The 41,090-nt window shown below is 71.5% G+C and carries 28 protein-coding genes (1 of these 28 only partly in view); 17 read left to right on the forward strand and 11 right to left on the reverse strand.

Going from position 1 to position 41,090, the window contains the following annotated elements; all coding sequences use genetic code 11:
* From ACIBM5_RS05445 to ACIBM5_RS05485, 9 genes are all read left to right on the forward strand, one after another.
* Window positions 1-4,046 carry the 3' portion of a HAMP domain-containing protein gene (locus tag ACIBM5_RS05445; protein ID WP_396005512.1) on the forward strand. Its footprint begins 1,645 nt before the window's first position, so the window shows 4,046 of its 5,691 coding nt (coding positions 1,646-5,691); its start codon lies off the left edge, out of view; the stop codon is at window positions 4,044-4,046.
* A gap of 374 nt (window positions 4,047-4,420) precedes the next feature.
* On the forward strand, window positions 4,421-5,113 hold the full coding sequence (locus ACIBM5_RS05450) for a two-component system response regulator (protein WP_391582748.1): 693 nt from the start codon (window positions 4,421-4,423) through the stop codon (window positions 5,111-5,113).
* A gap of 168 nt (window positions 5,114-5,281) precedes the next feature.
* Window positions 5,282-7,786, forward strand: a complete 2,505-nt coding sequence (locus ACIBM5_RS05455; protein WP_396005514.1) for a DNA translocase FtsK — start codon at window positions 5,282-5,284, stop codon at window positions 7,784-7,786.
* A gap of 57 nt (window positions 7,787-7,843) precedes the next feature.
* Window positions 7,844-8,641 carry a helix-turn-helix domain-containing protein gene (locus ACIBM5_RS05460; protein WP_396005516.1) on the forward strand — a complete coding sequence of 266 codons (798 nt, stop codon included), beginning with the start codon at window positions 7,844-7,846 and terminating at the stop codon, window positions 8,639-8,641.
* Window positions 8,642-8,722: 81 nt separating this feature from the next.
* A complete protein-coding gene (gene rimO, locus ACIBM5_RS05465) occupies window positions 8,723-10,222 on the forward strand; it encodes a 30S ribosomal protein S12 methylthiotransferase RimO (protein WP_396005517.1) in 1,500 nt (499 codons plus the stop codon).
* Entirely contained in the window at window positions 10,219-10,893 is a 675-nt protein-coding gene (gene pgsA / locus ACIBM5_RS05470; RefSeq protein WP_391582744.1) for a CDP-diacylglycerol--glycerol-3-phosphate 3-phosphatidyltransferase, read from the forward strand. The genes rimO and pgsA overlap by 4 nt, the downstream gene beginning before the upstream one ends.
* Window positions 10,894-10,931: 38 nt before the next feature.
* Window positions 10,932-12,209 carry a CinA family nicotinamide mononucleotide deamidase-related protein gene (locus tag ACIBM5_RS05475; RefSeq protein ID WP_396005518.1) on the forward strand — a complete coding sequence of 426 codons (1,278 nt, stop codon included), beginning with the start codon at window positions 10,932-10,934 and terminating at the stop codon, window positions 12,207-12,209.
* 247 nt (window positions 12,210-12,456) lie between these two features.
* The gene (locus ACIBM5_RS05480) at window positions 12,457-12,849 is read left to right on the forward strand and encodes a helix-turn-helix domain-containing protein (protein WP_391582742.1); all 393 of its coding nucleotides are present in this window, start codon (window positions 12,457-12,459) and stop codon (window positions 12,847-12,849) included.
* 133 nt (window positions 12,850-12,982) lie between these two features.
* Complete coding sequence (locus ACIBM5_RS05485) at window positions 12,983-13,456, forward strand: Dps family protein (RefSeq protein ID WP_391582741.1); 474 nt, start codon at window positions 12,983-12,985, stop codon at window positions 13,454-13,456.
* 66 nt (window positions 13,457-13,522) lie between these two features.
* On the opposite strand, the gene ACIBM5_RS05490 is transcribed toward ACIBM5_RS05485, so the two are convergent.
* The 4 genes from ACIBM5_RS05490 to ACIBM5_RS05505 form a co-directional block, all read right to left on the reverse strand.
* Window positions 13,523-14,320: an SDR family NAD(P)-dependent oxidoreductase gene (locus ACIBM5_RS05490; RefSeq protein ID WP_396005520.1), complete on the reverse strand. Its 798-nt coding sequence runs from the start codon at window positions 14,318-14,320 to the stop codon at window positions 13,523-13,525.
* Window positions 14,321-14,413: 93 nt separating this feature from the next.
* Complete coding sequence (locus ACIBM5_RS05495) at window positions 14,414-14,923, reverse strand: hypothetical protein (RefSeq protein ID WP_396005521.1); 510 nt, start codon at window positions 14,921-14,923, stop codon at window positions 14,414-14,416.
* Window positions 14,920-15,753 carry a DNA-formamidopyrimidine glycosylase family protein gene (locus tag ACIBM5_RS05500; protein ID WP_396005522.1) on the reverse strand — a complete coding sequence of 278 codons (834 nt, stop codon included), beginning with the start codon at window positions 15,751-15,753 and terminating at the stop codon, window positions 14,920-14,922. Before ACIBM5_RS05500 ends, ACIBM5_RS05495 begins: the two co-directional genes overlap by 4 nt.
* A 343-nt stretch (window positions 15,754-16,096) precedes the next feature.
* The gene (locus ACIBM5_RS05505; RefSeq protein WP_396005523.1) at window positions 16,097-20,701 is read right to left on the reverse strand and encodes an ATP-dependent helicase; all 4,605 of its coding nucleotides are present in this window, start codon (window positions 20,699-20,701) and stop codon (window positions 16,097-16,099) included.
* 89 nt (window positions 20,702-20,790) lie between these two features.
* Here ACIBM5_RS05505 and ACIBM5_RS05510 point away from each other — a divergent pair, with 89 nt between their 5' ends.
* Both ACIBM5_RS05510 and ACIBM5_RS05515 read left to right on the forward strand, forming a co-directional pair.
* Entirely contained in the window at window positions 20,791-20,988 is a 198-nt protein-coding gene (locus ACIBM5_RS05510; RefSeq protein ID WP_360304842.1) for a DUF3046 domain-containing protein, read from the forward strand.
* Between the two features lie 142 nt (window positions 20,989-21,130).
* A complete protein-coding gene (locus ACIBM5_RS05515; protein ID WP_396005524.1) occupies window positions 21,131-22,336 on the forward strand; it encodes an AI-2E family transporter in 1,206 nt (401 codons plus the stop codon).
* Here the strand turns inward: ACIBM5_RS05515 and ACIBM5_RS05520 are convergent.
* Together ACIBM5_RS05520 and panB are read right to left on the reverse strand one after the other, a co-directional pair.
* Entirely contained in the window at window positions 22,309-23,115 is an 807-nt protein-coding gene (locus tag ACIBM5_RS05520; protein ID WP_396005525.1) for a site-2 protease family protein, read from the reverse strand. The two genes, ACIBM5_RS05515 and ACIBM5_RS05520, sit on opposite strands and share 28 nt — an antisense overlap.
* Before the next feature lie 76 nt (window positions 23,116-23,191).
* Window positions 23,192-24,073 (reverse strand): 3-methyl-2-oxobutanoate hydroxymethyltransferase, encoded by an 882-nt coding sequence (gene panB / locus ACIBM5_RS05525; protein WP_391582734.1) that lies wholly within the window; start codon window positions 24,071-24,073, stop codon window positions 23,192-23,194.
* Between the two features lie 207 nt (window positions 24,074-24,280).
* Between panB and ACIBM5_RS05530 the strand changes: the two genes are divergently transcribed.
* The 3 genes from ACIBM5_RS05530 to ACIBM5_RS05540 all read left to right on the forward strand — a co-directional run bounded on the left by ACIBM5_RS05530 (window position 24,281) and on the right by ACIBM5_RS05540 (window position 27,758).
* Window positions 24,281-25,906: an MFS transporter gene (locus tag ACIBM5_RS05530; protein WP_396005527.1), complete on the forward strand. Its 1,626-nt coding sequence runs from the start codon at window positions 24,281-24,283 to the stop codon at window positions 25,904-25,906.
* A 1-nt stretch (window position 25,907) separates the two neighbouring features.
* Window positions 25,908-26,588 (forward strand): TetR/AcrR family transcriptional regulator, encoded by a 681-nt coding sequence (locus ACIBM5_RS05535; RefSeq protein ID WP_396005529.1) that lies wholly within the window; start codon window positions 25,908-25,910, stop codon window positions 26,586-26,588.
* Window positions 26,589-26,702: 114 nt separating this feature from the next.
* Window positions 26,703-27,758 carry an endonuclease/exonuclease/phosphatase family protein gene (locus ACIBM5_RS05540; RefSeq protein ID WP_396005531.1) on the forward strand — a complete coding sequence of 352 codons (1,056 nt, stop codon included), beginning with the start codon at window positions 26,703-26,705 and terminating at the stop codon, window positions 27,756-27,758.
* A 104-nt stretch (window positions 27,759-27,862) separates the two neighbouring features.
* Here the strand turns inward: ACIBM5_RS05540 and ACIBM5_RS05545 are convergent, their stop codons facing one another.
* Window positions 27,863-29,629, reverse strand: a complete 1,767-nt coding sequence (locus tag ACIBM5_RS05545; RefSeq protein WP_396005533.1) for an NAD+ synthase — start codon at window positions 29,627-29,629, stop codon at window positions 27,863-27,865.
* 470 nt (window positions 29,630-30,099) lie between these two features.
* Here ACIBM5_RS05545 and ACIBM5_RS05550 point away from each other — a divergent pair, with 470 nt between their 5' ends.
* Complete coding sequence (locus tag ACIBM5_RS05550) at window positions 30,100-31,461, forward strand: glutamine synthetase family protein (protein ID WP_020553044.1); 1,362 nt, start codon at window positions 30,100-30,102, stop codon at window positions 31,459-31,461.
* Between the two features lie 90 nt (window positions 31,462-31,551).
* Here ACIBM5_RS05550 and ACIBM5_RS05555 read toward each other — a convergent pair whose 3' ends face one another.
* On the reverse strand, window positions 31,552-32,316 hold the full coding sequence (locus ACIBM5_RS05555; RefSeq protein ID WP_396005535.1) for a TetR/AcrR family transcriptional regulator: 765 nt from the start codon (window positions 32,314-32,316) through the stop codon (window positions 31,552-31,554).
* Between the two features lie 104 nt (window positions 32,317-32,420).
* Here ACIBM5_RS05555 and ACIBM5_RS05560 point away from each other — a divergent pair, with 104 nt between their 5' ends.
* Window positions 32,421-35,438, forward strand: coding sequence for a bifunctional [glutamine synthetase] adenylyltransferase/[glutamine synthetase]-adenylyl-L-tyrosine phosphorylase (locus ACIBM5_RS05560; protein WP_396005537.1), 3,018 nt, complete (start codon window positions 32,421-32,423; stop codon window positions 35,436-35,438).
* Here the strand turns inward: ACIBM5_RS05560 and ACIBM5_RS05565 are convergent.
* The 3 genes from ACIBM5_RS05565 to glnA form a co-directional block, all read right to left on the reverse strand.
* Window positions 35,402-36,295 (reverse strand): phosphatase PAP2 family protein, encoded by an 894-nt coding sequence (locus tag ACIBM5_RS05565; protein ID WP_396005538.1) that lies wholly within the window; start codon window positions 36,293-36,295, stop codon window positions 35,402-35,404. The genes ACIBM5_RS05560 and ACIBM5_RS05565 overlap by 37 nt on opposite strands.
* A 517-nt stretch (window positions 36,296-36,812) precedes the next feature.
* Window positions 36,813-38,270: an MFS transporter gene (locus ACIBM5_RS05570; protein WP_396005540.1), complete on the reverse strand. Its 1,458-nt coding sequence runs from the start codon at window positions 38,268-38,270 to the stop codon at window positions 36,813-36,815.
* A gap of 380 nt (window positions 38,271-38,650) precedes the next feature.
* A complete protein-coding gene (gene glnA / locus ACIBM5_RS05575) occupies window positions 38,651-40,060 on the reverse strand; it encodes a type I glutamate--ammonia ligase (RefSeq protein ID WP_391582725.1) in 1,410 nt (469 codons plus the stop codon).
* A gap of 245 nt (window positions 40,061-40,305) precedes the next feature.
* On the opposite strand from glnA, the gene ACIBM5_RS05580 reads away from it, so the two are divergent.
* On the forward strand, window positions 40,306-40,764 hold the full coding sequence (locus tag ACIBM5_RS05580; protein WP_391582724.1) for an RDD family protein: 459 nt from the start codon (window positions 40,306-40,308) through the stop codon (window positions 40,762-40,764).
* Window positions 40,765-41,090: the final 326 nt, after the last annotated feature.

A 41,090-nucleotide genomic window follows, 5' to 3' on the forward strand; every position in this document is an offset into this window, starting at 1 on the left:
TGGGCGGTCAGGCCCGGGTCGTCCCGGGCGTCGCCGGCGTCTGGCTCGACCTGACCGACTCGGTGAACTTCATGGCGGGCAACCTGACCGCCCAGGTCCGCAACATCGCCGAGGTGACCACGGCGGTCGCGCGCGGCGACCTGTCCAAGAAGATCGACGTCGACGCGCGAGGCGAGATCCTCGAGGTCAAGAACACCGTCAACACGATGGTCGACCAGCTCTCCGCGTTCGCCGACGAGGTGACCCGGGTGGCCCGCGAGGTGGGCACCGAGGGCCGACTCGGCGGCCAGGCGCAGGTGTTGGGCGTCGCCGGCGTCTGGCGCGACCTCACCTACTCGGTGAACTCGATGGCCGGAAACCTCACCGAACAGGTGCGCAGTCTGGGTCAGGTCACCACGGCGGTGGCCCGCGGCGACCTGTCGCAGAAGATCACCGTCGACGCGCGCGGCGAGATCCTCGAGCTCAAGAACACCGTGAACACGATGGTCGACCAGCTCTCCGGCTTCGCCGACGAGGTGACCCGGGTGGCCCGCGAGGTGGGCACCGAGGGCCGACTCGGCGGCCAGGCCGACGTCAAGGGCGTCTCGGGCACCTGGAAGGACCTGACCGAGTCGGTCAACGTGATGGCCGGCAACCTGACCGGCCAGGTGCGCAGCATCGCCGACGTGACCACGGCGGTGGCCACCGGCGACCTGTCCAAGAAAATCACCGTGGACGCGCGCGGCGAGATCCTGGAGCTGAAGGAGACCGTCAACACGATGGTCGACCAGCTCTCCGCGTTCGCCGACGAGGTGACCCGGGTGGCCCGCGAGGTGGGTACCGAGGGTCGACTCGGCGGCCAGGCGCGGGTGCGCGGGGTGTCCGGCATCTGGAAGGACCTGACCGACAACGTCAACGTCATGGCCAACAACCTGACGTCCCAGGTCCGCAACATCGCCCAGGTGGCCACGGCGGTGGCCGACGGCGACCTGTCGCAGAAGAGCACGGTCGAGGCCAAGGGCGAGATGGCCGGTCTCGCGGGCACGATCAACACGATGGTGGACACGCTCCGGGCGTTCGCCGACGAGGTCACCCGCGTCGCGCGCGAGGTGGGCACCGAGGGCATCCTGGGCGGCCAGGCACACGTTCCCGGGGTCTCGGGCACCTGGAAGGACCTGACCGACAACGTCAACTCGATGGCGGACAACCTCACCGGCCAGGTCCGCAACATCGCCAAGGTGACCACCGCGATCGCGGGCGGCGACCTGTCGCAGAAGATCGACGTGGACGCGCGCGGCGAGATGCTCGAACTCAAGACCACGATCAACACGATGGTCGACCAGTTGTCCGCGTTCGCCGGCGAGGTCACCCGGGTCGCCCGCGAGGTGGGCACCGAGGGCATGCTCGGCGGCCAGGCCGAGGTCGAGGGCGTCTCCGGTACCTGGAAGCAACTCACCGAGAACGTCAACGAGTTGGCCGGCAACCTGACCCGCCAGGTGCGGGCCATCGCCGAGGTGGCAACCGCGGTGACCCGCGGCGACCTGTCCCTGCAGATCGCGGTCGACGCGTCCGGAGAGCTCGACGAGCTCAAGGACAACATCAACCAGATGATCTACAACCTGCGCGAGACCACCCGGGCCAACCGCGAACAGGACTGGCTCAAGACCAACCTGGCCCGGATCTCCGGTCTCATGCAGGGCCGCCGCGACCTGATGGCGGTCGCCGCACTGATCATGAGCGAGCTCACCCCGGTCGTGGACGCCCAGCACGGCGCGTTCTTCCTGGCCGAGCTGACCCAGGAGGACGTGGTCGAGCTGCGGCTGATCGCCTCCTACGGCTACCAGGACGGCGGCGGCGTACCCACCCGCTTCCGGCTCGGCCAGTCGCTGGTCGGCCAGGCCGCGCTGGAGAAGCGCTCGATCCTGATCCTGGACGCGCCGCCCGGCTACATCAAGATCGCCTCCGGCCTGGGCGAGGCGGCCCCGGCGAATGTGATCGTGCTGCCCGTGCTGTTCGAGGACCAGTTGCTCGGCGTGCTCGAACTCGCCTCGTTCCGCCCGTTCACCAAGGTGCACCGCAACTTCCTGGAGCAGCTCAACGAGCAGATCGGCGTCACGGTCAACACGATCATGGCGAACTCGCGCACCGAGATGTTGCTGGCCGAATCGCAGCGGCTGACCGAGGAACTCCAGGAACGCTCCGAGGAGCTGCAGCGCCAGCAGGGCGAACTGCGGCACTCCAACGCCGAGTTGGAGGACAAGGCGGCGCTGCTGGCCCGGCAGAACCGGGACATCGAGATCAAGAACCGGGAGATCGAACAGGCCCGCCAGGCGCTCGAGGAACGCGCCGAGCAGCTTGCGCTGTCCTCCAAGTACAAGTCCGAGTTCCTCGCCAACATGTCGCACGAGTTGCGCACGCCGCTGAACAGCCTGCTGATCCTGGCCAAGCTGCTCGCGGACAACGTCGAGGGCAACCTGACCCGCAAGCAGGTCGAGTTCGCCGAGACCATCCACGGCGCCGGATCCGATCTGCTGCAACTGATCAACGACATCCTGGACCTGTCCAAGGTGCAGGCCGGAAAGATGGACGTGCGGCCCGCGCGGATCGCGCTGGCCCAGCTGATGGACTACGTCGAGGCGACCATCCGGCCGCTGACCTCGGAGAAGAACCTCGACTTCACGGTGCACGTCTCGCCCGCGGTGCCCGGCATCCTGTTCACCGACGAGCAGCGCCTGCAGCAGGTGTTGCGCAACCTGCTCTCGAACGCGGTCAAGTTCACCGACTCCGGCTCGGTCGAGGTGTTGATCACACTCACCGACGACATCCCGCTGACCAACACCGAGTTGGACAACGCCGAGCACGCCGTGGCGTTCTCGGTGATCGACACCGGCATCGGGATCGCGGTGGACAAGCTCAAGGTGATCTTCGAGGCCTTCCAGCAGGCCGACGGCACCACCAGCCGCCGCTACGGCGGAACCGGGCTGGGGTTGTCGATCAGCCGGGAGATCGCCTGGCTGCTCGGTGGCGAGATCCACGCCGAGAGCATGCCGGGCCGGGGCAGCACGTTCACCCTCTACCTCCCGCTGGACAGCGTCCTGGTCCCCGGCGACGAGGTCGGCCCGGACCGGCAGAACGAACTGGCGCCGACGCCGTACCGGACCGCACTGCCCCCCGCGGCGCCGTCCACCCCGCTGCTCAGCGACGCCCCGGACCTCCTCACGGACGGCGAACCGGCGGCCGACGACACGGGCGAGCGGGTGCCGCGCCGGGTGCTGGTGGTGGAGACGCCGCAATCCGACGGCGCCCCGCTGGCCACGGCGCTGGCCGCGATGGACGGGGCGATCGAGTTGAGCACCGCCACGGACGAGGGCGAGGCGGTCCGGCTGCTCGTCGAGGCGCCGCCCGCGTGCCTGGTGGTGGACCTGCGGCTGGCCGACGAGGGCGCCTGGCAGGTGCTGGACGCGGTCGCCTCCCGGACGGAGTTGCAGAACCTGCCGGTCGTGGTGCACGTCCCGCACCGGCCGACCCGCTCCGAGTCGGGCCGACTGCGCGGCTACCGGCGCCGGATCGTGCTGCTCCAGCGGGTCTCCACCCCGGACGCGTTGACTCGCGCGGTCGTGGCCGCCACCGGCCCGGGCCGCGCCGAGCACGCGACCCCGGCCAAGCCGGTGGTCGAGCCGTTCGAGGGCACGTTCGAGGGCGAGCGGGTGCTGATCGTCGACGACGACGTGCGCAACGTGTTCGCCCTGACCAGCGTGCTGGAGCAGTACGGGCTGAGCGTGCTGTACGCGGAGAACGGTCGCGAGGGCATCGAGGTGCTCCAGGCGCACGACGACATCGCGATCGTGCTGATGGACGTGATGATGCCCGAGATGGACGGTTATGCCACGACCTCGGCGATTCGCCGGATGCCGCAGTACGCGGGTCTGCCGATCATCGCGCTGACCGCGAAGGCGATGAAGGGGGATCAGGAGAAGAGCATCGACTCCGGGGCCTCCGACTACGTCGCCAAGCCGGTCGATACGCGGCACTTGTTGGGACTCATCCGGACCTGGCTCGACCACTAGTTCGCTTCCGGGGCTGCGGGCAGCCCATGATGGAACCCGAACGGACCGAGCGACGTTGAAGGGGCGGAGGGGTCGATGCGGTGTTGTCGCCACCGTGGGTCGAGGCGTGGTGACACCATGCGGTCGTCTGTTTCGGAATACCTGTCGAGCCGATCGCCTGGCCACTACCATGACCGGGACGAGCACCACCCGGAACGTGTGCTCGACCGGCGTGGCGTGCGCCGGGGCGATCTCGGCCGAGGCTGTGTCGAGCGAAACCGTGTCGATCGAGGCTGTGTCATTCAGGGCCGCGTAAACCGAAATCATGCACAAGGACGAGTGGAGCCGACCGATACGCGGGGTCACCCACCGTGTCGGATCGAAGAGGGTGGGCCATGACGGAGAAGGCCAAGATCCTCCTGGTCGATGACCGTCAGGAGAATCTGCTCGCCCTGGAGGCGATCCTGTCCGCGCTGGACCAGACCCTGGTTCGGGCGCACTCGGGCGAGGAAGCCCTCAAGGCGCTGCTCACGGACGAGTTCGCGGTGATTCTGCTCGACGTCCAGATGCCCGGCATGGACGGTTTCGAGACAGCCGCGCACATCAAGCGCCGGGAGAAGACCCGGGACATCCCGATCATCTTTCTGACCGCGATCAACCACGGTCCGCACCACACCTTCCGCGGCTACGCGGCGGGTGCCGTCGACTACATCTCCAAGCCGTTCGACCCGTGGGTGCTGCGAGCCAAGGTCTCCGTGTTCGTGGACCTGTACAAGAAGAACTGCCAACTGCGCGAACAGGCCACGCTGCTGCGCGGGCGACTCGAAGGGGTCGCCGGCGGGGATCGGGCCGGGACGGACGTGATCGCGGAGCTGTCCTCGCGGCTGGCCTCGGTCGAGGAGCAGGCCGACGGCATGGCCAAACAGGTCGAGTCGACCGACGATCCGATCCTGGCCGCCTCGGCGGGCCAACTGCGCCGCCGATTGGCCCGGATGCGCGCCGCGCTCGACGCCCTCGCCCCCGCCGCGGCCGGCCACGGCGGACCGCCGCTGGTGCCCGCGCCGGACACCGGCGAGGCCGACGACTAGACCCTTCGGCTTCGCACGTCGGCCGGGCCGCACGAGGACCCGGCCGACGTGCGCCGAGCAGCGTCCGGAGCCGCCGCGATCACCCCGACGGACCACCGCGGGTCCGACACGCGCGCCCCCGGGCCCGGGACACACGAGGTGGGAAGGGTGCACCGGTAACCTCGGAACATGGCCACACGTGCGTCCGGCGGCGGAGCGCAACCGCGCACGGCCGCAAAGAAGAAGGCTGCCGCCAAGAAGCCCGCTCCGCCTCCGCCGCCCCCGCCGAAACTGCTCGGCGGACTGCCCGCGCTGCTCGGGAGGGGGCTCAAGCGGTTGTGGCTGGGGCTCGCCCACGCGTTCGGCTCGGCCGCACGCGGCATCGGTTCCGGTGCGCGCGGCCTCGACCCCGCACACCGCCGGGACGGCCTGGGCCTGGCCCTGCTCGGCCTGGCCATAGTGATCGCCGCAGGCGCCTGGGGCACCATCGACGGCGCGGTCGGCGAAGCGGTCAACGCGGTGGTGGCGGGCCTGGTCGGCCGGCTCGACCTGCTGGTGCCGTTCCTGGTCGGCGCGCTGGGCGTGCGGGTGATGCGCCATCCCGACCAGAAGGACGCCACCGGGCGGATCATGATCGGCTGCACGGCGCTGGTGTGCGGCGTGCTCGGCCTGATCCACGTCGGCTGCGGGACCCCGCAACCGGGCGACGGCGCGGGCGCGATGCGCGACGCCGGCGGTCTGGTCGGCTGGGCCTTCGCGACGCCGCCCGTGCACCTGGTCACCCGATGGGTCGCGGTGCCGCTGCTGGTGCTGGTGCTCGTGTTCGGTCTGCTCGTGGTGACCGCGACACCGATCAACGCGGCGCCCGAGCGGCTCGCGGTCTTCCTCGGCTTCGTCGAGGGCCCGGAGCCCGAGTTCGTCGACGAGGACGACCACCCGAGCGGCTTCGCCGGTTTCGACGAGGACGAGGAGCCGCCCGCGCCGGTCCGCAAGGCTCGGCCGCGCCGCCGGCCGAGCCCCGCCGCGAGCGGCCATCCGGACGCCGTCGACGTGGCCGCGGCCGCCGCCGCGGCGTTGGACGCGAACGACGCGGGCCTGGTCGTACCGCCGGCGCGCTCGCGCAAGGCGGCCGCCGCCCGGGTGGTGACCGACCTGCGGGCCCGCGCCGCCGATGCGCCCGCGCACACCCCCGCGCCGCCGCGCAGCGAGCAGTTGAAGCTGTCCGGCGACATCACCTACCACCTGCCCGGCCCCTCGCTGCTCAAGAAGGGTCCGCCGGCCAAGGCCCGCAGCAAGGCCAACGACGACGTGGTCGCCGCGCTGTCCAAGGTGTTCGAACAGTTCAACGTGGACGCGCAGGTCACCGGTTTCTCCCGGGGCCCGACGGTGACCCGCTACGTGATCGAGTTGGGTCCGGCGGTCAAGGTCGAGCGGATCACCGCCCTGGCCAAGAACATCGCGTACGCGGTGGCCAGCGCGGACGTGCGGATCATCAGCCCGATCCCGGGCAAGTCCGCGGTCGGCATCGAGATCCCCAACACCGACCGCGAGATGGTCAGCCTCGGCGACATCCTGGCGTCGGAGACCGCGGCCGGCGACGCGCACCCGATGATCGCCGCGCTCGGCAAGGACGTCGAGGGCAACGACGTGGTGGCCAACCTGGCGAAGATGCCGCACCTGCTGGTCGCGGGCGCCACCGGCGCGGGCAAGTCGAGCTGCATCAACGGGCTGATCACCTCGATCATGATGCGGGCCACGCCCGAGGAGGTGCGGATGGTGCTGGTCGACCCCAAGCGGGTCGAACTGACCACCTACGAGGGCATCCCGCACCTGATCACGCCGATCATCACCAACCCGAAGAAGGCGGCCGAGGCGCTCCAGTGGGTCGTGCGCGAGATGGACATGCGCTACGACGACCTGGCCAACTTCGGCTTCCGGCACGTGGACGACTTCAACGTCGCGGTGCGTGCGGGCAAGCTCAAGATGCCGCCGGGCAGCGAGCGCGAGGCGCAGCCGTACCCGTATCTGCTGGTGATCGTGGACGAGTTGGCCGACCTGATGATGGTCGCCCCGCGCGACGTCGAGGACTCCATCGTGCGGATCACCCAACTCGCCCGCGCGGCGGGCATCCACCTGGTGCTGGCCACCCAGCGGCCCAGCGTCGACGTGGTGACCGGGCTGATCAAGGCCAACGTGCCCTCCCGGCTCGCCTTCGCCACCTCCTCGCTCGCGGACAGCCGGGTCATCCTGGACCAGCCCGGCGCGGAGAAGCTGATCGGCAAGGGTGACGCGCTGTTCCTGCCGATGGGTGCGAGCAAGCCGATCCGGATGCAGGGCGCCTACGTCACCGAGGACGAGATCGAGGCGGTCGCCCGGCACTGCAAGGAGCAACTCCGGCCGGAGTACCGCGAGGAGGTCACCGCCGCGCCGGATCGCAAGAAGCAGGTGGACGAGGACGTCGGCGACGACCTCGACCTGCTCTGCCAGGCGGTCGAACTGGTGGTGTCCACCCAGTTCGGCTCGACCTCGATGCTCCAGCGCAAGCTGCGGGTCGGCTTCGCCAAGGCGGGCCGCCTGATGGACCTGATGGAGAGCCGGAACATCGTGGGACCGAGCGAGGGCTCGAAGGCGCGCGAAGTTTTGATCAAACCGGATGAAATCGAGCAGATTATGGCCACGCTGCGCGGTGAATGATCTGACTTAAGTGATGATTGGTGTCAGTCGTGATGAATGACTCATAAGGGGCGAATCGTGTCGATCGGTCAGAGCCTCGCCGAGGCGCGAGTGCGGTCCGGTCTCACTGTGGAACGGCTCAGTGAGGTCACCCGCATCCGACAGGTCATCATCGAGGGGGTCGAACACGACGACTTCGAACCCTGCGGCGGCGACTTCTACGCCCGCGGTCACATCCGCACCCTGGCCCGCGCGACGGGCCTGGACCCGGAGCCTCTGGTCGCCGAGTACGACCACACGGTCGGCGGGACCAGCACCCCCCGCCCGACCGAGATCTTCGACTCCCCGCGCAAGTCGATCGAGTACCGCAGGCCGAACTGGACCCTGGCCATGGGCATCGCCGTGGTCATCGTGTTGATCTTCGCCTTCATCCAACTCGCCGGCGGGCGCGCCGAAGACGACGAGAAGGAGACCGCGTCGCGGGTCACCCCGACCTCGGCCGCCCCCGCGGCACCCGCGCCGCCGCCACCACCACCGCCGCCCACGGTCGCGCCGGTGGCCAAGCCGCCCGAGTTCCCGGCCGAGGTGGTGGTCACGATCACCGCGGTGGACGGTCGCAGCTGGGTCCGCGCGTTCGACGCCAAGAACAAGCAGATCTTCGAGACGATCCTGGACAAGGGCGAGGCCAAGACGCTCACCGACCCCGAGCAGCTCATGGTCCAGGTCGGCAACTCCGGCGCCACCCGGATGACCGTCAACGGCAAGGACATGGGCCCGGCGGGCGAGGAGGGCGCCGTCGTCAAGCACACTTTCGTGCCCGGCGACCCCGTCCCGCAGATGCGGGCGACCGCCTCGGCCACGCCGTCCACCCGCTGACCGACCATCGTGACCTCCCCGGAACCATCGGACGCTTCCCTGCGTCCGGCCCACGCCCGTGTCTGACGTAGGCTTTCCGGCATGTCCGCCCGCGATACCACCAGCCCCGCCGCCCCGGCCGAGAGCCCCTCCGCCCTGCGCACCGTCGCCCTGGTCACCCTCGGCTGCGCCCGCAACGAGGTGGACTCCGAGGAACTCGCCGGCCGGCTGGAGGCCGACGGCTGGTCCCTCGTCGAGGACGCCTCGGACGCCTCCGTCGTCATGGTCAACACCTGCGGTTTCGTCGAGTCGGCCAAGAAGGACTCGATCGACACCGTCCTGGAGGCCGCCGACCTCAAGGGCGACGGCCGCACCCGGGCGGTCGTGGCGGTCGGCTGCCTGGCCGAGCGCTACGGCGACCAGCTCGCGGGCGCGCTGCCCGAGGCGGACGCCGTGCTCGGCTTCGACGACTACGGCGACATCTCCGCCCGCCTGCGCTCGATCCTGGCGGGCGACGCACACACCCCGCACGTCCCGCGCGACCGCCGTGCGCTGTTGCCGATCACCCCGGTCGAGCGCCAGGCCGCCGACGTCGCGGTGCCCGGCCACGGCGCCCCCGAGGACCTCCCGGAGGGCGTCGCCCCCGCCTCCGGGCCGCGTGCGCTGCGCCGCCGGCTCGGTTCGGGCCCGGTCGCCTCGCTCAAGCTCGCCTCCGGCTGCGACCGCCGCTGCTCGTTCTGCGCGATCCCCTCCTTCCGCGGCTCCTTCCTCTCCCGCCGCCCCTCGGACGTGATCGCCGAGGCCCGCTGGCTCGCCGAGCAGGGCGTCCGCGAGATCGTCCTGGTCAGCGAGAACTCCACCTCGTACGGCAAGGACCTGGGCGACCTGCGCCTGCTGGAGACGCTGCTGCCGGAACTGGCCGCCGTCGAGGGCATCGAGCGGGTCCGGGTCAACTACCTCCAGCCCGCCGAGATGCGGCCGACCCTGGTCGACGTGCTCACCGGCACGCCCGGCGTCGCGCCCTACTTCGACCTGTCCTTCCAGCACGCCTCCGAGCCGGTGCTGCGCCGGATGCGCCGGTTCGGCTCGCGCGAGGCGTTCACCGCGCTCCTGGACCAGGCCCGGGCCAAGGCCCCCGAGGCCGGCGCCCGCTCGAACTTCATCGTCGGCTTCCCCGGCGAGACCGAGGAGGACGTCGACGAGCTGGAGCGCTTCCTGATCGCCGCCCGACTGGACGCCATCGGCGTGTTCGGCTACTCGGACGAGGACGGCACCGAGGCGGCGGGCTACGCCGACAAGCTGGACCCGGACGTGGTGGCCGCGCGCGTGGAGCGGATCTCCCGGCTGGCCGAGGAACTGGTCGCGCAGCGCGCCGAGGACCGGATCGGCACCGAGGTGGTCGTGCTGATCGAGGAAGTGGCCGAGGACGGCACCGCCGAGGGCCACGCACACCACCAGGCCCCCGAGACCGACGGCTCGACCACGGTGCTCGGCGAGGGCCTGCGGGTCGGCGATCTGGTCCGGGTCCGGGTCACCGACAGCGAGGGCGCGGACCTGCACGGAGAGGCGATCGACGTGATCGTGCCCGGGGGCGATCGGTGACGGCCGAACCGGCACCGCAGCGCCGGCGTCCGGCCGAGGCCGTTCGCGCCGCCGCCGCCAACCACCCGCCGAAGCCGGACCGCCTCGGCGACCCCACCGACTCGGTGAGCGCCTGGAACGCGGCCAACGCGCTGACCATGATGCGGGTGGCCCTGGTGCCGGTCTTCGTCGTCCTGCTGCTCCAGGACGGCGGCCACGACCCCGCCTGGCGGGCCTGGGCGTGGGCCGCGTTCACCGTCGCCAGCATCAGCGACCTCTTCGACGGCAAGCTGGCCCGGATGCACAACCTGGTCACCGACTTCGGCAAGCTCGTCGATCCGATCGCGGACAAGGCGCTGATGGGCGCCGCGTTGATCAGCCTGTCCGCGCTCGGCGACCTGCCGTGGTGGGTCACCCTCGTGGTGCTCGCCCGCGAGATCGGCATCACCCTGCTGCGCTTCTGGGTGATCCGCCACGGCGTGATCCCGGCCAGCCGGGGCGGCAAGGCGAAGACCATGCTCCAGGGCGTCGCGATCGGCATGTACACACTGGTCATGACCGGCCCGCTGGCCAGCACGCGGGCCTGGGTCATGGCGGCCGCGGTGATCATCACCGTGGTGACCGGCCTGGACTACATCGTCAAGGCCGTACGACTGCGACGCGGCACGCCGGTGCCCGCCGGACAGGTCTGACGTCGGGACGGATCCCGACCACGGGGGGGAGAAGGGCCATGCGCGAATTGAAGGTCGAACTGGTCGCGGTGGGGGACGAGTTGCTCGTCGGCGACGTGGTGAACACCAATGCGGTCACCCTCGGCCGCCGGCTCACCGCGGCCGGACTGCGGGTCACCGGCGTCTCCACCGTGGGCGACGGCCTCGGCGAGATGATCGACGTGCTCGGCCAGGCCGTGCGGCGCGCCGACGCGGTGATCGTCTCCGGCGGCCTCGGCCCCACCTCCGACGACCGCACCCGTGAGGCGATAGCGGCCGTGGCCGACGTGGAGCTGCGCCGGGATCCGGCGATCGAGGCCTGGCTGCGGCAGCGCTATCAGGGCATGAACCGCACGCTGACCGCGCTCGGCCTCCAGCAGGCGGACGTGCCCGAGGGCGGCCGCTCGTTGCCCAACCCGAACGGCAGCGCCCCGGGCGTGGCGATGCCGATCGGCGACGTGCAGGTCTACGCGGTGCCCGGCCCGCCGCACGAGATGATCGCGATGACCGAGGAGCAGGTGCTGCCCGACCTGCTGCGCCGCGCGGGCGATCCGCCGATCCGGGCCCAGCGCCAACTGCTCACCGCGTCGATCGGCGAGGGCGTGATCGCCGGGATGCTGGAACCGCTGGAGAAGGAACTCGCGGTCGCGGGCGCGGTCGAGGTGGCCTACCTCGCGACCGCCGGCCGAACCCGGGTCAAGCTCACCGCGACCGCCCCCGGCGGCGCCGAGGCGGTCGACGCCGCCGCGCTGCGGGCCCGGGAACTGCTCGGCGGCTGCGTCTACGGCGAGGCGGGCGACACGCTGGCCGGCGTCGTCCTGGCCCTGCTGCGCGAGCGCGACGCCACCGTCGCGGTCGCCGAATCGCTCACCGGCGGCCTGGTCGCCGCCGAACTGACCGCGGTGCCCGGCGCGTCCGCGAGCGTGCGCGGCTCGATCACCGCGTACGCCACCGATCTCAAGAACTCGGTGCTCGGCGTGGACGCCGACCTGCTCGCCGCGGAGGGCGCGGTTCATCCGGATGTGGCGGCCCGGATGGCCGAGGGTGTGCGGCGCGTCATGTCGGGTACGTACGGGGTGGCCACGACGGGGGTTGCCGGTCCGGACCCCCAGGACGGCAAGCCCGTCGGCACCGTACACATCGCGGTGGCCGGCCCCGAGGGAACAACCGTGCTGTCGTTGCTGTTCTCGGGCAGTCGGAGCAGGATTCGGGAGATGACCACGGTCCGCGTACTGGACCTGCTCCGGTGCGTCGTGGCGGGGCTGCCGACCGAACAGGACCCGGCGTGTACGGGGTGACCGGGAGCGCCCGCCGGCCGGGGAGACCACTGCGGTCGGGAATGCGCGGGACACGCGGAAGGCTGGGCAACGAGGTGCTGCGAATCGAGGCGGGAGCGTCCCGCGAACCCCATGGACCCTGGACACCCCCGCCGTCAAGGTTCCACGCCCTGAGTGAACAGGACCGCAAGGCGGGCACACCCGCGCGGTCGGGCAGGTACGGTGGGGCTGTGGTGACCCCCCGAGCCGCCCTAGGAGGGAGCGACCGATGATCCTGCTCCGTCGCCTGCTGGGTGACGTGCTGCGGCGCCAGCGCCAGCGTCAGGGTCGCACCCTGCGCGAGGTTTCGTCCTCAGCCCGGGTATCCCTTGGCTACCTGTCCGAGGTCGAGCGCGGCCAGAAGGAAGCCTCGTCCGAACTGCTCGCCGCGATCTGCGACGCGCTGGACGTGCGCATGTCCGTGCTCATGCGGGAGGTCAGCGACGAGCTGGCTCTCGCCGAGCTGGCCTCGGCCGAGGCGATGCGACCGGTGCTGGAGCCGGTCGGCGCGGGCTTCACGCCGAACGAGCGCGCCGCCGCGGAACGTCAGAACAACGACCGGTCGTCGGGCCCGGCCCCGATCTCCGCCGACAACGCGGTGAGCGTGGTGGTGGCGGCCTGAGGACGACGACCGAGGGTGTGGTTTTTCCCACTCGGGAGTATCGATCGACGGAATCGGGGCATCCGGTGTCGTGTACACCGGGTTCCCCGACCCGGTGGCCGAATCGACACCAACCCCGAGGAGTCGTAGCACCATGGTCGTCGTCAAGAGCCCCCTGTCCGACGAGGCACGCAAGATCACCGGCGAGGCGCTCCAGGGTGCCCTCGTCGACCTGATAGACCTCTCGCTGGTCGCCAAGCAGACGCACTGGAATGTGGTCGGCCCGCGCTTCCGCTCGATCCACCTCCAGTTGGACGAGGTGGTCGCCTCGGCACGCACCTTCGCGGACACCGTCGCCGAGCGCGCCTCGGCGATCGGGTACAACCCCGACGGCCGGGCCGCGAGCATCACCGCGGGCAGCGGCGTACCCCAGCCGGATTCCGGCTGGATCAAGGACGCCGATGTGGTCGGCTACTTCGTCGGCGTCTACGGCGCGGTGATCGAGCGCATGCGCGAGCGGATCGCGGCCACCGAGGAGCCGGACCCGGTCAGCCAGGACCTGTTCATCACGATTGCCGCGGATCTCGAGAAGATGTCGTGGATGTTCCAGGCCGAGAACCAGGCCTGAGCGGCTCGCATCAGCTGTCGCAGCCCCGTCTCCCCTCGCGGGAGGCGGGGCTGCGGCGTGGGTGGGCTACCAGGGCATCGCGATGCCGCCGTTGGGGCGCAGGATCTGGCCGGTGACGAACCTGGCGGCGTCCGAGGCGAGGTAGGCGACCGCGTAGGAGATGTCGGTGGGCTCGCCGACGGTGCGCAGCGGGGCCATTTTGGCCATCGGCGCGGCCACGGCGGCCTTGCGCTCCAGGTCCTCGTTGCCGTCCGCGTCGGTCCAGTGCCGGCCGGTCATCCCGGTGACGATCCAGCCCGGCGCGATCGCGTTGACCCGCACGCCGCTGGGGCCGACCTCGGTGGCCAGGGTCTTGGTCAGCTGGACGACGGCGGCCTTGGCCGCGCCGTAGCACAGCAGGCCCGAGGTGGCGGTGTCCACGGCGCCGGAGGCCATGTTGACGATGCTGCCGAAGCCCTGCGCGGACATCACGCGCGCGGCGGCCCGGCAGCCGAAGAAGACGCCCTTGAAGTTGATCGCGAGGACCCGGTCGAGGTCGGCCTCCTCGGTTTCGATCACCGTGCTCGAATGCATCACCCCGGCGATGTTGGCGAGTACGTCCAGCCGACCGTGCGCGGCGACCGCGTCGTTGATCAGGGCGTCCACCTGGGCCGCCTCGGAGGTGTCCACGGCGGCGGCGGTCGCGGCGCCGCCGGCGGCCACGATCGCCTTCGCGGTCTCCTGGGCTCCCGCTTCATGGATGTCCGCGCAGACCACGGTCGCACCCAGGTCGGCCAGCACCTCGGCGCTGGAGCGGCCGATGCCCGAGGCCGCGCCGGTGACGACGGCGACCCGGCCGGTCAGATCGAGGGCTTCACGAAACACGGTTGGCCTCCCGGCGCTAGGCGTGCACAGCGGGCCGACCGTACGAGCCATCTGACGAACAGTCAATAAAGGTGCCGGGCAAGGAGATCGGTGTCACCGCAGGCCCTCCTGGCGGTGGCACCAGCGGTGCGCGGCGCCGCCGATGGGGAAGATCCCGCCCGCGGCGAGTGCGTCGCACGGGTCGATCTCGACCTGCCTCGGCCGCCGGGCCGACCCGGTGGCGCGGGCGGGTCGGGGCGGGCGGGCCGGGCCGGCGTCGGCGCGCGGGCGCGGGCGGGTGGTCCGCGGCGGATCCGGGTCCGCGGCCGGGTCGGGCGTGGGCGCCTCGGCCTCGTCCGCGGTCCCGGCCCCGGTTTCGGACTCCGTTTCGGAGTCGGCCGAGCCGCCCGCCATCGCGGTGATCGCCGGTGCGGGCTCCGCCGCGAACGTGGCGGCGGGAGCGGGTGCGGGAGCGGGTACGGCCGGTGTGGCGGGAGCCGCCGCCGCGGCGGGCGGCGGCGCGGGTCGCGGCGTCGGATCCGGCGCCGCCACCCTGGTACAGCCGGCCGCGGCCGACAGCAGGACGGGCAACACCAGGGCGGGCACGATCCGGGACCAGGTCATGCCCTGTACGACGAACCGCCCGGGCGTCGGTCACCCGGTGTACTCCCATCGGGTGACGGCTGGCAGCGCGGGCACCAGAACGTCACCCGCGGTGGGTCGCCCAGATCGGCCCGCCGGATCCGGCTGCCGCAGCGCGCGCACGGGCGACCGGCGCGACCGTAGACCCAGTGCCGCCGACCCGGCCGGGTGTCGCCCGTGGTGACGTGCCCGACCCGGTCGCGGTTGGCGTACAGCAGGCGGTGCGCCAGGGTCGCCCACGCATGCGGATCGCCGGCCGCGGCCACCGGGGTCCAGGGGGCGACCCCGCGCAGGAAGCACAACTCCGCCCGGTACACGTTGCCGATCCCGGCCAGGTTGCGCTGGTCCAGGAGCGCGTCGCCGATCGGCCGGTCCGGGCGGCGGGCCAGACGGCGGGCGGCCTCGGCCGGATCCCAGTCCGGGCCCAGCAGATCCGGCCCCAGGTGCCCGACCACGGTCGACTCGTCGGCGGTGCGCAGCAGTTCGACCACCGGCATCCGCATCCCGACGGCGGTCTGCGCCGCGTTCGCCAGCACCAGCCGGATCGCGTGCCAGGGGCGGGGGAGCGGGCGGGTGCCGGTGGGGTGGATCTCCCACGTGCCGTCCATCCGCAGATGGGTGTGCAGGGTGAGGTCGCCCTCGATCCGGGTCAACAGGTGCTTGCCGCGCGGGACCACCGCCAGGACCGGGCGCCCGGTCAGATCCACGGTCGCCAGCCTGGGCACGCGGAAGTCGGTCACGGTCAGCGCACGGTCCACCAGGGCGGCACGCAGCCGCCGCGCCGCCTGATACACGCTGTCGCCTTCGGGCATCCCACCATTGTCCCGGGTGCCCGGCCGTTCCGGGGGCGGGGGACCGAGCCCGGGGCCGGCCCTCCGAGTCCCCCCGGACCCGTCGGTGCGGCCGAACCCCGGGGGTCACGGTGCCCGGGTACAGCGGTACAGGGACCGACGTCGCGAGCGCGCGGCCAGGAACACGTTCGCGACGCCGGATCCGTGTACGTCCGACCGTGACGCGTGCAGGGTCGCCACGGGCGGATGGTGCCGGTCGACTCCGCCGGGATCACTCCCGGCGTCGCCTTCCGTGACCACGATCCTGCGCGACGTACATGACCGGGGTGTTTCGCGGACCGGGCGCTCGTGTAACGAAACGGTGTCACCCTCGTAGGCGCAGCCCCCGGGGGGTGGCGTGGAATCCGGCGGCCTCCAGGGCCTTGCCCAGCGAAGAGGTCAACACCTCGGCGCCGTCGGCCTTCTCCACCGTCAACTTGCCCAGCGCGCCCGCGCGCACCGCGGCGGCCAGCGCCTCGGCCGCCGGGCCGACCCGGTCCGGGTCGTCGGTCCAGGACAACAGCGTGCGGCCGCCGCGCTCGATGTACAGGATCGGCTCGCCGTCGAGCAGGATCACCAGCGCACCGGCCTTGCGGCCCGGCCGGTGCCCGCCCGCGGCCTCCCCGGGCCGGTCCGGCCAGGCCAGCGCGGCGCCGTACGGGTTGGCCGGGTCGGCGGCGGCCAGCACCACCGCGCCGGGCAACTCGTGCGGCTCACGGCGCTCGCTCGCACCCTGCAACGCACGCAGCCGATCCACCGCGCCGTCGGCGGCGAACTGGGCGGCGCCCAGCCCCTCGACGAAGTAGCCCCGGCGGACCCGGCCGCCGTCCTCGAACACGCTCAGCACCTTGTAGGCGGCGGCGAAGCCGCCGGGGCTGCCCTCGGCGACCACCGCGCCGCGGGTGACCACGCCGTGCCGGTCCAGGAGCGTCTCGGCCAACGCGTGCGCCCGCCGGGTCGGATCGGGCTCGGGCGCGGGCGCCAGCGACCAGCGGCCGGCCACGGTCGGCGGCCCGCCGCGAACGGGCGCCACCGGCCGTCCCCGGCTCAGCCCCGCGTACCGCCCGCGCGGGGTCGCCCGCCGGGCCCGGTGCGCGGTCGAGCCGGACGTGCGTCCCGAGCCGAGCAGCGCGCGCAGCGGGGTCAGCGTGTCGCCGGTGACCCGCCCGGACCACACCAGGTCCCACAGCGCCTCGGCGATCGCCGCCTCGGACGCCGGCGTCGGCAGGTCCAGCCGCTCGGTCAGCTGCCGGAAGAACAGCGCGTAGCCGCCCGTCAGCGCGGCCAGGATCGCGCTGTGCAGCGACGTGGTCTCCAGCGGAACCGGCGGCGGGAGCAGATAGGGCGCGGCGTCCGCGAGGTAGAGCGAGAGCCAACCGTCCTTGCCCGGCAGCGCGCCGTGCCCGGCCCACACCACCTCGCCGGCCGCACACAGCTCGTCCAGCATCGCGGGGTGGTAGTCGATCACCCGCGAGGGCAGCACCAGCTTCTCCAGTGCGGAGGCCGGCACGCTCGCGCCCTGGAGCTGCTCGATCACCCGGATCAGACCGTCCGGGCCGCGCACTCCGCTCGCACCCACGCCCTGCCATACGGTCAGGAACCGGGCCAGCGCGACCGGCGGCACCGGCTCCACCTCGTGCCGCAGCGCCGCCAGCGAGCGCCGGCGCAACATCCGCAGCACCTCCGCGCCGCACCACTCCAGGCCGGAGCCGCCCGGACGGAACTCGCCGGAGACCACCTGCCCGCCCGCGGCCAGCCGCTCCAGCGTGCCCGTGGTCACCGCGACCCCCAGGCCGAAGCGGGCGGCGGCCTCGCCCGCCCGGAACGGCCCGTGCGTGCGCGCGTGCCGGGCCAGCAGGTCGCCCAGCGGATCCTTGACCGGCTCGGTGAACGCCTCGGGCACCCCGACCGGCAGGGGAGTGCCCAGCGCGTCGCGCAGCCGGCCGGCGTCCTCGATGCCCGCCCAGCGCTCCTCGCCCGCGATCCGCACCCGGATCACCCGGCGGGAGTCCTCCAGGCCGGTCAGCCACCCGGCCTCGAACGCCTCCGTGGCGCGCGCCGCGACCTCGGCCGTGGTCAGCGGCCCGAGCAGGCGCAGCAGGTCGGCGACCCCCTCCGCGTCGCGCACCCGGCGGTCCTCGGCGAGCCGCTGCAACTCGGCCTCGGTGCGCGCCAGCACCTCCGGGTCGAGCAGTTCGCGCAGCTCGGCCTGGCCGAGCAGCTCGGCCAACAGCCGCGAGTCCAGCGCCAGCGCCGCCGCACGCCGTTCGGCGAGCGGCGAGTCGCCCTCGTACATGAACTGCGCGACGTAGCCGAACAGCAGCGAGCGGGCGAACGGCGACGGCTCGGTCGTGGTGACCTCGACGATGCGCACCGCGCGGGTGGCGATGTCGCGCATCAGGCCGGTCAGCCCGGGCACGTCGAACACGTCCTGGAGGCACTCGCGCATCGTCTCCAGGACGATCGGGAACGAGCCGTACTCACTGGCCACCGCGAGCAGCTGGGCCGAACGCTGACGCTGCTGCCACAGCGGCGTGCGGCGGCCCGGCATCCGGCGCGGCAGCAGCAGCGCCCGGGCCGCACACTCGCGGAAGCGGGACGCGAACAGCGCCGAGCCGCCCACCTCGGCGGTCACCAGCGGCTCCACCTCGGCCTCCTCGAACACCGCGAAGTCCGACGGCAGCGCGCCGGCCGCGAGGTCGTCGGGCACTTCGCCGAACGGGTCGCCCGAATCCGGCAGCCGCAGCACGATGCCGTCGTCGCCGTGCATGGTCTGCACGTCCAGACCGGTGCGCTCGCGCAGCCGGGCCGAGATGGCCAGCGCCCACGGTGCGTGCACCTGGGCGCCGAACGGCGAGTGCACCACGACCCGCCAGTCGCCCAGCTCGTCGCGGAAGCGCTCGACCACGATCGTGCGGTCGTCCGGGATGTGGCCGCAGGCCTCGCGCTGCTCGCCCAGGTAGCCGAGCAGGTTGTCCACCGCCCACGGATCCAGGCCCGCGGCGGCCACCCGCTCGCGCGCCCGCTCCGCCGGCAGCGCGCCCACCTCGCGCACGAAGGCGCCGAGCGCGCGGCCCAGTTCCACCGGCCGCCCCAACGCGTCGCCGTGCCAGAACGGCAGCTTGCCCGGCACCCCGGGGGCGGGCGAGACCAGCACCTTGTCGTGGGTGATGTCCTCGATCCGCCACGACGAGGTGCCCAGCGTGAACACGTCGCCCACACGGGACTCGTAGACCATCTCCTCGTCCAACTCGCCGACCCGCGACTTCGCGTCCCCGGCGACCAGGAACACGCCGAACAGGCCGCGGTCGGGAATGGTGCCGCCGGAGGTGACCGCGAGCCGCTGGGCGCCCGGGCGGGCGGAGAGCACGCCGCCGACCCGGTCCCACACGATCCGCGGGCGCAGCTCGGCGAACGCGTCCGAGGGGTAGCGGCCGGCGAGCATGTCCAGGGTCGCCTCGTAGGCCGACGCGGGCAGCGCGCTGAACGGCGCGGCCCGGCGGATCAGCGCGAGCAGCGCGTCCACGTCGCGGTCCTCGACCGACACCATCGAGACGATCTGCTGGGCGAGCACGTCCAGCGGGTTGCGCGGCCCGCGCACCGACTCGATCGCGCCTTCGCGCATGCGCTCGGTGACCACCGCGGTCTGCACCAGGTCGCCGCGGAACTTGGGGAAGATCACGCCCCGCGAGATCGCGCCGACCTGGTGCCCGGCCCGGCCCACCCGTTGCAGGCCGGAAGCCACCGAGGGCGGCGACTCGACCTGGACGACCAGGTCCACCGCGCCCATGTCGATGCCCAGCTCCAGGCTGGAGGTGGCCACCACGGCGGGCAGCCGACCCGCCTTGAGGTCCTCCTCCACCTGGGACCGCTGCTCCTTGGACACCGAGCCGTGGTGGGCGCGCGCGAGCAGCGCGGGCGCGCCCCGATCGCTGCCCGCCTGCGCCATCAGCTCGGCCGGCGAGGAGTCCTTGGGCAGCTCCTCGCCGGTGGCCCGCTCGTAGGCGATCTCGTTCAGCCGGCCGCACAGTCGCTCGGCCAGGCGGCGCGAGTTGGCGAACACGATGGTCGAGCGGTGCGCCTGGATCAGGTCGACGATGCGTTCCTCGACGTGCGGCCACACCGACGTCTTGCGCTCGTTGCCGGCCTCGTCGAAGTCGCCGCTGCCGGAGCCGAGTTCGCCCATGTCCTCGACCGGGACCACGACCGAGAGCTCGAAGGTCTTGGCGGCCGGCGGCTGGACCACGTGCACGTCGCCGGTCGAGCGCATCCAGCGGGCCACCTCCTCGACCGGGCGCACCGTCGCGGACAGGCCGATCCGGCGCGCGGGGTGCTCCAGGAGTTCGTCCAGTCGCTCCAGGCTCAGCGCCAGGTGTGCGCCGCGCTTGGTGCCGGCGACCGCGTGCACCTCGTCCACGATCACCGTGTCCACCCCGCGCAGCGCCTCGCGGGCCTGCGAGGTGAGGATCAGGAACAGCGACTCGGGCGTGGTGATCAGGATGTCCGGCGGCTTCGTGGCGAAGCGGCGTCGGTCGGCGGCCGGGGTGTCGCCGGAGCGTACGCCCACGGTGACCTCGGGCTCGGGCAGGCCCAGGCGCACGGACGCCTGCCGGATGCCGGTGAGCGGGCTGCGCAGGTTGCGCTCGACGTCGACCGCGAGTGCCTTGAGCGGCGAGATGTACAACACCCGACAACGCCGGCGCGGGTCGGCCGGCACCGGTTCGGCGGCGAGCCGGTCCAGCGCGGACAGGAACGCCGCGAGCGTCTTGCCGGACCCCGTCGGCGCGACCACCAGCGCGTCCTTGCCCTCGGCGATGGCGCGCCAAGCGCCCTCCTGGGCCCGGGTCGGCGCGTGGAAGGCGCCGGTGAACCACTCCCGGGTGGCGGGAGAGAAACCGGCCAGGACCGAAGCGGGGTCGTCGTGTGGCATAACTCCCCATGGTGCCGCGTGGCTCCGACATCCGCGTCGCGCGACGAGCGGGCGACCTCGGGAGTCGGCGCTACTGGGATACTGGTCGCATGGGACTCACCGACTTCTGGCGACGCATGCGCGCCCACTTCGGCGACTCGTACGCCGAGTCCTTCGCCCGTGACCACGTGATGTCCGAGCTGGGCGGGCGGACCGTGCACGAGGCGTTGGCCGCGGGCATCGAGGCCAAGGACGTCTGGCGCGGGGTGTGCGTCTCGATGGACCTGCCGACGACCAAACGGGCCTGATCCCGGACCCGTCCCAGGCGACACCGGGCAATACCCGGGCATGCTCGGCGGCATACCGGGCGGACACAGCGTGACGCTCTAGTCTCTTTCTGTCATCCACATGCATCGCGACACGTGGTGCGGGAGAGCACAGGGAGCCCATGTGACCACACCCGACACGCCCGCCGCGCAGGACGCCTCGCGCGAACGGATGCCGTCGTGGTTGCCACGGGCCGTGTTCGTGATCCTGGCGATGATCGCGGGCTTCCGGCTGCTCGGCTGGACGCTGGCGCACCTTCGCTCGCTGCTGATCGACCTGCTGCTCGCGTTCTTCCTCGCCCTGGCCTTCGAGCCGGCCGTGGACCGGTTGGCCCGGCGCGGCATGCGGCGCGGGGTGGCCACCGGCCTCGCGTTCGTGGTGGTCTTCCTGGCCTGCGCCGGTTTCCTGGCGGTGGTGGGCTCGCTGCTGGTGGACCAGGTGGTCGCGTTCGCGCACCACCTGCCCGACTACCTGGACGACCTGGTCGGGTGGGTGAACCGCACCTTCGGCACCGACCTGACGGTGGAGAAGATCCAGGGCGACATCTTCAAGGACTCGGGCACCGTCCAGAACTACGCCGAGCGGGTGGCGAACAACGCGCTCGGCCTGTCCGCCAAGATCGTGGCCGGCCTGTTCGAGTTGTTCACCATCGCGCTGTTCACCTTCTACTTCACCGCCGAGGGCCCGCGGATGCGCCGCGCGGTGTGCTCGCTGCTGCCGCCCGAGCGGCAGGCCGAGGTACTGCGCGGGTGGGAGATCGCGATCGACAAGACCGGCGGGTACCTGTACTCGCGCGCCGCGCTCGCGCTGATCTCGGCGCTCGCGCACTATGTCGCGTTCCTGGTGCTCGACCTGCCGTACGCGGTCCCGCTCGCGCTGTGGGTCGGGCTGATCTCGCAGTTCGTGCCGACCGTGGGCACCTACATCGCGATCGTGCTGCCCGCGCTGATCGCGATGACGGTGAGCCCGTTGACCGCGGTGTGGGTGGTGCTGTTCGCCACCGCCTACCAGCAGTTCGAGAACTACCTGCTGCTTCCGCGGGTCACCGCGCGCACGGTGGAGATCCACCCGGCGCTCGCGTTCGGCGCGGTGATCGCCGGCGCCGCGCTGCTCGGCGCGGTGGGCGCGCTGATCGCGATCCCGATCGCGGCCACCGGCCAGGCCTTCGTGGGCAGCTATCTGCAGCGCTACGAGATCCCCGAGCACCGCCTGACGCCGGACGAGACCCGACCCCGGCGCCGCCCGGGCCCGCTCACCAGGATGTGGCGGCGCGCCCGGGGCGGGCGGCGCCGCGCCGACCCTCAGGACCAGAAGCGGAACAACCGGTAGCCGTCGCTCGCCAGGAACGGCGACACGTCCAGCGCGTCGGTGATGTGGTCGATCACGTCGTAGAACCAGCCGTTGACCGACGGCGACCACAGCAGCGCGAACAGGAACAGGATCGCGTAGGGCGCGTACGGCGCGATCGCCCGGCGGAAGTCGTACGGCAGCCAGGGCTCGATCACCCCGTAGCCGTCCAGGCCGGGCACCGGCAGCAGGTTGAGCACCGCGGCGATCACCTGGAGCTGGATCAGGAACGAGAACGCGGCGGTGAAGGTGGGGCTCGCGCCGTCCACCGCGCCGGAGGACAGCAGCAGGGCGAGGGCGATCGCCAGCACCGCGTTGGTCAGCGGTCCCACCGCCGACACCAGGCTGTTGCGGACCCGGCCGCGGATCGCGGAGCGGTCCAGGTAGACCGCGCCGCCGCTGAGCGGGATGCCGCCGAGCAGCACGAAGATCGTGGGCAGGATGAAGGACAGCAGCGGGTCGCTGTACTTGAGCGGATCCAGGGTCAGGTAACCCTTGCCCACCACGCTGTCGTCGCCCGAGCGCAGCGCGGCGAACGCGTGCGCGAACTCGTGCAGGCACAACGACACCAGCCAGCCCGACATCACCAGCAGGAAGACCCCGGTCCGGGTGGCCGCCTCCGAGCTGCCGTCGTCGTGCCACGTGTACCAGGTCGACGCGGCGCAGACCGCGACGATCGCGAGGAAGATCGGGCTCGGCCGCACGTGGCGCAGCGAGCCGGCCGCGGGGCCGCGGCCGTAATCTCCGTAGGGGTGCGTCACGAACTGCTCCAGGTGCGGGATGGGGCCGTACGGCCGTTCGATCGTACGGCCCCGTCCGGGCACGCGGTCCGGGCACTCAGTGGAACGTGTGCTCCGGGCCCGGGTAGACGCCGCCGACCACTTCGCCCGCGAACGCCTTGGCCGCATCGCCGAGAGCGCCGCGCAGGTCGACGTACTGCTTGACGAACTTGGCCGTGTGACCGGTGGTCATGCCGGCCATGTCGGTCCACACCAGCACCTGGGCGTCGCACCGCACGCCCGCGCCGATGCCGACGGTGGGTATCTCCAGCAGGTCGGTCACGCGCGCGGCCAGTTCCTCCGGCACACACTCCAGGACCACCGCGAACGCGCCCGCGGCCTGCATCGTCTTGGCGTCCGCGATCAACTGCTCGGCGCTCTCCGCGTCCCGACCCTGCACCCGGTAGCCACCGAAGGCGTGCACCGACTGCGGGGTGAGCCCGAGGTGGGCCATCACCGGTACGCCCGCGGCGACCAGCGCCTCGACCTGACGCGCCGAGCGTTGTCCGCCTTCGAGCTTGACCGCGCCCGCGCCGGCCTCCTTGAGCAGCCGCACGCCGTTGCGCAGGGCCTGCTCGGGTGATTCCTGATACGAACCGAACGGCAGGTCGGCCACGATCAGCGCACGCTTGGTGCCGCGCACGACCGCGCCGGTGAGCATCACCAACTGGTCCAGGGTGACCGGCACGGTGTTCTCGTAGCCGAGATGGTTGTTGCCCGCGGAGTCGCCGACCAGGAGCACCGGGATGCCCGCGTCGTCGAAGACCGAGGCGATCGTCGCGTCGTACGCGGTGAGCATCGGCCAGCGCTCGCCGGCCCGCTTCGCGCGGGCGAGGTCGCGCACGGTGACCCGGCGCCCGGTGCCCTCGCCGCCGTACAGGGTCAGTCCCGGACCGTCGGTCGAAGTGGCTGCCGACTGCGGGGAATTGTTGCTGGACATGGTGTTCTCCCGACTCGAGGCGCTCGGACGGCGTCCCCGGACAACGCCATGGTGACACGCGCCGTTACAGGACAACAGGGGAGTCGGACGCCGGATTCCGAGTGATCGCCCGGGCCGGCATTTGCCGAGGCTTTGCAATACGAGACGGTCTCGTTTCGTAAATTGCCCCTAGCCTGTGAGGCAACCAGAACAAGTCTCACGTGTCCGATGAATCGAGCTTCACCCGTGACTTCAGCGAACGTTCCCACCGCGCGCACGGTCGACGAGCACATACATCGCCGCCGCTGGGCCATCCTCGGCGTGCTGGTGATCAGCCTGCTGGTCGTCGTCCTCGACAACTCGATCCTCAACGTCGCCATCAAGACGATCGCCGATCCGGAGAAGGGCCTGGGTGCCACCCAGAGCGAACTCCAGTGGGCGATCAACTCCTACACCCTCGTGTTCGCCGGCCTGCTGTTCACCGCCGGTATCCTGGGCGACCGCTTCGGTCGCAAGCGCACCCTGCTGTTCGGCATGGTGATCTTCGGCCTCGCGTCGCTGCTCTCCGCCTACTCGCGAAGCCCCGAGCAACTGATCGCCGCCCGCGCGGTGATGGGCTTCGGTGGCGCCTTCGTGATGCCGGCCACCCTGTCCATCATCAGCAACGTGTTCGAGCCGCACGAGCGGCCCAAGGCGATCGGCATCTGGTCCGGCGCGGTGGGCCTGGCGATCGCGATCGGCCCGATCACCGGCGGCGCGCTGCTCGACCACTTCTGGTGGGGCTCGGTCTTCCTGATCAACGTCCCGATCGTGCTGGTCGGCATCGTGGCGATGCTGCTCCTGGTGCCGGACTCGCGCGATCCCAAGCCCGGCCGACTCGACCCGATCGGGGTCGCGCTGTCCATCGCGGGTCTGGTCTCGCTGGTCTACGGCATCATCCGCGGCGGCGACGCGGGCTGGGGCAGCGCGGAGGTGATCGGCACCATCGTGCTCGGCCTGCTGATCCTCGGCTTCTTCGTGTGGTTCGAAAAGCGCAGCGACCATCCCGCCCTGGACGTCAAGTTCTTCCGCGACCCGGCCTTCTCCGCCGCGGCCGGCGCGATCGGCCTGGTGTTCTTCGCGCTCATGGGCGTGACCTTCTTCATGGCCTTCTACCTGCAGAGCGTGCGCGGCTACACCCCGCTGCAGACCGGTCTGCTGCTGCTCCCGCTGGCGGTCGCGCAGCTGATGTTCTCGGCGCGCAGCTCGGGGATGGTCAAGCGGTTCGGCGTGCGTGCGGTCACCACCGGCGGCATGCTCGTGGTCGGCCTGAGCTTCCTGGCCTTCCTGGGGATGGACCGCACCTCGCCGATCTGGATCCTGTGCGTGGTGTTCTTCTTCCAGGGCGCCGGCATGGCGCACGTGATGCCGCCGGCCACCAACTCGATCATGTCCTCGCTGCCGCGCGAGAAGGCCGGCGCCGGCTCCGCGGTCAGCAACACCGTGCGCCAGGTCGGCGGCGCGCTCGGCGTGGCGATCCTGGGCTCGGTGTTGTCCTCGGTCTACCGGGACCGGATCTCCGGCGACCTGGACAAGCTCCCGCCGAACGTGCCCAAGGGCCCGGCCGGCGACTCGGTCGAGGCGACGCTCGCGGTGGCCGGCCGACTCGGCGACAAGGGCGCGGCGCTCGTGGACCCGGCCAAGGACGGTTTCATCGACGCCATGCACGCGGCCTCGATCGGATCCGCCGTGGTGGGGCTGATCGGTGCGGTCGTGGTGTTCCTGTGGATGCCGCGCCCCGAGGCCGGGCAGACTGCCCCCCAGGCGGGCGCAGTCGAGCCGTCCGCCGAGGAACAGCGCTCCGCGAAGGTCTGACATGCAGCCTGCGACATCCGCATCAGCGGCCGTACCCCCGGTCGACCCCACGGCCGAACCCCCGGTCGACCCGGTGGCCGACCCCGGCGCGGTGGACAAGCCGCGCCGGGGCCGGCCGCGCAGCGAGGAGGCCGAACGGGCAATCCTGGACGCGACGCTGCGCCTGCTCGACGAACACCGCAGCATCGCCGCCATCTCCGTCGAGGCGGTGGCCCAGGAGGCGGGGGTGGGCAAGGCCACCATCTACCGCCGCTGGCCCGGCAAGGAGGCGCTGATCGTCGCGGCCGTGGAGGCGGCCGAGGCGATGCCGGCGGTGCTCAAGGGCCGATCGCTGCGCGAGGATCTGGTCCTGGTCCTGGAGCACATGCGTCTCCAGGCCGTCGACAAGCGCGGCGACGGGCTGATGGGGATGCTCACGGGCGAGATGCGCAGCCATCCCGAACTGCACCGGCGCTATCACGAGGTGGTCGTGGAGAAGCGCCGGGCGATTCTGCGCGGCCTGCTGCAACGCGGGGTGGATTCCGGCGAACTGCGTGCCGACCTGCCGATGGAGGTCCTGATGGACCTGGTCACCGGCCCCATACTGGTACGCAAGCTCGTACGGGAGAACGCAAGTCTGGAGCCGGAGCTGCCGGGGCAGATCGCGGATGCGCTGCTCGGCGGGATTCGCGCTCGCTCCTGAGCCATAGGGAACCTATCGGCCGCTTTCCGGCGTCCGTTTCGACGTAGGCGACGTTTTGTTCGTACGTTGACGCGGACACATCCGGGACGCGAACCCGGGACTTCAGGAGGCAGCATGACGTGGCCCACCACGACGGACACCGGAGCCGAGCCGCAACCGGCCGGCGACGGGAGTCCGCGGCGCGGGTCACGATGGTCGTGGCAGCGAATCCGCGAGGATGCGGTCCGTATCTGGCGCACCCCGCCGTGGCGTCGCGGCCGGGTGATCGCGGTGTTCGCGGTGCTGGCCACCCTCCCGCTCGCGTTCCACCGGCTGGTGCCCAACACGCCGGGCAACTGGGGCAGCTTCGTGGAGACCTTCCTGCCCTGGGCCGGTCTGGTCGTCCCGGTGCTGCTGGTCTGCGCGGCGATCCGTCGCTCGTGGACCGCGGTCGCCGCGACCATGTTGCCGATCCTGGTCTGGGTGACCATGTTCGGCGGATTCTTCCTGCCCGGCCGCGGCGGCGGCCCGCACGACCTGCGGGTGGTCAGCCTCAACGTGAACGCGGACAACCCGGACCCGGCCGGCACCGCCCGCTCGCTGCTGGGCGCGAACGCGGATGTGATCGCGCTGGAGGAACTGCCCGAGGGCGCCTGGAAGCTGTACAACGCGGTGCTCAAGGACCGGTACCCGAACGTGCAGCACGAGGGCACGGTCGCGGTGTGGACCACGGCCGGCTTCCCGATGGACAAGGCCGAGGCGGTCGACGTCGGGATGGGCTTCACCCGCGCGCTGCGCACGACGATCAAGACGCCCAAGGGCGACGTCGCGTTCTACGCCGTGCACCTGGCGTCGGTGCGCTTCGGCCCGAGCGGCTTCACGGTCGGCGACCGCAACCGCACGATCGGCGCACTGGCCCGGTCGCTCGCGGTCGAGACGGCGCCGCACGTGGTGCTGGCCGGCGACCTGAACGGGACCACCGACGATCGCGCGCTGCAGCCGATCACCGGATACCTGCGGGACGCGCAGGACGCGGCGGGCACCGGGATGGGCTTCACGTGGCCCGAGTCGTTCCCGATGGCCGCGATCGACCACATCATGTACCGCGGGATGGCCGCCGCCGATGCCCGGGTGCTGGGCAGCACGCCGAGCGACCACATGCCCGTCCTGGCGGACCTGCGACTGCGCTGAGCCGAAACGCGAAGGGGCCCGACCGCATCGGTCGGGCCCCTTCGCGTGCCCTTGTCGCCTCGTGCCGCGTGTTCGTGCGCCCTCGGGTGGCTGTGCGGGCGCGTTCAGCCGCTCTCGCGCCACCGGTTGGTGATCGGCAGCCGCCGGTCCCGGCCGAATGCCTTGAGCGAGATCTTGGTACCCGGCGGGTACTGCCGACGCTTGTACTCGGCGGTGTCCACCAGGTGGAGGATGCGGTCCACCATCGCCGGCTCGAAGCCCGCGGCCACGATCGCGTCGCGACCGATGTCGCGCTCGACGTAGTCGTCCAGGATGTCGTCGAGCAGTTCGTACGGCGGCAGCGAGTCGGCGTCGACCTGGCCCGGGCGCAGCTCGGCGCTCGGCGGCTTGGTGATCGAGTTGACCGGGATCGGTGCCACCTCGCCGCGCCGCTCGGCCTCCGCGTTGCGCCAGCGCGAGAGCCGCCACACCACGGTCTTGGGTACGTCCTTGATCGGCGCGAAACCACCCACCGCGTCGCCGTAGAGCGTGGAGTAGCCGCAGGCCAGCTCGCTCTTGTTGCCGGTGGCCAGGACCAGATGGCCCTCCTGGTTGGACAGGCCCATCAAGGTGGTGCCGCGCACTCGGGCCTGGAGGTTCTCCTCGGCCAGGCCGGTCAGTCCGAGCGCGCCCAGGTAGGCGTCCACCATCGGCGCGATCGGCACCTGGCGGTAATTCAGCCCGATCCGCTCGGCGGTGTCGGCCGCGTCGTCCTTGGAGTGTTCGGAGGAGTAACTGCTCGGCATCGAGATGCCGTACACGTTCGCGCCACCCACCGCGTCCGCCGCGATCGCCGCGACCAGGGCCGAGTCGATCCCGCCGGACAGGCCCAGCAGCACCGAACCGAAGCCGTTCTTGACCACGTAGTCGCGCAGCCCCAGGACCAGCGCGCCGTAGATCTCCGCGTCGTCCGACAGGGCGGGTGCGATCGAGGGCTCGGCCGCGGGCGCGGGCACCGGCGCGGCGTGCTCGGTGACGATCACCTGCCGGATGGTCAGGCCGTCGGCCACCACGTCGCCGCCGCTGTACACGCTGTCGTCGACGGTGCGCTCGGGCAGGTCCAGGTCGGCGATCAGCAGCTCCTCGCGGAACTGCGCGGCGCGTGAGAGCACCCGTCCCTCGGCGTCCACGATCAGCGAGTCGCCGTCGAAGACGAGTTCGTCCTGACCGCCGAAGGCATTGACGTAGGCGAGGATGCAATCGGCCTCGCGGGCGCGGCGGCGGACCAGTTCCAGGCGCGAGTCGTCCTTGCTGGCCTCGTACGGCGACGCGTTGATCGACAACAACAGGCCGACCCGCGCGGCGCGTGCGGCGGCCACCGGGCCGCCCTCCTGCCACAGGTCCTCGCAGACCGCGATCGCGATGTCGATCCCGCCGATCCGGGTGACCAGGAGTCCATCGCCCGGGACGAAGTAGCGGTACTCGTCGAAGACGCCGTAGTTGGGCAGGTGGTGCTTGGCCGAGCGGGCCACGATCCGGCCGCCGTGCAGCACCGCGACCGCGTTCTGCGGGGCCCCGGCCGGGCGGCCCAGCCGGGGCGTGGACACCGCGCACCGGTCCAGGTGGCCCACCACGACCGCGATCTCGCCCAGCCCCTCGGCGGCCAGCCGGGCCGCGAGCGCCTCCAGCGCGAGGCGGGAGGCCTCGACGAAGGACGAGCGCAGGGCCAGATCCTCGACGGGGTAACCGGTGAGCGCCATCTCCGGGAACGCCACGAGCGACGCGCCGCGGTCGGCGGCCTGCCGGGTGCGGCCGAGGATCAGTTCTGCGTTGCCGTGGAGATCGCCGACCGTGGGGTCGATCTGGCTGAGGGCGATGCGAATCCGGGTCACCCGACTCAATGTACCCGACCCTTGGCGTCAAAGTGACGAATAGTGGGGCAGGTGTCGACGGCGCGCCGTGCGGACCCCGTCCCGGACGCGATGGCGGCTGCTCGGCCGGCCGGAAAACCGCAGGCGAACGGCGGGCGAAAGCCGTTTGTTCGAGCAGGCCCGGGGCTCGGCGGCAAAGCACTCGGGCGATACCCTGGGCACAGTTCACCACCGGGCCCCGACGGCTCGCCCGACGGGATCCCCGGAGGGTGCGACGCCGCGCGAAAAGGTATCCCGCAGGTCGCCCATGGAGCGGTTCTCGGGGTACAGGACCACGGGAGTCACGCGAGCACGGCGGTACCCGTGTGCGAGCAGGAGTGCAACGCAAAGGGTACGTAATGTGCCCGAAACCCTGAAGCGGGATACTCGTGTGCCCCGCAGTGCCCCTGCCGATCGCTCACAGGCCGTCCGACCTGCAAGGATAGGGAATTATGGATAAGCAGCAGGAGTTCGTGCTCCGCACCCTGGAGGAGCGCGACATCCGGTTCGTGCGGCTGTGGTTCACCGATGTGCTCGGCTTCCTGAAGTCGGTCGCGGTGGCTCCGGCCGAACTGGAACAGGCCTTCGCGGAAGGCATCGGGTTCGACGGCTCGGCGATCGAGGGATTCGCGCGCGTGCACGAATCCGACATGTTGGCGAAGCCGGATCCGGCCACGTTCCAGATTCTGCCGTGGCGGGCCGAGGCGCCCGGTACCGCGCGGATGTTCTGCGACATCCTGATGCCCGACGGCTCGCCGTCCTTCGCGGACCCGCGCTACGTGCTCAAGCGCACCCTGGAGCGGGCGTCGGAGAAGGGCTTCACCTTCTACACGCACCCCGAGATCGAGTTCTTCCTGTTCAAGGAGAAGCCGGTCGACGGGCGCCCGCCGACTCCGGTGGACCACAGCGGCTACTTCGACCACACCCCGCAGCCGGTCGGCCAGGACTTCCGCCGACAGGCGATCACGATGCTCGAGAACATGGGCATCTCGGTCGAGTTCAGCCATCACGAGGGTGCGCCGGGCCAGCAGGAGATCGACCTGCGCTACGCGGACGCGCTGAGCACGGCGGACAACATCATGACCTTCCGCCTGGTGGTCAAGGAGGTCGCGCTGGAGCAGGGCGTGCACGCGTCCTTCATGCCCAAGCCGTTCTCCGAGCACCCGGGCTCGGGCATGCACACGCACCTGTCCCTGTTCGAGGGCGATCGCAACGCCTTCTACGAGGCCGGCGCCGAGTACCAGCTCTCCAAGGTCGGCCGCTCGTTCATCGCGGGCCTGCTCATGCACGCGGGCGAGATGGCCGCGATCACGAACCAGTGGGTCAACTCGTACAAGCGGCTGTGGGGCGCGTCCGCGCGCACCGCGGGCATGGGCGGCGAGGCCCCCTCGTACATCTGCTGGGGGCACAACAACCGCTCCGCGCTGGTGCGGGTGCCGATGTACAAGCCCACCAAGGGGCAGTCCACCCGGATCGAGGTGCGCCAGATCGACTCGGCGTGCAACCCCTACCTGGCCTACGCCGTGCTGCTCGGCGCCGGGCTCAAGGGCGTCGAGGAGGGCTACGAACTGCCCGCCGGCGCCGAGGACGACGTGTGGGCGCTGACCGACGCCGAGCGCCGCGCACTGGGCATCGCACCGCTGCCGCAGAACCTCGCCGAGGCGATCGCGCTGATGGAGCGCAGCGAACTGCTGCCGGAGATCCTCGGCGAGCACGTCTTCGAGTTCTTCCTGCGCAACAAGCGGCACGAGTGGGAGGAGTACCGCCAGCAGGTGACCCCCTTCGAGCTGAAGCGGTACCTGCCGGTGCTCTGAGCGCACCCGTCGCCCGAGGGCGAGCGCGACGCGAACGGCCCGACCCCGGCGTGGGGTCGGGCCGTTCGTCGTCGGGCAGCGCGCGGGTGCTCACGTCATCGGCGGGCCGAGCAGTTCCAGGATGTAGCGGACGTAGGCGTCCTTGTCCTCGCCCTGGGGCAGCAGTTGCGGCGCACCCCGGCGGATCAACGCGATGCCGACGGTCATCGTCAGCGCGGTCAGCGCGTGCCGGTAGGCGGCGTCGGCGGGCAGACCGAGTTCCTCGGTGAGGCGGGCGCCGAACTCCAGGCGACGGCGGGTGACCTGCTCCAGGATCGGGCCCACCACCGGGTGTTGGGCGTGGATCAGCAGCGTGGTGGTGATGTCCGCACCGCTGGGTGCGGTGAAGGCGTACTCGGTGAGCCGACGGCCGCGCTCCGCCGGATCCTCGATGCGTTCGGCCGCGGCCATCAGTTCCTCGGACTCGGCCATCCAGCGCTCCAGGGCGGCCTGGATGAGCGAGTCGCGATCCTTGAAGTGCCAGTAGAAGCTGCCCTTGGTGGTGCCGAGGCTCTCCGCGAGGGGTTCCACCGCGACCGCACCCAGGCCGCCCTCTCGCATCGCCTCCAGGGCGGCCCGAGCCCAGTCCTCTCGGCTGAGGGTGCGGCGGCCGGGGCGAGCGGGCCGTTCCGGTTCGTCGTCTGATTGAACCCTCTCCGAGGGAACACCGTTGCGCATGGCACCTACGCTAACGTAGGGTGACGTTCCGTACGGTGGCGTATGGCGGCTCGTTGCTACGGAGGCCTCTTCGGGCCGTGGGACGGACGGCTCGCAGAGTGGAATCGTCGTCCGCCACCGGGCAAGGGCGCGCCGCATTCGAGTTCGCCGCGGTCGGGGGGCTCGGCGAGCCCCGTGCGGCGCGTCCACATTCCCAGTTCCGTTCTTGATCGATCAGCCGTTTGACCGGATACGCTCGGCCGGTGACCTCTGTGGATCAGCCTCGCGAACCGGCGGCCACCGACGGGCGCCTGGTCCGGCTCGGCTTCACCGACATCGCGGCCGCCGCGCGCCACCTGCGCGACCCGGCACTGCTCGGCGCCGGGGACGACTCGCTCTTCCTGGACGCGCTCGCCGCCACCGCCGACCCCGACCTCGCGCTGCTCGGCCTGGTCCGGCTCGCCGAGGCCGCCGCCGACCGCTCCGTCCTGCTGTCCACACTCGCCTCGGCGAAGCCCTTCCGGGACCGGATACTGGGCGTCCTGGGCGTGAGCGCGGCCCTGGGCGACCACCTCGCGCGCCACCCCGACGACTGGCGCACCCTGGTCACCTACGACGTGCAGGACGCCCGGCCCACACCGGCCTACTTCCACGCCGTACTCACCACCGCCACCGCCGGCCTGCGCGGCGACCCGGCCCTGGACGCGCTGCGGATCGGCTACCGGCGCTGCCTGCTCTCGATCGCCGCCCGCGACGTGTGCGGCAGCGCCGACGAGCCGACCGTGGCCACCGAACTCGCCGACCTGGCCGGCGCCACCCTGGACGCCGCGCTCGACCTGGTCCGGCGCGAACACCCGGTCGAGGCCGAGCAGTGCCGGCTCGCGGTGATCGGCATGGGCAAGTGCGGCGGACGCGAACTCAACTACATCAGCGACGTCGACGTGGTCTTCGTCGCCGAGGCGCCCCCCGGCGTGCCCGAGGGCGTCGCGGTCGCCGCCGCCAACCGGCTGGCCGGCGCGCTGATGCGGGCCTGCTCGGCGACCACGATCGAGGGCTCGATCTGGGAGGTGGACGCCAACCTGCGCCCGGAAGGCCGCAACGGCCCGCTCACCCGCACCCTGGCCAGCCACCTCGCCTACTACGAACGCTGGGCCAAGACCTGGGAGTTCCAGGCCCTGCTCAAGGCCCGCCCGGTGGCCGGCGACGCGGCGCTGGGCCGCAAGTACCTGGACAGCGTGTCCCCGCTGGTGTGGACCGCCGCCCGCCGGGAGAACTTCGTCGCCGACGTGCAGGCGATGCGCCGCCGCGTCGTGGACAGCATCCCCGCACGCGAGGTGGAGCGCGAGGTCAAGCTCGGACCCGGCGGCCTGCGCGACATCGAATTCGCGGTCCAACTCCTCCAACTGGTGCACGGCAAGTCCGATCCGGCACTGCGCTGCGGCGCCACCCTGGACGCGCTCGCCGCGCTGTCCGCGGCCGGCTACGTGGGCCGCGACGACGGTGCCGCGCTGGACGCCGCGTACCGCTTCCTGCGCACGCTGGAGCACCGGATCCAGCTCTTCCGGCTGCGCCGCACCCACCTGATGCCGACCGACCCGGGCGAACTGCGCCGGATCGGCCGCTCGATGGGCATGCGCGCCAACCCGGTGGGCGAGTTGGAGAAGGCCTGGAAGCAGCAGACGGTGGAGGTTCGCCGACTGCACGAGAAGTTGTTCTACCGGCCGCTCCTGGACGCGGTCGCCCGGCTCAAGGCGGGCGAGCAGCGGCTGACCCCGGAGGCCGCACGGGCCCGCTTCGAGGCCCTGGGGTACGCCGACCCGGCCGCCGCGCTGCGCCACCTGGAGGCGCTCGCGTCCGGGGTCAGCCGGCGCGCCTCGATCCAGCGCACGCTGCTGCCGGTGATGCTGAGCTGGTTCGCCGACTCGGCGGATCCCGACGCCGGGCTGCTCGCCTTCCGACAGGTCTCCGACGCGCTCGGCAACACGCACTGGTACCTGCGCCTGCTCCGCGACTCCGGGGCGGGTTCGTCGGGCGCGGCGGCCGAGTACATGGCCCGGGTGCTCGCGTCCGGGCGGTTGGCGCCGGATCTGCTGCTGCGGGCACCCGAGGCGGTGGCGATACTCGGCGACGTGGACGGGCTGCGGCCGCGCTCGCGGGCGGCGCTGGAGACCGAGATCCTGGCCGCGGTGGGACGTGCGCCGGGGCCGGAGAGCGCGGTGCAGGCGGCGCGCAGCGTGCGTCGCCGCGAGTTGTTCCGGATCGTCGCGGCCGACGTGTTGGGCCGGCTGGACGTGGATGCCATCGGCAAGGCGCTCACCGATGTCAACGCGGCGACGCTGACCGGCGCGCTCCAGGCCGCGATAGACGCGTGCGAGCGCACGATGGGGCCGATCCCGACCCGGATCGCGATCATCGCGATGGGCCGGTTCGGCGGCTACGAGCAGGGCTACGGCAGCGACGCGGACGTGATGTTCGTCCACGAACCGATCGAGGGCGCGCAGGAGGAGGCCGCGACCAGGGCCGCACACAGCGTGTGCCACGAGGTGAGCCGACTGTTGCAGATCCCGTCCACGGACCCGCCGCTGTTGATCGACGCCGACCTGCGGCCCGAGGGGCGACAGGGCCCGCTGGTACGCACGTTGGCGTCCTACCGGGCGTACTACGAGCGCTGGTCCAAGCTGTGGGAGAGCCAGGCGCTGCTGCGCGCCGACTTCACCTCCGGGGACGCCGACCTGGGTCGGCGGTTCCTGACCATGGTCGATCCGCTGCGGCACCCGTGGGGCGGGATCGACGACGCCCAGGTGCGCGAGATCCGCCGGATGAAGGCCCGGATCGAGTCCGAGCGGCTGCCCCGCGGCGCCGACCCGACCACGCACACCAAGCTCGGGCGCGGCGGGTTGGCCGACGTGGAATGGGTGGTCCAGCTGTTGCAACTGCGGCACGCGCACGCCGTGCCCGCGTTGCGGGTGACCGGCACCCGGCAGGGCCTCGCGGCGGCCCGGGACGCGGGACTGCTCGACGGACACGACGCACAAATCCTGGACGACGCGTGGGTCGGGGCCACCCGGGTGCGCAACGCGGTGATGATCGTGCGCGGCCGGTCCTCGGACAGCTTCCCGACCGATGTGCGCGAGCTGGGCGGGGTGGCCCGGCTGCTCGGCCACCCGTCGGACGAGACCGGCAGCCTGATCGAGGAGTACCGCCGGGTGACCCGGCTCGCCCGGGTCGTGGTGGAGCGGGTGTTCTACGGCGAGGACGAGACTTCGACGGGCTCGCGCTGAGGCTGCTCGCGCCGTGCGTCGTCGGGCGGCCCGCCCGGGCCGCCCACACTCGCGGGCGCGCGCTCGGGCTCGGGCTCGGCGGGTCGACCACCGGGCTCGGTCGCCGCGCGCGGATCGTCCGGCGGGTACTGCGGGAAGCGGTACGCGGAGCGCCCGTTCAGCAGGCACTGCAGACCGAAGGCCGCGGCGAGGGTGATCCAGCCGCCGACCGCGTCGAGCACGAAGTGGTTGCCGGTCGCCACGATCACGAACAGGGTCGCGATCGGGTACATCACCCCGAGCACCTTGACCCACATCGGCCGGGCGAACATCACGATCGCCATCGCGCACCACGTCGACCAGCCGATGTGCATCGACGGCATCGCGGCGTACTGGTTGGAGACGTTCTTCATGTCCCCGGATGCCATCGAGCCCCACGTGTGGTGGACCAGGACGGTGTCGATGTAGCCCGCGCCCGGCAGCAGCCGCGGTGGGGCCAGGGCGAAGAAGAAGTATCCGAACAGCGCCACGCCGGTGGTCAGGAACAGCACCGTGCGCACGGCCCGGTAGCGGCCCGGATGCCGGTGGAAGAGCCACACCAGGACGCCGATGGTCACCACGAAGTGCAGCGTCGCGTAGTAGTAGTTCATCGACACGATCAACCATGTGACGCCGTTGACGGCGTGGTTGACGCTGTGTTCGATGTCGATGTGCAGCGCATGTTCGAGATCGAGCAGTTGCCTGGCGCGGTCCACGGCGAGATGCTCCCGCTCGGGCACCGCGTTGCGGATGAGTGAGTAGACCCAGTAACTCAACGCGATCAACGCGAGTTCGACCACGAATCGCGGCCGACGCGGCGTGCTCAGATATGCACGCAATCGAGACCGCGGATGGGCCTTCGTGGGGATTGACTGCATGGTTGTCCGTCCGGCTTCGTCGGTCACCCGTCGCCCCGACGGCGGCATGGTCTCTCGGCTCGGAATGCCCCCCATGGGTCAAGTCTGCCAGAGCCCGTGCTTTCGCCGATCACCCTGTAGGGCCATCCAAGGGTGATCTTCTCCTTCTCCGGAGGGAGGAATCGGACTTCTCGTCGGATGGTGCACGGGGTGCCGGGGTGGGGTCTCGTGCCCTGTGGGGCACCCGGGGATGGCGGCGGGGTCTCGCGATCGCGGGGCGGGGCGGATGTGCGAGCGCCGCCCTCCGGGGGTGTGGAGGGCGGCGCTCGGCGTGTTGTCGTCGGTTCGGGTGTGGTTGGCGATCCTGGTGGTGTCGTCGGTTCGGGTGTCGATCTCGGTTCGGTGCCGGCCTCGGTTCGGGTGTGGATCTCGGTTCGGTGTCGTTTTCGGTTCCGGTGGGGTCGGTGGCCTCGGCCGGGGTCATCGGGCCGGGGCGTGGTCAGTGGGTCGAGAGGGGCTCGGGGGAGTCGTCGGCGGAGGCGGCCGGTGCGGCTGCGGTGGGCGCCGGCTTGCGCAGGGTGGCGGCGGCGATCAGGGCGCCGGCGGCGGCGATGGCGGCGGCGCCGAGGAAGGCCGCCGAGAAGCCGTCGGTGAGGGCGGCGGGGTTGCCGACCTCCCGGGCGCCGTGTGCGGCGGCGACGGCGGTCATGGCGGCCAGGCCGAGCGCGGAGCCGATCTGGTAGCTGGTGTTGACGATGCCGGAGGCGAGGCCGCCCTCCTCGGGACGGGCGCTGGAGATGGCCGTGCCGAGGGAGGGGATGAAGGCGAGGGCCATGCCGGCGGCGGCGAGCAGGGACGCGGGCAGGACGTCGACCCAGTAGTTGCCGTCGGCGCGGACGAAGGACAGCCACAACATGCCACCCGCGAGCGCGGCGAGACCGGCGACCACGAGCGGGGCCGGGCCGAAGCGGGCGATCAGCCGCGGAGCGAGCACGATCATCATCACCATGATGGCGACGGTCATCGGCAGCAGCGCGGAGCCGGAGGCGAAGGCGCCCAGGCCGAGGACCTGCTGAAGGTAGAGGTTGAGGAAGAACCACATCGGGATCCAGGCGCCCGCCATCAGCAACTGGGCGAGGTTGGCGCCGGCGAGGCCCGGCGTACGCAGGATGCGCAGCGGCATCAGCGGCTCGGCCCGCTTGCCCTGGAGCAGCAGGAACAGGGCGGTGAGCGCGATGCCGGCGGCGAGCACGAGGAGCGTCTCGGCCGAGGTCCAGCCGGTCTCCGGGGCCCGGACGACGGCGTACACGACGGTACCGAGGCCGGCGGTGACGGTGATCGCGCCGAGGATGTCGATGCCGCCGCGGCGGGCGGGGGCGTCGGGCATCAGCGCCGGGGTGGCGACGAGGGCCAGGATCGCGACCGGGATGTTGATGTAGAAGACCCACGGCCAGCTGGCGTACTCGGTGATCAGGCCGCCGAGGAAGACGCCGGCCGTACCGCCGGCAGGAGCCGCGGCGCCGTACAGCGCGAAGGCCTTGGTGAGCTCCTTGGGGTTGCCGCCGAAGAGCATCATCAACAGGGTCAGGGCCGAGGGCGCGATGAGCGCGGCGCCGACACCCTGCACGGCGCGGCCGGCGAGTTCGACCCAGACCTCGTCGGCGAGGCCGGCGGCGAGTGAACCGGCGCCCAGGACGGCCCAGCCGGCGCTGAACATGCGCTTGGCGCCGAACAGGTCGGACAGCCGCCCGCCGAGCAGGAGCAGGCCGCCGAAGGCGACCACGTAGGCGTTGAAGACCCAGGACAGGTTCTCCTGCGAGAAGCCGAGATCGGTACGCATCTCGGGCAGCGCCACACCGATGATCGACGTGTCCATGATGACCATGAACTGGGCAAGCGCGATCAGCGCGAGCGCCGACCAGCGCCGTGGGTTGGGTGCCGCCTGCGGTTGGGACATGGTGATCACTCCGTAGATACGCGTAGGGGGTATCGAGCGATCAGGAACATACCCTAGGGGGGTATCGACACGCCAGAGGTCGAGAGCAAAAATACCTCACGGGGGTATGTGCCGGCCGGGGTTGTCGCAACGAAATCGGCCCTGCCCCCGCCGCATGCGGGGGGCAGGGCCGTTCCGGACCAGGCAACCGCAGCTCCGATCACGCCGGCGCCCGATGTACGACCTCGTCCGGAAGCAAGCACGGGCGAGGAGCGCACGAAGAAGGCCGTCGACCGCGCTCTGGAAGCAGCGGTCGACGGCCTTGTTCTTCGGGGGAGTGCCCTCGTTGTGCCCTGTCGGGCCGCCTAAGGGGTGAACCCGCAGGTCAGCAGGACTTCGGCTTAGATGTCGAAGTAGAGCTCGAACTCGTGCGGGTGGGGGCGCAGGCGGACCGGGTCGATTTCCTTGGTGCGCTTGTATTCGATCCAGGTGTCGATCAGGTCCTGGGTGAACACGCCGCCTTCGAGGAGGTACTCGTGGTCGGCCTCCAGGGCGTCCAGGACCTCGGCGAGGGTGCCGGGGACCTGGGGGACGGCCTGGTGCTCGTCGGGGGCCAGCTCGTACAGGTCCTTGTCGACCGGCTCGAGCGGCTCGATCTTGTTCTTGATGCCGTCGAGGCCGGCCATCAGCTGGGCGGCGAAGGCCAGGTACGGGTTGGCCGACGGGTCCGGGACGCGGAACTCGACGCGCTTGGCCTTCGGGTTGCTGCCCGTGATCGGGATGCGGATGCAGGCCGAGCGGTTGCGCTGCGAGTAGACCAGGTTGACCGGCGCCTCGAAGCCCGGGACCAGACGGTGGTACGAGTTGACCGTCGGGTTGGTGAAGGCGAGCAGCGACGGGGCGTGCTTGAGCAGGCCGCCGATGAAGTAGCGGGCGGTGTCGGACAGACCCGCGTAACCCTGCTCGTCGTAGAACAGCGGCGAGCCGTCGGTCCACAGCGACATGTGGCAGTGCATGCCCGAGCCGTTGTCACCGAAGATCGGCTTCGGCATGAAGGTCGCGGTCTTGCCGTTGCGCCACGCGACGTTCTTGACGATGTACTTGAACAGCATCAGGTCGTCGGCCGCCGCGAGCAGCGTGTTGAACTTGTAGTTGATCTCGGCCTGGCCGGCGGTGCCCACCTCGTGGTGCTGGCGCTCGATCTCCAGACCGGCCGCCTCCAGCTCCAGGGAGATCTCCGCGCGCAGGTCGGCGAAGTGGTCGACCGGCGGGGTCGGGAAGTAGCCGCCCTTGTAGCGGACCTTGTAGCCGCGGTTGTTCTCCTCCGCACCGGTGTTCCAGGCGCCCGCCTCGGAGTCGATGTGGTAGAAGGACTCGTTCGCGCCAGTCGCGAAGCGCACGCTGTCGAACACGTAGAACTCGGCCTCGGGGCCGAAGTACGCCGTGTCGGCGATGCCGGTGCCGGCGAGGTAGCGCTCGGCCTTCTTCGCGACGTTGCGCGGGTCGCGGCTGTACTCCTCATCCGTCAGCGGGTCGTGGATGAAGAAGTTGATGTTGAGCGTCTTGTCCTTGCGGAACGGGTCGAGCCGCGCCGTGGACAGGTCGGGGCGAAGCGCCATGTCCGACTCGTGGATCGCCTGGAAGCCGCGGATCGAGGATCCGTCGAATGCCAGCGTCTCGGTCGGGTCGAACGTCTTCGCCGGGACCGTGAAGTGCTGCATCACGCCAGGCAGGTCGCAAAAACGAACGTCGACGAACTTGACGTCGTTGTCGGCGATGTATCGCGACACCTCTTCGGCGTTGTTGAACATCAATCCTCCTCGACCCGGCGCCAGGCGCGGGTAGTTGCGTTCGCGGGGAGCGGCCTCCTCCCCGGTGGCCACTAGGCCTCGAAGGTAGGCGGGAGCGGTTTCCCGTCGGTGTCCCTCGTGTTTCCGGGATGTTACGCACACACCCGTACGGTCTAGCCCGTCTTGCCTGGATGCATGCCCATGATCAACCCGACCACGCGCACCCCGGGGCGGGCGAATCGGCCCGGCTCGTCTACTTTGGAGTGGTGGACGAGAACACGACCGCATCGCGGAACCAGGCCCCCGGGACGGCGGGCGAAGACTTCGGCTACCGCGGCAAGCGTCTCGGGCTGCCCGAGGACGGGCCCAATTCATTGGCACCGACCGGGCGCAGGCTGATCGCCCTGCTCATCGACTGGGGCATCTGCTACGTCATCGCGCTGTCCTTCCTGGGCGGCGGCGACCTCAACGACCCCGGGACGAGCTGGGGCACCCTCGCCCTGTTCGCCGCCGAGAACCTGCTGCTGGTGAGCACGATCGGCTGGACCTTCGGCAAGCGCATCATGGGCATTCGGGTGGTCTCGGTCACTCGCGACACGCTGTTGCCGCTCGCGGTCGTGGTGCGCACGTTCCTGCTGTGCCTGGTGATCCCGCCGGCGATCTACGACCGGGACGGGCGCGGGTTCCACGACAAGGCGGTCGGCACCGCGGTGGTGCGTGCGTAGTTCGTAACACGGCGGGAGCGGGCGCGACGACCCGTGACACCGCGCGACACGTCCGCGGCGAGCACCTGGCCAACGAGTACCCCTCCGCAACGAGGACCTTGCGCAACAAGCACCTCCGCGGCAGGGCACGCCGGCGGAAACGGCAGGACAGCGGAAAGAGCGGCGGGGGGGGGGGGGGGGGGGGGGCCCGCCCGCGGGGGGGGGGGGGGGGGGGGGGGGGGGGGTGGGGGGGGGGGGGGGGGGGGGGGGGGGGGGGGGGGGGGGGGGCCGGGGCGGCGAACAGCATCCGCTCGACACAGCGGTTGAGGTTCTCGATGGCCGCCCTT

The sequence above is a fragment of the Embleya sp. NPDC050493 genome (assembly GCF_044458105.1).
In the GTDB taxonomy this organism is placed as follows: domain Bacteria; phylum Actinomycetota; class Actinomycetes; order Streptomycetales; family Streptomycetaceae; genus Embleya.

Coding starts and splice junctions, on each gene's coding strand:
- ACIBM5_RS05495 (WP_396005521.1), bottom strand. CDS start 14,923: ATGACCTGGTCCCGGATCGTGCCCGCCCTGGTGTTGCCCGTCCTGCTG.
- rimO (WP_396005517.1), top strand. CDS start 8,723: ATGTCCGCCCGCGATACCACCAGCCCCGCCGCCCCGGCCGAGAGCCCC.
- ACIBM5_RS05535 (WP_396005529.1), top strand. CDS start 25,908: ATGCAGCCTGCGACATCCGCATCAGCGGCCGTACCCCCGGTCGACCCC.
- ACIBM5_RS05570 (WP_396005540.1), bottom strand. CDS start 38,270: ATGTCCCAACCGCAGGCGGCACCCAACCCACGGCGCTGGTCGGCGCTC.
- ACIBM5_RS05480 (WP_391582742.1), top strand. CDS start 12,457: ATGATCCTGCTCCGTCGCCTGCTGGGTGACGTGCTGCGGCGCCAGCGC.
- ACIBM5_RS05500 (WP_396005522.1), bottom strand. CDS start 15,753: ATGCCCGAAGGCGACAGCGTGTATCAGGCGGCGCGGCGGCTGCGTGCC.
- ACIBM5_RS05450 (WP_391582748.1), top strand. CDS start 4,421: ATGACGGAGAAGGCCAAGATCCTCCTGGTCGATGACCGTCAGGAGAAT.
- panB (WP_391582734.1), bottom strand. CDS start 24,073: ATGTCCAGCAACAATTCCCCGCAGTCGGCAGCCACTTCGACCGACGGT.
- ACIBM5_RS05550 (WP_020553044.1), top strand. CDS start 30,100: ATGGATAAGCAGCAGGAGTTCGTGCTCCGCACCCTGGAGGAGCGCGAC.
- ACIBM5_RS05555 (WP_396005535.1), bottom strand. CDS start 32,316: ATGCGGCGCGCCCTTGCCCGGTGGCGGACGACGATTCCACTCTGCGAG.
- glnA (WP_391582725.1), bottom strand. CDS start 40,060: ATGTTCAACAACGCCGAAGAGGTGTCGCGATACATCGCCGACAACGAC.
- ACIBM5_RS05475 (WP_396005518.1), top strand. CDS start 10,932: ATGCGCGAATTGAAGGTCGAACTGGTCGCGGTGGGGGACGAGTTGCTC.
- ACIBM5_RS05530 (WP_396005527.1), top strand. CDS start 24,281: ATGAATCGAGCTTCACCCGTGACTTCAGCGAACGTTCCCACCGCGCGC.
- ACIBM5_RS05540 (WP_396005531.1), top strand. CDS start 26,703: ATGACGTGGCCCACCACGACGGACACCGGAGCCGAGCCGCAACCGGCC.
- ACIBM5_RS05510 (WP_360304842.1), top strand. CDS start 20,791: ATGGGACTCACCGACTTCTGGCGACGCATGCGCGCCCACTTCGGCGAC.
- ACIBM5_RS05455 (WP_396005514.1), top strand. CDS start 5,282: ATGGCCACACGTGCGTCCGGCGGCGGAGCGCAACCGCGCACGGCCGCA.
- ACIBM5_RS05505 (WP_396005523.1), bottom strand. CDS start 20,701: ATGCCACACGACGACCCCGCTTCGGTCCTGGCCGGTTTCTCTCCCGCC.
- ACIBM5_RS05485 (WP_391582741.1), top strand. CDS start 12,983: ATGGTCGTCGTCAAGAGCCCCCTGTCCGACGAGGCACGCAAGATCACC.